This is a genomic window from Nostoc sp. DedQUE12b (genome assembly GCF_034530835.1).
GTDB lineage: Bacteria > Cyanobacteriota > Cyanobacteriia > Cyanobacteriales > Nostocaceae > Nostoc.
This window is the reverse complement of sequence record NZ_JAVRCI010000043.1, coordinates 1-57,671: the sequence shown is the minus strand read 5'-3', so window position 1 is coordinate 57,671 and position 57,671 is coordinate 1. Positions and strand designations below refer to the sequence as shown.

Genomic DNA, 57,671 nt, shown 5'->3' with positions numbered 1-57,671 from the left:
CCTGCTACACCACAGGAGCCAGCGGAAGATTTGCTGCGCCTGCTAAGTATTGAAGGTATATCTTTAGAAGGCAGTTTTACTGTTGTAGAGCGTACACAGTTACGTCAGCGCCCACTGCCCTAATTTACCTGATTTCTCAAACAGTCTTTTCTTTTCTATCTCCGCATTTCCCCTTATCCCTCCACCTCAAATTGACTACGGTCAAACAACCACCCATCGCCGACAATCTCCTCTAGGCGTTGATTGAGTCGAGGGCGGAAATATTCTGGATCGTTTAACCGTTGCTGGACAACAGCGTAGTTCAAAAGTTTGCTGTTGACTGAGGGCGAAGGCAAAGTTTAGCGGCATGGTTTGCAAGGGTAGATTGCACAATAACCTTCACCGTATTATCAGTAAATTCAATCGTCAACAAAGCCAACGCCTTAATGGTTATCGCCGATACTCGTCGCCGCAATCGCCGATTAGCTGGTACAAATCGCGTGATTGGCGAGATACTGCATTGATGCGATCGCGATCGTCTTCATCTAAACTAAAACTAAATACTTTGGCGTTATCTTCTATATGTTCAGATACACCAAGTCTTGCACCAATTATCACACCGCCCACAGTTGGCTGATCTAAAATGTAACGCACTGCCACATTAGAAATACTTACCCGATGCTTATTAGCAATTTCCTTTAGGATAGCCAGGAACTCTTGAAATAATTGCCAACCACCCCAAGCATCGATCATATTTTTATATTTTTTCAAACTAGCAGTAGAGAGATCAAATCCTCTTGGTTCCGGTTTACCCAAATAGTTTTCTGATAACAAACCGCCGCACAATGTACCGTAAGTAAAAAGTTTTATGTCATGCTGCTGACAAAACTCCACCATATTAACTTCAGGACGGCGATCAATCAGGGAAAATTGCACTTGGTTAGAAACGATCTTGATGCCTGCTTCAGTAATAATCTTTAAGTTTTCCGTGTCAAAATTAGTTAAACCTAAATGCTTAATTTTACCCTCAGTCTGAAGTTCTGCCATATATTTGAGGGCATCCAGATAATTTTTATCCTGATATTCCCACCAATGAAATTGCATCAAATCTAACGATTGCACATTCATTCTTCTCAGGGAAATATCAATATTTTCCTCGACGAGTTTCTTCGTCATTTTACCAGGACGAGGTACCCACTTTGTAAAGGCTTGCACCTGAGATAAAGCATCTTTACCACGAGTATCAATTAGTTGACAGCGAAACTCACCAATAAAATCTTCCGCAGGGCCATAATGATCTGCTAAATCCCAAGTGGTAAAGCCAGCATCTACATATTTGAACATAGTCTCAATAGCGGCTTGAGGATTGATCTGTCCGTGTGCGCCGGAGACTTGCCACATCCCATTTAATATACGGCAGATGTTCAAATCAGGAGTAAATTGGAGACGACTAGCTGCGGGTAAGTTCATTTTCAATTTATGAGTGAAAAGTTAGGAATGGGAAGACTTAACAATTACTAATAGATAAATCATAACTGATAATTCCTAACTCCCAACTCCTAACTTTTTAATGCCAGCCTTTTTCAGCTTGTTCGAGAACGTAAGCAGCAACGTCTTGGATTTGCTGTTCGCTGAGGCGTTCTTTGTAGGCTGACATATTATTTTTACCATTGGTAACTATAGATGTAACTGCCTCTATTGAATCCATACCATACTTTTTCAGGGCTTGCTTTTTGAGATTTTTACCTCGCCTAATTATGTTGCTACCATTGATATGACAACCAGCACAATGAACACTAAATATTTGTTCACCATTAACTGTGTCTGCTGCACTAACGGGCAAAGTAAAAGCACTGATAAATAAGAAAAACGTTACTAATACTAATGTAAGTAGTTTCTTCAATGAACTTCTCCAAATTTAGACATATTAATTGTAGGCATAAGTATCAGAACCAATACTAGAGGGATTCAAAGTCAGTTGTAAATCCAGCAAAATTTGCACAATCTTCTTGAAAAGACTCTGCATCATTAACATCTTCAATTTTATAAGACATGATGCGCGTACCATCTGGCATTTTTTTGGAACCAATTAATTCACCTTGATATTTCTCTGCGATCGCTTTAAAATCAACACTATAGATTTTCCAGGCATCACCCGAACAAGTAATATTTACTCGCCACATATTTCACTCTCAATTACTACCACTAAATATTCATCATCCCACAAATGGGCAACATCTTACACATCACCTCTTTGAGACTGCAATTTTCTATCTTAAGGAAGTACCAAGCCCGATCGGGCTACGCCATAATGTGGATGTAGGAACATTTCTAGAAAATATTATCCCAATTAGTTAAATTCTACGAGTTGAAAATGCCTAACAATATCAAGCAACAAATTCAAGCAGACTTACAACAAGCAAAAGAAACTGGACAATTAAGAACTGAGCGGATTCGAGAAATAGTAAAATCCGCAGTTTCTCAAGTAGCTTCTGAGTTCAAACAAGGTTCTAGTGAAGTTCGTAGCCTTGTTAGAGATGCAGTTTCTGCTGTAATTGAAAACTTCCAAGAAAAAGGTAGCGAACTTAAAGAAAAGGGTACTGAACTCAAAGATGAAGTGACAGCTTCTATTGAAGGAGCGCTGGAAGGGATTAATAGCAAAAGACACGAAAGTATTGCTCAAACTCAAACAGATATAAAAAGGCTACAAGCTCAACTAGATGGTGAAGAAGAACAACTCCAACGAGAGGTTGATGTAATTTTGGCAGAAATTGAAGAGACGGGTAAGGAAAAACCTGCGAGTACCAAAACTGCAATTGATTCTGCTATCAATGCCCTTAAAGATAGTGAAGAGGCAGGATTGTTAAAGAAACGTTACGCGCAACTGCAAGCGCAGCTAGCCATTGTCCGAGCGAACTTAGCTGCACGCTATGGCGGACGTAATATGGAGGTTCAGGATTATCTAAACGAGGCTAAACACTGGTACGATAAGGCTCGTCCCCAAGCAGAATCTATGGCTGTGCAGGTAGAAGAGAAGCGATCGCAGCTTGAAGATAAACTGGGTGAAGCTGGTACATCTCTAGCCAGAAAAGAGCGCCAAATCAAACAAACATTGAGAGAGTTACTCTTAACGGCGGCTGACTTATTCAAAGATAAGGAACCTGCTAATAAAGAGCGGGAGACTATTCATAAATAAGCTAGACTGCTTCTCACAAAACCCTGATACATAATAGATTTTTAGTAGGGGTACGGCAATGCTGTGTCCCTACTAACGTATTTGTAGAATTATTAAATACTCACTTTTCGTAGGGTGCGTTGGCTAAAGGCTAAGGCATCGCTTGATAAGCTGAAAAATATCTAAATTATCATAATCGTAGGACTAGGACTATTGTTATAGCGCCTTAATCCCCCCGATGCATTGGGGGGAAACAAGAGAATCTAGTTCCCTCCCCAATACATACGGGGAGGGTTAGGGTGGGGTAATCTATCGCAAACATTTTTTGAATCGCTATAACTTCTAATTCTGATAGAAACTAAAATGGTGCGTTACAGCTAAAGCCGTAACGCACCATACTTAAGATTTCCTAAAATCCATCTTGCGTATTAGTAAATATTTCCTTCTCTATTCAGTTGTTCATTATGCTTGGCAATAACCCAAATTGCATGAATGCTACCGGGTAGCCAACCTAAAACTGTAAGCAAGATGTTAATAAACAAGGTTGGGCCAATTCCAACTGTCAGGAAAACGCCTAGAGGAGGCACTAACAAACCTAGAAGAAAACGAACTAATTTCATGTTTTTGCCGTATTTTTGTGAGTTTCTTTAATTACATTCTGGTGAATATACAGAATTAGTAAATCCACCTTCGGATACTTTATTTGGAGTAGAGACGTGAAAAAAATTGGTCTTTCTACTCCTTAATAATACTTATCTAGAAGGTAATTCACCTTGGGTTTTTACATCGCCACTGCCGGCTAACAGATTTTTTTCAACAAAGTAGTTGTTAATGAAGGTGTTTGCAAAAGTTAGAATCACCGGTCCAAGAAGGAAACCAATAATTCCGCGAACTGCGAACCCAGGAACTAGGGCTGCTGCTAACCAGAAACACAAACCGTTAACGACGAGCGAAAATGCTCCAAATGATAGAAAGTTAAGTGGTAGAGAAAGAGCAGACAAAACTGGTTTAACTGAACCGTTAATTAGACCAATTACTAAAGCAGCAATTATAGCTGCGGGAAAGTTAGCAATATTAACGCCTGGAACAACTAAATCAACAATCAACAGGCTCAAAGCTGTAGCTAGGGCGGTTAATAATGGTGTTAACATTTTTCTTACCTAATCACTAAAAGATTTTTTGTAACTTCTTATCTCATCTTCAACTATGTGCTAGGTGTTAACCTCTCTTGCAAGATAGAATTTGGTTCTACCGTTAGGCCGATCATTGAAAAAAATATAGCGGTTCCAATCCTGCGTAGGTTTTACTTAAAAAAGCACTCCGAGGTAAATTGGGTTGAGGAACTAAACCCAACATTTTCACGATTCTGTCGGGTTTCACTACCTACAACCCAACCTACAAATCTTCTTAACTGATTAGTGTTGCGATCGCTCAGATTTTCCAGACTCAGGCTGATAGTAAAGGGCTGATTTATACAAGATTTGTTCTTGATGGGTTTCTAAAGTGCAATCAGACAAAGGGTAAGTTACACAAGTAACAACATAACCAGCCTGTACTTCGTTTGGACGCAGAAATTTTTGCTCACTTTGGTCAACTTCACCACTAATAAGTTTAGCAATACACGCAGAACATTCGCCTTGTTTACACCCAGATGGTAGGCGGATACCAGCTTCTTCCGCCATATCCAGAATATATTGCTCGTCTGGTACTGAAATGGTGCGATCTAATCCAAGTGTAGGATTGATAAATCGAACTTGATAAACTGCCATCTGCTGTTTCTAATTATTGTTTAACTGCTTTCATCGATAAACTAATTCGCTTGAGTTTCTCGTTGATTTCTAGCACCTGCACTTTGACTACTTGTCCAACTTTGACAACTTTGTTGGGATCGTCTACAAATCTATCAGCAAGTTGGGATATATGCACCAAGCCATCTTGATGTACGCCGATATCAACAAAAGCACCGAAGTTAGCGACGTTCGTTACAATTCCCTCTAGTTCCATTCCCACATTTAAATCCCTAATTTCCTTAATTCCTTCTCTGAAGGTGGCATACTTAAACTCAGCACGAGGATCTCTACCTGGTTTTTCTAGTTCGCTGAGAATGTCGCGCAGTGTAGGTTCGCCAACGCTATCAGTAACATATTTCTTCAGGTTGGTCTTTTTAAGTTTTTCGGCAATTTGTGTCACCTGATTTAATGGCACATTTAGATCGGATGCGATCGCTTCTACTACAGAATAACTTTCTGGATGCACTGCTGTATTATCCAATGGGTTATCACCGCCGCGAATCCGCAGAAAACCCGCCGCTTGTTCAAAGGCTTTTGGCCCTAACTTCGGAACTTTCAAAAGTTGTCGGCGATTTTTAAAGGCTCCATTCTGGTTACGATAGGCGACAATGTTATTGGCAACTGTTGCTGTAATCCCAGAGACAGAAGTCAAAAGTTCTTTGGAGGCCATGTTCAAGTCTACGCCGACGTAGTTAACGCAGCTTTCTACAGTCTCATCCAATTTCTTTTTCAGCAACTTCTGATCGACATCGTGCTGATATTGTCCCACACCAATGGATTTGGGATCGATTTTCACAAGTTCCGCCAGAGGATCTTGCAAACGGCGGCCGATGCTAATGGCACCGCGCACGGTAATATCTAAATCGGGAAACTCTTCTAGCGCCACAATACTAGCAGAATATATAGATGCGCCAGATTCATTTACCATCACCTTAACTGGTTTGCGTTCTATGGTTTGCAATACTTGCGTGACAAATTCCTCTGTCTCACGGGACGCTGTACCGTTACCAATGGCGATTAACTCAATTTTGTACTTTTCAATCAGATTTTTGACAGTTTGTGCAGCTTTAGCGCGTTGTTCAGCCGCTTGGTGAGGAAAAACCGCTTGGTATTCCATAAATTTCCCTGTTTGGTCAAGGACAGCAACTTTACACCCAGTTCTAAATCCAGGGTCTATCGCCAAGGTTGGTTTCATTCCTGCTGGTGCAGACAGCAGCAACTCCCGCAGATTAGTTTCAAATGTCTTGATTGATTCTATGTCTGCATAAACTTTTTTCTCAGAAATTACCTCTCCCATTAGAGAGACTTTCATCAAACGATTGAATGCGTCCTTCAACATCGCCTGATAAAAGTCCCGAATTGTCCGAACTTTGGTTTTAATTTCTTTCGACTCCAGATAGTAAAGTACCGTATCCTCATCAAAAGCAATTTCAAAGCTTAATATTTTTTCAGTTTCACCCCGACACAACGCCAGCATATTGTGGGGTGCAATATTTTTTACCCTAATTTGATAGTTACGGTACATCTCAAATTTGGTTGTACCTTCAGGATAATCATCTTTGATACGGGAGACAAATACCCCTTCTTCTAAAAGATAGTCGCGGATATACGCACGTAACTCAGCTTTTTCAGCTACTTCTTCGGCTAAAATATCAGCAGCACCTTTGAGCGCTTCTTCTGCTGTTTTTACTCCCTGCGTTTCCGAAATATACTTAGCCGCTTCTTCTTCCAGAGAAGCCGTTGCAGCATTTTTGACATTTAGCGACTTGATAAATTTCGCTAATGGTTCGAGTCCTTTTTCTCTGGCGATAGTGGCGCGGGTGCGTCGTTTTGGGCGATAGGGTAGATATAAATCCTCAAGTTCGGTTTTTTGTAAGCAGGATGAGATTTTGGCTTTGAGTTCATCTGTGAGTTTACCAAGTTCTGCGATCGCACTTAAAATCACCGATTTTCGTTCTTCCAGTTCTGTTAAATAAGTATATCGATCGGCCAGTTCGCGTAGTTGCACTTCATTCATTTCATCAGTGCGCTCTTTGCGGTAACGTGCAATAAAGGGAATTGTTGCACCCTCAGCCAAAAGTTCCAGCGCGTTTTGCACCTGATGGGATTTGAGGTTTATTTCAGTTGCCAGTATTTGAGGAATGTTCAGCATTAGGTGTCTAAAATGAAAATGCTACTTCTAAAGGTAATATGCTAGATCCTTATCCTGGCGCAAGTCCAAAGTTTTAAGCTAATTTACCAGATGATTGTTCACAAGAGTGCAATTGGCGAAATAGACAAAACCCACCTACGCAACTTTTATAACCCTTTCAATCTGCGTAGATGAATGAGAATTTGTCTAGCACAGGGCAGTTTGACTGATTGGGGAGAACGGCAAAAGTAGTATCACCCGCAGGAATTGTCTGTTCCTAAACACTAGGCAATTATTTTGCGTAGCGTCTCGTACCCACTTTTAAAGCTTGCTATGCACTACAGAACAAAGAGTTGTCAAGCTTTTTAGCGCTTCATCTATTGCAATAATTATTCCAATTGGCGTAAAATACAACCTTGCGTAATCTTGATTTTCTATAATATTTATTTCGCTAGACTGTTGTAGCCAAAACCTTATTGGATGTAAGATTAACCACACTTCCAAAAAATTTGTTCTAAAAACACTACAACCTTTAGTTCAGAGGTTAGTAAAATGCTTTTGTTTTTCTTGATACCACTATGTACTGCTTTAGCTACAGGTTACTTGTTCAAAAAGAGTAGTGATGAAATTGCATATCTTGCAGGTGTATTTGCAGCGATTAGCTTTATCTTAAGTTTAGTATTAGCACCTTGGCAGATTCAGTTTGGATTATTAATCATCGTCTTCGTCATTACCAATAAACTTTTGCAGGATAATGAGTCCAAGCAATAGGAAAACAACCTAGAGAAACCTCTATCCAGCCAAGGAAACTCAGCGTTGTTTTTCTTTATACCACTAAGTACTGTTTTAGCTACTGCCTACTGGTTCAAAAAGAGTACTAATAAAATTGCATATTTTACAGCGATTAGCAGCGGTTAGCCTGATTTTAAGTCTAGTATTAGCACCTTGACAGATTCAGTTTGGATTGTTAATGATTATTTTCATCATTACTAACAGACTTTTGTGAGGAAAATGAGTCTAAACATAGAGAAGCTTTTACCCAGCCAGGGAAAATTTGCAGACGACCATCTGTATCTGACATATATGAATTTAGATAAAGATTTCTGTGGATAGATAGAAAACACAATTTAAGCTTGCGATCATCTAAAATTATGTCTGTAATTTAGTGTAGCCTTGTATTATATTCTTAGTATAAGTAGTGTTATTCAAGTTTTAATTTTCCTTTAATCAACTCTTAGCTTTGCATTTATCAAGTCTGATCCTAATTCTTTACTTCTACAAGTTTAACAGGGTAGTTTCATACAACCACAGAAAAACTAAAACTGGGTTTTAAAACCTCTCCCTGAAGCGGAGAGAGGTTTAGATAGTGGTAAATAATTCTGCCACAAAACGAGAAATCAAACTTATATATTTTTCTTTTTTCGTATGAAATTACTCTACTTACTTTTACAAGTTTAATACCCAGAAATTGCTTCATCAATGTACGTACAAATTTTTAAAACAAAAATTCATAATCGAAGAGGATTTTTGTTTTATGAAGTTTTTGTTTAAGTATATTTGTCAGTAGATAAATTTTTGATAAAGTACGACGATAAATTTGCAACATGTCTTTCTCATGGTATTCTAGTAAGTAATTACATGTAGCAATAAGTTCTGGAAAAAACAGCCTATTTAAAATTATGATGAAAAACCAAGCAAACTAATACTAAGCAGTGTAGTGTAGAAATATCTCAAATTCAATGCAAGCAATATCAACTTTAAGTTGGTTAGCCAACGATAGTTTGCATTACTTGTTTTGTACAATAGGCTCTATTTGGACATTCAGTAAAATTCCCCATAACCCTGTAAAGCGTATTCCTGTAGATTGATTTATCTCTCTATGATTTACGCAACCAGTCAGACTTGTATTACTTCTTGTGTTCCCATGCCCAAAAAGAGCACGTATACATACTCAATTTGAGTAAAAACCTTTACTTTTATAAATCGGCTTAATTGCCAGCCAAGATTGCAGACATGTCTGTGAGCCGGGAGAAATTTTATGATATGTCAGTACATTAATCAACTTTCCTGGAGCAAATAGAGAATATTTCTCAATGCAGCTAGGTTTTATATTAAGAAGATCAATAGTATCTTCAAAAGATTTCTACAGCAGTATACAACTGATGAAAGTTAATTAATGGGTTAATCAAAAATTCTAGCAATCCATTTTGATTTAGGTGCATCTGTTGAATATGTGAGTGTAATTAGGGTTCAGCATCAGCGATATCTACGACAGACTACACCTACACACACTGCAAACTTTGTATATGTAGAGAGAATTTGTGACAAAGTTCTCAAGTTTTCCTATGTCTGCATCCACTATTAGATTATCGCGATCGCGCTGAAAATAGCGTTAGAGCAAAGCTGGGTAGTACAGAAAATATCTGTAATTCACAGTTGGGCAAACTCTAAATTGATTGTGCGAATTGCCAAGCAATAAACTGGTTTGCTTAAGAGTATAACCCAGTAAAAAATTAACCGTGCTTTACTCCGAATCATATCGGATGCTGCCATGATAGAGCAGCGTGGAATATTACATAGTATTTAGTTTTAAACTCTAGGGTATGAGCTTCGAGAATCGTTTTGATATTCACTTACTTCAGCATAGCCTTCCTAATTGTGTTGTCTATTTACTGAACTGGAGTTGGAATTTTAGAGAAGGTGTTACCGAGATATGAAACGTTCAAAACAACTGATTTTTTGCTGCCCGATTCATACCTGCTATCTTGATTAAGGCAAAGTATTATGAAATCTATGTCACAAAGTCCAAACTTTAAAATAATCCCTTATATTATTTTGTTTGTAAGTATTTTACTTAGTATCTGTGGACAATTGCTCATGAAAAATGCCATGCTTTATACAGGTGAGGGAGTATTTACTTGGGATTTTATTCAAAAACTATCATTAGCTATTACTGTTTATTGTTTAGGAATAGTAAATTGGATATTGGCTCTGCGATCTGTAAAATTGAGTATCGCTTATCCACTGACAAGTTTAAATTATGTCGGGATACTTTTCGGTTCATACTACTTTTTTAATGAGGTGATTACACTAACTAGAGTAGTAGGAGTCGTCACTATCTTCTTGGGTGTTCTTTTAGTAGTTATCCCTATAAAAAATCTCAAATTTAGATAAATAATTACTATTACTTGAAAATTTCAAAATGAGCATTTTTACTTGGCTAAATTTAATACTTGTTGTTTTGTTTGGAACAACAGCTCAACTCTCACTCAAGTATGGAATTTACATCTCTAACTCTAATAAAGGAGAAAGCGGTTCTCTCAAAAATCTCTTATTATCTCGTTATTTTTTGATTTGGTTTATCTGCTATACATTTATGACTATATTGTGGCTTTATGTATTGCGGACAATTCCTTTAAGTCAAGCGTTTCCAGTTTTAGGATTAATGTATGCATTTGTACCAATTGCTTCTCACTATCTTTTAAAAGAAGAAGTTGTTTTTAGTCAGTGGTTAGGAATCTCCGTTATTATAACTGGTGTAATTCTAGTTGGACATTAACAGCTTAATAGGCAAATTATTAATTTATTAATATTAACAGTTTCTGAAATAATCCTCTAAAAAAAATTCACAAAATCTAAATCTAATTTATGAACATAGGCATTGTTGGCGGAGGTATAACTGGGCTAGTATTAGCTCAACGTCTTTCACATCAAGGACATGAAGTCACTGTCTTTGATAGTAATAAGCAGCTTGGTGGACTTACTACCTATCATGATTACGGACTATTTACCTGGGATCGCTTTTATCATGTTATCCTACCTTCTGATACTCACTTAATAAATTTTCTCAGAGATATTGGTCTTGGAGATAAATTGCGTTGGCATCGAAGTTTAACAGGCTTTTATGACAATAAAAAGTTTTATTCTATTAGTAACAGTATAGAATTTCTACGTTTTCCTCTATTTGGGCTTATAGGTAAAATCAGATTAGCTTTTACTCTTCTATATGGTTCACGCCTTAATAACTGGCGGCGCTTAGAGAAGATTTTAGTTGAAGATTGGCTATTGAAACTTGGTGGTAAAAACACATACGAAAAGCTGTGGAAACCTTTGCTTTTATCCAAATTAGGAGAAAACTATAAGCGAATATCAGCAGTTTTTATTTGGGCTTATATAAAACGACTATTTTCAGCGCGCGATTCTTCATTAAATAAAGAACAACTTGGTTATGTCTCAGGCGGTTACAAAACTGTTTTTGATCATATAGAAAAATTAGTTTACGCGGCTGGAGGTCATATCCACAAAGGTGTTGCAGTTGAATATATTGCACCTCATCCAGGTGGTGGAATGTGGGTAGAATCTCAGGGTAAAAAAGAGCATTTTGATAAAGTTATCTTTACTGGCCCAGTTAATATTTTGCAACAGGTTGCTGCAAAGGATCTGGTGAAAGTTTCAGACACTGGTAAAACAGTAGAATACCTGGGTGTAATCTGTATGGTACTGATTACTCGTAAGCCTCTAGTTCCTTATTACGTAGTAAATATTGCCGATAAGAACATTCCTTTTACCGGAGTTATCGGTATGAGTAACTTAGTTTCTTTACAAGAAACAGCAGGGTATCACATTACATTTCTACCAAAATATATACTTTCCACTGACCCGTTGTTAAAACAACCAGATGACGAATTACGCCCAATATTTTTTCAAGGTATACGTTTAATGTTTCCCGAACTTAAAGCAGATGACATTGTAGCAGCACATATTAATCGAGCGATTAAAGTGCAGCCACTACAAGTTTTAAATTATTCCAGCCTTGTTCCAAAAGTGAGTACTGAAAACGATGATTTTTTCGTCGTCAATACCTCACAGTTGGTCAACGATAGCGTCAACAACAACGCAGTAGTTCGACAAGTCGATGAATTTCTCAAAAAATCAGCATTACTGAATTCTTGAAATTTGAGTAATCCCACTTTATTTTAAAAAATCACACGAGGTCTTTATGAGTCTTTTTGTTCTTCTACCCGCATATAACGAGCAAGAATCAATTCGACCCTTGTTCAAAAAGTTTCAAACATTGCAGCAAATCTTTAACATAGAGATAGAATTGATTCTTGTTGATGATGGCAGTAGCGATAAAACTGCTCAGACTGCAATAGATGAATCTCAATCACTAGGTATATTACTGAAATTAGTCCAACATCCCAAAAATGCTGGTTTAGGTCAAGCAATTAAAACAGGTTTCACGACTTTCTTAGAAATTTCCAAAGAAGGTGATTTTTTAGCGGCGATGGATTGTGATAATACTCAACCACCAGAACTGCTAATAAAAATGTATGACACTATGATAGCTGGTAGCTATGATATTGCGATCGCATCTAGATATCGAAAAGGTTCTAAAGTCATAGGCTTATCAAAATTTAGAGAGCTGATGAGTTACGGAGCCAGCTGGCTTTTCAGAATTGCCGCCCGTGTACCAGGCGTAAAAGACTACACTTGTGGTTACAGACTGTATAACCGCACTTTCCTCAGTAAACTAGATATGTATTATGGAGACAATCTATTCACTGAAAGTGGATTTGCTTGCATGATAGATTTACTGCTGAAAGCCAAAGCCCTCAAACCAAAAATCGTAGAAATTCCAATGGTTTTGAGATACGATCAAAAGCCGAGTGCTAGCAAAATGAAAATTGTGAAAACTATTACTCGAACCCTAAAGCTCTTGTTTAAGAATCTACTATCAACAGAGCCAACTTCTAATTTAGGTCAGACTTTCAAACAGCAAGAAACAGTCAGAATTCCAATAAAAATGGCAAACCGTAAATAAACCTGAGAAGAAAAGTCTAGATTCTTTGGTTGAGAAGAGTGCCAGTAAATACATATAGACAGGTGTATTTTTCTACATTTATACAAAAGCGGAGCTTTCCTTGCTCCGCTTTTGTATTCTGACTTCTGAATTATTCGTCAAATAGCTCCAAATTTATAGTCTGTGAGCGGATTTGCCAAGGTGTTGTTAAAGGGGAGGGAAATCCACACGTTTTTCTAGCAACTGTGGCTTTTACTCATTTGTTAGACTGAACAAACCAGGATTTTTCAGTCAAATCTCTGAACTACGCCAGCAGACGAGGCTACCCCATGCTTACAAGTACGCTACTTCTCTCGAATCAACTTCCCACTCTCCAATATTCCTCCACACCAGAGCGTTTCGATGAAACCTGGGAAGCCCCACTGGCTACCCTTCTGGGACTAGGACGCGCCGCTGGTGCTGACTTCATCGAATTATTTTTAGAGCGTCGCAACTACATTAGTTCTCTTGCAGAAGATGACGCTATCACGAGTATTTCACCCAGTCTGTCTACAGGCGCGGGAGTCAGAGTATTTCGTGGTAAAGCTGACTGTTACGTTAGCACCAATGACCTTTCGTTTTCCGGTTTGAAAGCAGCCTTAGAAAAAGGTCTTTCTATCTTGGGATTGCAACTACCCACTGCTAAAGCTTTCATCCCAGAAATCAACCTAGAATTACTCAGAGATTACGCCAGCAAAAGAGGTAAAGATGCATGGTTACCAGTGTGTAGCTCCATCCGAGAAATGGGAGAAATCCTTCTTGATGGTACTGCCCACCTGAAGCAAAAAGCTAGCCACGTCCAATCGCGCCGTGCTACCTATTTTCGGGATTGGCAAGAAGTTTTAATCGCTGCCAGTGACGGGACTTTTGCCCGTGATATTCGCCTCACACAATCAGTCGGATTTAACTTGTTGTGTGCTGATGGTGCTAATCGTACCTCAATTGGCGATCGCGCGGGTAATACTAGCGATGCCAACTTTTTGCGAACTTGGGATTCTCAACAAGCCGCTGAAAAAATAGCAGAATCGGCTGGAAAAATGCTCTACGCAGATTATGTGGATTCAGGTACTTATCCCATCATTATGGCCAATCACTTTGGCGGCGTAATCTTCCACGAAGCTTGCGGACACCTATTAGAAACCACTCAAATAGAACGCAATACCTCTCCCTTTGCTGATAAAAAAGGCGAAAAAATTGCCCACGAAAGTTTGACAGCCTGGGATGAAGGGCGCTCTGAAAATGCCTTCGGGACAATTGACATGGATGACGAAGGTATGCCAGCTCAAAGAACCCTCTTAATTGAAAAAGGCGTTCTGAAAAACTTCTTAGCAGATAGAACAGGTTCCTCACGCACTGGACACCCCAGAACTGGAAGTGGACGCCGCCAAAATTATACCTATGCCGCTGCTAGCCGGATGCGTAATACTTATATTGATTCTGGCGAATATAGTATTGATGAATTATTTGCCTCTGTTGATAAAGGTATTTACTGTAAAAAGATGGGTGGTGGTAGCGTTGGTGCTACAGGTCAATTTAACTTTAGTGTTGATGAAGCTTATTTGATTGAAAATGGCAAAATCACCAAACCGCTAAAGGGAGCAATTCTCATCGGTGAAGCTAAGGAAATTATGAATAAAATTTCCATGTGTTCTCAAGATTTGGAAATTGCACCAGGTTTTTGTGGCTCCGTTAGTGGCAGTATTTACACCACTGTAGGACAACCCCATATCAAGGTTGATTCTATTACTGTAGGTGGAAGATAACTTTATCAACTTCCAGGTTCTACCTGGAAATGCTTTCTTCGTGGCTCTGCCACTTATTTTATCCAAAAAAAGGCAGAAGCCTTCTATTATTACACTCCCAGACTGAAGTAGGGAGCGAGAAAATCCCAAATCCAAAATTGACTATGCCGAATATCAATGAAATTGCAAATTCTGCCAAGGATAATGCTGATAAGCTTGGTATTAAGAAATTCGACATTTATGGCTCAACAGTAGATGATACTAGTGTGCAAGTAGACCAAGGTGAGCCAAAACAAGTTAAAGCTTCAAATCGCTCTGGTGTTACTGTTCGTGTCTGGAATGAAGATAATACAATGGGTGTCACCAGCACCACAGATGTAGACCCCAAGGGACTAGAATTAGCTTTGAAAACTGCCTACGAAGCCAGTTTCTTCGGTGTTAAAGAAAATGTTCCTGATTTTAGTCCAGAGGCTACTGTTCCTATTCCAAGTAAACCTCTGCATAAGGCACCTCAAGCACCTGTTGCTGAACTTATAGAAAAATTGTTGGTAGCTGAAAAAGAACTACTGGCAGCTCACCCAGCAATTAAAGGTGTACCTTATAATGGTTTGTCTCAAAGAGATATTGACAGATTTTATCTCAATAGCGACGGTGCAGTAAGAACAGAATCTCACTCTTTGGCATCAGTTTATCTTTATAGCAAAACTGAGGAAGATGGCAAAAAACCGCGTAGTGCAGGCGCTTTTAGAATCAACCAAAGTTTAGATAATCTAGATATTCATGGTTGCATCAAAGAGACTGCCGATAAAACTATCAGTCACTTGAATTATGAAAAAATCAAAACTGGTAAATATCGAGTTGTTTTCTCAGCAGAAGCTTTCTTAAGTCTGCTGGGTGCTTTTTCTAACTTATTCAATGCCCAAAGTATTTTAGACAATCAAAGTCTATCTACGCCTGATGATTTAGGTAAGGAAATTGCTTCTCCTTTGATTTCAGTTTATGATGATGCACTGCACCCAGCTAACGTTGGTGCAGAAACTTTTGATGGCGAAGGAACTCCCACTCGTCAAATTTCGCTGATTGAAAATGGCGTATTAACAGGATTTCTCCATAGTGCTGGCACTGCTAAAAGGTTAAATGCCCAGCCAACTGGTAATGCTAGTATTGGTGCAAAAGTCAGCGTCAGTCCCAATTTTTATCACGTATTTTCAACAGCAACTCCTGAGCAAGAATTGAGCTTAGAAACTGCTGAAAATGTGATTTTTATTGATGATTTACAGGCGCTCCATGCTGGAGTTAAATCTTTGCAAGGTTCGTTTTCTTTGCCGTTTGATGGTTGGCTAGTTAATAAGGGTGTCAGGACGAGTATTGAGTCAGCAACTGTTGCTGGCGATTTCTTGGAACTTTTAAAGTCGATTATTTATGTAGAAAAAGAGCCAGAGTTAACGCCAGGGGGAGTTTGCCCGAAAATCTGGGTTAATGAACTGTCGATTACTGGTGAGTAAAAGTTAAAAAGTAGAGAGTTAGGAGTTAAGTTAAACTCTTAACTCATTACTTTTGTATAATGAGCGATCATTAATATTCACCACCTACGCTAATGTCAGTATTAAAGACATCAGCACCAGTTAAATCAATATTAGCCAAAACTGCGCCATTTACGTCAGTATTATATAAATGAGCATTACTCAAATCAACGTTGGTAAGATTAGCATTATTTAAGCTAGTACCATTGACAAAGGCATCTGTAAGATTAGCAGACTTCAAATTGGCACCAGTTAAATCAGCACCTTCTAAGTTAGCACCTTCGAGGTTGGCTCCTTTTAAATTTGCATTTCTCAAGTCAACACCGATTAGATGAGCGCCTTTGAGGTTAGCTCCTACTAGATTGCATCCGGAACATTCTCTAGTTTCCAACAAGCGGCGGACAGGGGCGGAATTTTCTGCTTTGACGGGAATGGGAGCAGCTAAAGATAGCGTGCTGAGTAAGGCTGCTGCCGTCAAAAAAATTCGTTTCATATTTTACCTCCGACACTTCTAGAAGTCATGAAATTCTGAGCTTCTACGATACCAGTGTGCCAAGATTACAGGATTCTGTCCTCATGCGATCGGAGGAATATATATTTTCTATGAGACTAGGTATTCTTCCGTTAGATAGTCCGATGGGAGTAAATTTCAAACTGAGATTATATTAAGCCTTGCCGCTACCTAATAAATACAAAAGCGCCATCCGAACCGCGACACCGCTGGTAACTTGTGATTGAATGAGACTAAATTCTGGGTCATCCATCAATTCAGAACTAATTTCAACACCACGATTAACTGGGCCTGGATGCAAAACTTTGACGTTAGGTTTACAAAGTTGCAGTTTTGTGCGTGTAATACCAAATAGTTGATGATATTCTCGCAAACTTGGTAATAAATGAGCCGTCATCCGTTCCTTTTGCAGACGTAAAGTCATGACAAAATCTGCATTTTGCAAAGCTGGTTCTAGCTGCCAATGTAGAAAAAGTTGGGGATTGGGGGAATTACTTCTGACTTCTGACTCACTTCGACTCCTTTCGACTTCGCTCAAGGCAAGTCGCTCAGTGACTTCCTGACTCCTGCCTTCTACTTCCTCCGAGATAAACTCGGCAAATAATTTAGGTAAGAGGGTTGGTGGTGCTGCCAAATGTACTTCGGCACCACTGGCAATTAAACTCCAAATATTCGATCGCGCCACACGAGAATGGAGAATATCCCCGACAATGGCAATCTTTTTCCCCTTTAAAAGTTCTAGTCGCGGACTGGCTGGGTCAATTAGAGTAGTTATGGTGAATAAATCTAGCAGTGCTTGGGAAGGATGCTCATGTTGACCATCACCAGCATTGAGGACGCTAACTCGTACACCGAGGCGATCCATTTCAGATGCGATCGCATTTGGTACTCCAGCCTCTCGATGGCGGACTACCATAATATCAGTTCCCATCGCCAAATAGGTTTTCGCCGTGTCGAGAATTGTTTCTCCCTTGGTCATAGAAGATGTGGCGGCGGCGAAGTTCAGTGTATCTGCACTTAAGCGTTTGGCAGCAAGTTCAAAACTGCTGCGGGTGCGGGTAGACGATTCAAAGAATAAATTCGCCACCACCTGTCCCTGCAAGGTTGGTACTTTCTTTGTCCGCCGTGATAGCACCTCTTGAAAACTGGCAGCAGTTTGCAAAACTGTATCGTATTCAGTAGTAGTGAAGTCAGCTAGGGAAAGAATGTGATGACGATTCCAGGTAGTAGTAGGCATAGAATTTGGAAAGTTGGGACAAGGGGAGCAGGGGAGCAGGGGAGCAGGGGAGCAGGGGAGCAGGGGAGAAGTAGCAGTAAGTCTTTCGCCTCTGCCTTTTTGCCCCTCTGCCCCTCTGCCTCTTGTACTCAATTCCCAATACCCAATCCCTTCATGTTGGTAAATGAAAAACGTTTAAAGCTAGAGAAATTAAGCTGAGGAACGTTAAAAACCCGATTGTATCTAGCATTGTAGTCACTAACGGGCCACTAACCAAAGCAGGGTCAAGCTTGAGTCGTTTCAAAGCCATTGGTAGTAAAGTGCCGAGCGTAACAGCCACAATTGTATTAGTTGCCATGACCATTCCGGCAATTAAAGCCACCCATCGCTCTTGAGGTCGCGCCCAAATTAAGGAAAGCAGGATCATCGTTGTGGCTAAAGCCAGAGCTGTACCTAAACCAGCTAGAAGTTCCTTGCGAAGAATTTTTAAGGTATCTTTGGGTGTTACCTCTCCCACTCCCAAGCCGCGAATTGTTACCGTTAATGATTGAATACCGACAGTACCACCAGTGTTAGAAAAAATTGGCATGATTACTGCTAAAACTGGCACTGCGGCAATTACAGATTGAAAAGGCGCGATCGCACTGGCTGCACCAATATACATGGCCATGATGCCCAACAGCCAAGGTAAGCGATTGCGAATGGTGAGTAAGGGAGAGGATAAAGCTGCTTCATCACCACTGACACCCCCCAGTTTTTGGATATCTTCTGTGGCTTCCTCTTCCAAAATATCCATGACATCATCAATGGTGACAATGCCCACCAATCGGTCTTCTCGGTCAACTACAGGAATAGCGATTAAGTCGTAGCGCTGCATGATTCGCGCCACTTCTTCTTGGGGAGTTTCAGTTTTCACTTTGATGACACGATCGCTAGCAATATCCTTGATGAAAACATCGGGAAAGGTAAACAGCAATTGGCGTAGTGAAACTACTCTTACCAGCGTCCGATTATCATCTGTGACGTAAGCGTAGTAAATCGACTCCTTGTCTTCGTCCTGACGGCGGATTTTGCTCAAGGCTTCGCCTACGGTCAATCCCTGCCGTAATCGCACATATTCAGTTGTCATCACTCGCCCAGCAGTACCTTCTGGATAGCCGAGAATTGTTGCTGTTGCTTGTCTTTGTTCTGGACTCAGTTCTTGCAATAGCCGTTTGATTACCCCAGCAGGTAGTTCATCAAATAATTCTGCCCGTTCGTCGGGACTCATGGCTTCTACAAGTTGCACTACCTGGACATCATGCAGAGAATTAATTAGTTCTTCTTGCACTTCTGTCGGCAGATATTCAAATACATCAATTGCCTGAGCTTTATTGAGTAAACGAAATGCGATCGCCCGTTGTTGTTCGGGCAATTGTGTAATGTATTCTCCCACATCCACAGGTTGCAAACGATTTAAATCCCATTTCAGCTGGTTTAAATCGGTAGTATCAGCCAAAAAATCACGAATATCTTGTGTGAGCATCATATATATCTCCTAAGTCTCCCCCGCGCTGGGAGACTTCCTCACCACAGCTCAGAGGAGGTTGATACTGCCATCTTGTGGACTATTGCCCATAAAATTTCAACAATTCAATATCGATAGCTAAATCAAAGCATTGCTAGTCATCATCCTAACCTGGAACAGCGCTGTCCGGTAGATGCTGAGAAAATTTTATATCTTTAGTAGCTTTATATAAATTTTTAGCTTGCTACCTTGATTTTTTTTGGCGGAATTATTCTGCGATCGTAGTCAATAATAATCTGTGAGAACTAGCGATCGCGAATAAATAACTATATGGATGGCTAAAAAAAGGAGAGTGGTCTCCAAACAAGGGATTAGAAAACTTCTGTATATTTACAAATGCTTGAAGTTCAGTAATCTAAATTAAGATACTCTTACTTGAGTGTCGTTAACTGACTACTAAATCATAAATAGCTTCTAGCTTGGCAGTTTGCTTGTGAATATCAAAATTTTCGCAAATAAACTCTCGTCCTTTTTTACCCATACTTTTAGCTAAAGCCCGATCAGACAAAAGAATATCTAATTTTTCCGCGAGAGCTTGATCGTCTTTTTCATCAACTAAAAAGCCAGTTTCTCCATCTAAAATAGCATCAGGGATAGCGCTATGCCAGGTAGAAGCTATTGGTAAACCAGAAGCGGCGGCTTCCAATATTGAAAGCGGTAAACCTTCACTATCACCGTTTTTTGCTGTTTGACTTGGTAGAGAAAATATTTCTGCATTTCTCATAGTTTTTTGAATCACTTCATAAGGTTTTGCCCCCATAAAATTGACTCTATTACTAATACCAAGCTCATCTGCTAGAGTTTTGAATTTTTCAGTCATTGTGCCATTTCCAATTTGGATAATTGACACATCTGGATGCTTACTGGCAATCCGGGCAAAGGCTTTTAATAGGGTATCAATTCCTTTTTTTTCAGTATGTCTGCCTACACATAAAATATATCTTTCACCTTTTGATTCACTGGCTGGGGCAAATTTTTTTAAATCTATACCACTATTTAGTTTAACAATTTTATCTTCAGGATAACCATATTCAATCATCTTTTTATACAAGAAACTAGAAAAAGCAATAAATTTAGACGCTTTTTGTTTTAATTCTTCTTCATGCAAAAGAAATTGATAGAATGCTGGATTACCTGACAGCCACATAGAGCGACGTGAAACTGTAATATCAAACCCGTAAAATGTAACGATGAAAGGAATATTTAGTTTTTCTGCCAATCGCATTGCGTAAATACCATCTGGCCCAAAATGCCCGTGAATTAATTTTAGATTTTTTAGTTCAGCCTCGTTGCCAAACATATTTGGTGAAGCAGAAATTATATGAAATAGTTGCTTAATTTTCCATTGATCATTATTACTAATAGCAATATTGTCAAAAGGAATTTCTTCTAATAGCTTACAAGTAAGAAATAACGGTTTGTATGTTTGTAAGTTATGGGCTTGTTCTCCGATAAAAGTTTCTGATACTCTCGGATAAGCTCGACGATACATCCCAACTGTTTTCATTGTGTTACTCCTATTTAAGATTAATATTTCTCTTTCCAGAAACTGAACAAGATATTGGGTAAAAAACTTTTAATTTCTTTATATATTCATGCCCTTGGTTCTATCTGCTGCCATTTTGGATAAAATCGTAATTACCTGATTCATTCAGAACAGCAACAACAATTTAGTTTTTTCAAGCTAATACTAGTCTAAATCAGTGCTGCAATTATTTATGTTAGTAAGTGAAATAACAATTTTTCCTGAAAATATTATTTAGTAAATACCTTGGGGTGTAATAAAGCAAACTAGGATATTTATTATGTAAACAAATCGATTAATTTTTTATGACTTAAGCATTGACAGATCAGCCAAAATAGCAACTATCCTTTTCAAGGCTTCTAGGTAGATTTTTGCGATGCCTGCGGTAAATGCTCACCTACGCAACTAACAAAATATGCTTTGTAAAAGGCTGAACCGAGGTTTTGATGTAAATGCACAAGATGATTTATTTGTAAAGTGCATAAACCCTAGTTTTTAGCAAACTTGATTGGGTTGAGGATAGCCTCCCTTTCTTAAGTGCAATTAGCTGCTGAATGAATCTTTAACACAAACACATCAATTTTAAAACATATCTACATTAAAATTATATTTATTAAATAAATATTTTTCTAAAAAAATGATTTAGTTTATACCAGCATAAGCATAACCTCGGAGTAGTGATTTAGTTTAGACTAGCATAAGCTCATCCTTCGGAGTTAGACACTCTTGATTTTTTGACATCATCCCACCACTGAGATTATGTCCGGCTAATTAGTTATAATTCCCGAATCTATGCACAAAGCCCAAAAAGCCCTCACCTCTGCGGTCTTAATTATAAGTCTTTAACCGGACACGATATTATTCCACTCACGCAGAGATCGTATTTATAGAGAAGATTAACGTTTCCGTATGCCCTACGGTACGGAATCCCATCTCCATGTCCCATTCTCCAAGTGCAAGAAACCTACTCCTTTAAGGGGTGAAATTCTGCAAGTAGTTCTAAACCAAACCATGAAAACATCTACCAAATTGCTAACTCGCCTGGACTATTACTACCAGCAAATCAAAACAATCATCCTGACTCGTCAAAATCCAATTACTGGTTTACTACCTGCAAGCACGGCGATTACAGCCCACGGCGATTATACTGATGCCTGGGTGCGAGACAACGTTTATAGCATTTTGGCAGTTTGGGGTTTAGGACTTGCATACCGCAAGATTGACGACAACAAAGGACGTACCTATGAACTAGAACACAGTGTGATCAAACTGATGCGCGGGTTGCTCTTTGCAATGATGCGACAGGCTCATAAAGTAGAGACATTTAAACATACTCAGTCGCTACTGGATGGACTACACGCCAAATATAATACCGCAACCGGTGACATTGTTGTTGGTGATGATGAATGGGGACATTTGCAACTTGATGCCACATCTATATTTTTGCTAATGTTGGCGCAAATGACGGCAGCCGGATTGCCAATAATTTATAGCATTGATGAAGTGAACTTCGTCCAAAATTTAGTTTACTACATTGGACGAGCTTACCGCACACCAGATTACGGCATTTGGGAACGTGGGAATAAAATTAACCGTGGTAGTGCTGAATTAAATGCCAGTTCTGTAGGCATGGCAAAAGCTGCTTTAGAAGCTATCAATGGACTGGATTTGTTTGGTGTGCATGGTAGTCAAGCATCGGTGATTCACGTGCTACCAGATGAAATCGCCCGTGCCCGGATTACTTTAGAATCGCTATTACCGAGGGAATCTGGTTCCAAAGAAATTGATGCGGCACTGTTAAGTATTATTAGTTATCCTGCCTTTGCAGTAGAAGATTTGGAGTTACGCGATCGCACTTTAAACGATATTATCAATAAACTTGCAGGTAAATACGGTTGCAAACGTTTTCTGCGTGATGGACACCAAACCGTTTTAGAAGATAATCAGCGCTTGCACTACGAACCGTGGGAACTCAAACAATTTGAGCATATTGAATGCGAATGGCCGCTATTTTTCACTTATTTAGTTCTAGATGGATTATTTCGCGGTGAACAAGAACAAGTTATAAAATACCAAAAACTTTTAGAATCATTACTCATAGAACAAGATGGTTTGCGTTTATTGCCAGAACTTTATTATGTTCCCGCAGAAAATATAGAAGCAGAAAAGTTAGCACCTCAAACGCAAGCACGTTTGCCCAATGAAAATATTCCCTTAGTGTGGGCGCAGAGTTTATATTTTCTCGGTGAAATGTTGAGTGAAGGTTTACTGGCGGTTGGTGATATCGACCCTTTGGGAAGACATTTGTGTGTAGGAAAACAGCGCGAAGCATTGGTACAAATTGCCTTGTTAGCAGAAGATGAAGATTTACAAACAAAACTAGAAGTTCACGGAATTGAAGCACAAACGCCTACTCAAGTAGAACCGATTCAAGTGAGAAAAGCTGGAGAATTTTCAGCTATTTATACTCAAATCGGACGTAACGATAAACTTGGTTTAACTGGACGGCCAGTGCGGCGGCTGCGAAGTTTAACAACGTCTAGAATCTTCCGGATTAGCGGTGAAACAATTGTATTTTTGCCTTCATTCTCAGACTCTCAACAGTTTTACTTAACCCTTGATTACCATTTTCTGCTGGATCAAATTAGAAGCGAACTAGCTTACATTCAAAAATATTGGAGCGATTTAGGGCGTCCTACTCTGACTTTAATGTTGACGCACACCATGTTAGAAAGTGGTTCTGAGGCATTACTAGAACTGATGCAAGAACTCAAAGATGGTGTTTGTAACGGCGTGCGGATAAAATTAGGGCGGCTAAATCAGCTAATGTTGACAGCTGGAATTCAAAGAATTGATTTTCTTCCCAATGCAGAATTCTCGCGATCGCCAGTGAAAAATGCTAGCCCACGTTGCTATTATTTAGCTTATCATCCTGAGAAAAACTGGCGCTTAGGGCATACCCAAGAATTTCAAATGGAGTGTGAAACCAACTTTGGGCTATTACTTTCTCATTTGCGCTCATCTGAGAATATCTATGAGCAAATTGAGTTACTGCAAACTTTAACTCGCTTGCAGGGAATGAAATTTGATACAGGATATGGCGGCCCAGGATATCCTGTCACAGTAGGCGATTTGCTCGATGAAGTTTATACCAAAGCTGGAGATTTAGGCATTTGGGCAGTAGTGCGTCGGGCCGCGGGGTTACGCCAAATGGTTGATATCAGCCTATCAGATGCAGTAACGAGTATTTTGGTACGGGGCAAGCAAATTGCTGTGGGTAAAGCTTACAGCGAAGCGTCCTTAATTAGCGTACCCATGTCTCACGATGAAATTGCCGATAAAATTAACCATTTTTGTCGTGAAGATATCCGCGATCGCGTCCTTACCCAAGAGATTTTAATCTATGTTGGTATCTTAATTCGCTCAGAACCCGAACTATTTCAGGGACTTTTAACGCTGAGAGTCGGCTATATCATCCTGTTGATAACCAGCGAACTAGCGCAGGAATTACATGTCACTCAAGATGAAGCTTACGATCGCTTAATGCAACTTTCACCCTTTGAAGTGAAAATGCGTTTGCGTCAGGTATTAACTGGATACACTGGTATGAGTAACCTGTTACGCCAACAAGAATCACTGCACGTCAAACAAAAAGAAAGTGATATTGCTTGGGTAGTGCTACCAGGAATCGCCGAAGGGATAGAAGTTCCGCCGGGTGGTTGGCGGCGGTTTCGCCAAGCTGAAGGTGCGACGGGACGCGTACCAAAAGAATTTTTTAAGCAAGTTTGGCTATTAATGCAACATTGCAAGGGTCTAGTAATTGGTGATAAACTAGAACGCCGCAATCGTTTAGATAGCGAGATAATGCTGTCGGAAATGACAGCGGGGGAAAGAAATTTTGCGCTGTTAGTTGAGCATTTGCTGAATAAAATCGAAGCTACAGAATATCGCCAAGTTAATATTGAAGCACTAATCGAATTAGCTGCGATCGCTGCCAATAATCCCAAGTTGCAAATTGAAGAATATATCGTGTTGGATGTGTTAATTGGCCATGCAGTGCGATTGGCGTGGTTAGAGAATCATAGTCAACGCAGCGATCGCTATGATGAGGATAAAGCGAGTGCGTGGCGATCGTTTTACAATACTTCACCTAGAGATTGCGCTAGTTATATTTTGAAGGCATTCAGGTTCTTGACGGAATTTGTGAAGGATTTTTAAACGCAGAGGGGCGCAAAGGGAAGCGCAGAGGAGCGCAGAGGATGAGAGAGAATGAGTTGAGTGGGGTGATTATTGGTTGTGCGATGAGGGTGCATACTGCTTTGGGGCCTGGTTTGTTGGAGTCGGCTTATGAGGAGTGCTGGGATTATGAGTTGAAGAAGGCCGGGTTGAATGTTGGTAAACAAATTCCACTGCCCTTAGTTTATCAAGAAGTGAAATTAGAATGCGTCTATCGATTAGATTTGATTGTCGAAAACCAAGTAATTGTAGAGATTAAATCTGTAGAATCCTTCCACCCAATTCACTCCGTTCAACTCCTAACCTATCTCAAACTAGCAAACTGCAAACTAGGTCTTCTCCTCAACTTTAACGTCCTCCACCTCAGAGAAGGCATCAAACGCGTAGCCAACAACCTCTAACTCCTCCTCTCACTCTCTTTCATCCTCTGCGAACCTCTGCGCTTCCCTTTGCGCCCCTTTGCGTTGAAAAAAAATATCCCCCACCTCCGATTCCAAAAGCAGGGGTTTTATTAAAGCTACTTAACAGAAACAGCATCAACATCAATGGTGCTTCCACTAGAGGTAGAACCCTCAGTAGTATTAGGTGCTTCAGCACCCACCTCACCCTTACGAGCTTTCCAGCCTTCAATTACTAGCCCAGACACTTCACTAACTAGCAGAGTCAAAAGGAAAACATCATCAATCTGTCCCGCAACGGGTATAAAATCTGGGAGAATATCAAATGGGCTGACTAAATAAACCAACGTTCCTAAAATTACCCACCAACGGTATTTGGGGTTACGAAGCACACTGCGATACCAGGCGTAAAGTGATTGGATTGAAAATTTCATATTTTGAACCTCCAGTTATCTTTTATTTTGACAAATTATCCTAAAAACTCACGGTGCGAATAACCGTCCTAGTTAGTCTGGAAGACGCTACTAGTAATTTCTCAACAAAGATAAATCAGTAGGTAGCGGGTTCATCCCAAACAGGCGAAAGTTGTTTGTTTATAGGGCTGATTAATCACTTGGTGCTGATATCTCCTGCCCTAGCCATAAGAGATATGCCTCTGTACTGATTGTACTTTGCTAGAGATTTTATAAATTGCTCGGTATAGTCTTAAACTCCTGTGCAGATCCCAAAGAATAATCTTCTAATTTAAAATCAGCAAAAGGCTTCTTTTCTAACCTATTCCGTAATGCCTCGTCAAAAATGACACCTGATGATTCTCTTTTAACACCAATAATTATCACACTTGTCTGATATGTCGTTAAATCCTGATTTGCCTGACAATCACTGCGTTGAAATTGGCCCAAATTCAATAAGCGATAACTTTTGACACTTGGTGTATTAATAAATAATTTTTTAACCAAAAGTTGTATTTGTTTAGAACGTTCTAAAGCTACACGTTCTTGAACTGATCTATCGCCTTTACAAGAAGCTGTACCGACAGAGATAATCTCACTGGGAGATTCCATTATCTTCTCTATACCTTCTTGTTCTAAGTTCAACTTCAAAAGGTCAACACTAATAATTTCATCATTGTATTTAATTTGAAAATTGCTATCTAAAAGCCATTTATATTTTAGTGATAAAACTGCTATATTAAACTCAGCAATCCTTCCCTGACTATCCCTACCTTCTTGATAAGAAAAGTAATCAATATTACCTTTTCTCTCTGGATATTGTCTGTAATAGGATGTTTCAAAAAAATCTGATTTTCGCGTTGCTAAAGCCACTATACTAAGTAATGCTAATACTACTAGTAGAACTGCAAAAAATGCCAACAGTGGCACTTTTTCTGGCTGCTTATTTGGAGGCAATGAGTTATTATTAATATCTCCAGATAAATGTTCAAGGTTAGAAGCTTCTAAGATATTACTATTTATCGAAGTCGTATCTGTTAATTGAGTTTCGATTTCTTCTAGAGAATGCAAAATTTCTTGAGTATTGGCAGGACGTTTTTCTATATCTGACGCTGTTAGCCAATCAATTAAATTCAATAGTAAGGGTGAAATATGGGTAGCATGATTTTGCCAGTGCAATAAATTTTGCTGGACATCATACATCTCCAAAGGATGGTGTCCTGTCAGCAAAAATACAAAAGTGCGTCCCAAAGCAAAGAAATCTGACTGCGCTACTGCTTGACCATTCATTTGTTCTGGGGCGCTGTAGCCAGATGACATCAGTGCTGTCATCTTGTCGCCGTTGCTTAGTTGGTCTTGGTAGGTTTTATTAATTTCACTGGCGGTGCCAAAATCAATCAGTACTAGATTCCCCCAACCCTGCTCAAGGGGGGATCTAATCATGATGTTAGATGGCTTAATATCTCGATGTAGGTACTGTTTGCTATGTACTACATCTAAAATTTCTATCAACTGTCTTAACCAGTCTATGGCTTGTTCTTGGGATATGGGGCTATTTTGCTGCTGTAGCCACTGTTCTAAGTTGTAGCCATCGATTTTTTCCATTGCAATGCAATGCAACACTAAACCATTTCGGGTTTGATACTGGAAGTAACTATCTTCTTTGGGAATTCCGGGATGCTTGAATTGTCCCAACACTGTTACTTCTTGCTGAAATAGTTCTACTGCTTTGGCGTCGCCTGATAAATCCTCTTTGAGTATCTTGAGAATTTGGGGGGTATCTTGCTCGTATGCCTCATAAATTTTACTAAAACCTGTTTTGTCACTCAATAGGCACGTCACTCGATAACGCCCTAGCAATTCTAGATGAGAACCACAACTTTGACAAAAGCGGTTTTGATGATTATTCGGGTGATTTGGTTTAGGGCAAACAGGGTTGATACAAAGGCTCATGACAGGGGAGTGTGGAGTGGAGAAGCGGGGGAGCAGGGGAGCAGGGGAGCAGGGGGCAGGGGAGCAGCACTTCGGCTACGCTCAGTGACCGCGGAGCAGGGGAGAAATTGCAGTAAGTTTTCCCCTCTGCACCTCTGCCTCTTATGCCCAATCCCCACTTGCCCTGAGCGGAGCCGAAGGGATGCCCCATGCCCAATCCCCCTAGACATCGCTCCTATTAATTCTTCTGTTGCTATATGACTAATCCCGTCTAATAATCATGAGATTTTTGATCTGTGTTCTGCCAAGAAAGCTGCCACAGTTTGGTTAAATGCCTCTGGTTGTGTCAAAAATGGCCAATGATTACCGGGAACTTGGCAGATACGTAAGTTTTGAAGATAGGTTTTGTAGGGTTGAATTTGCCAATTTTGGCGGTTTAGTCCTTGTTTTGGCTGGATGAATAGGGCAGGAGTGTCAAGGGGAATTGTAAAACCGGGCACTTGCATCACTGCCTCAAAAATTCCGTCACGGGCGGTTATGGTAAATTTGCTGCCCCAACTCCCATCGGGTTTTTGTTCTATTCCTGCTTGAAAGACTTGCTCTTGTAAAGAAGTCCATCCTTGATATTGCTTTAATTGCCGTGCTTGTTGTTCAGCTTCTTCCTGATTGGCAAAGGGCCCCATGCTTTTAAGAAAAGGCAAGAAGCGATATAACATCGGGAAAGTTACCCTGAGAAGACTGGGCATTTTCCAGATAAAAATCGGATCGACGAGAATTATACTTCGTAAACGCTTTGGGTTTTGTCTTGCCCAGATGGCGGCTAATTTTCCTGTCCACGAGTGACTTACAATATGGACAAAAGTCCATCCAAGATTATCCATGAGTGCTTCAAGGTCTGCGATCGCACTCTCAAAGCTATAATCTATCTTTGGTTTACTACTTTGGCCATGTCCGCGCATATCTGGCGCAACTATGTGATAATCCGCCGCCAAGTAATCTCCTAAACTAGACCACACCAGAGCATGATCGCCTAAGCCATGTAACAGCAGTAAAGGTTCTTGACCTTGATTCCATTCTAAATAAGAAACTTGGATATCAGGCTTTGATAAAGTTTGACGTACAGGCATCATTGCACATCCAGGCTTAGATAGTTTTGCGTTTATATGGTACTGCGAAAGAAGATGGGGAGCAGCACTTCGGCTACGCTCAGTGACCGAGGAGCAGAGGAGCAGAAGAGGCAGGGGGGCAGGGGAGGATATTAATAACCAATGACAAATGACCAATGACTAATGACAAATTCAATTGTTACCGTTTACCACTTTATGACTCTGAGGATTGTACCAATTGACACGAAATAATGAGGCTAATGAATGCCAAGATCAAGAAAAGGATGCCCCAAGGATATTAAAAGTACTATGCCAGAATTACACCAATCAATTGCCCAGCATTATCACGAACGGACTAAATACAACCCTGAGACTCTCGCTTCCAAAAGTCAGCGCTTAGACTGGACTAAACAGCCAGTGCCTTTTAAAGAGTACAAAATTGGCTCTACTTTTGATCTCAAACCCTATATCCAAGAAAAAGCAGAGGCTTATGCTAATAATCCAGATGCTCAATGGTGGCAAAGACTTTCACGGCTATTGTTTCGCAGTTATGGATTGACGGCGAAAATGCCTTCTATGGGTAGTGCAGTGTATTTACGCGCTGCTCCCAGTGCAGGCGGACTATACCCTGCCGAGGTGTATGTGGTTTCCCGTGGTACGTTGTTATTGCCGCCTGGTCTATATAACTACCAGTGTCGAACTCATTCTCTCATGCATTATTGGGAAAGTGATGTTTGGCAAACTCTTCAAGAGTCTTGTTTCTGGCATCCTTCTTTAGAAAATACCCAATTGGCAATTATTATCACTGCGGTATTCTATCGTTCTGCATGGCGCTATGAAGATCGGGCTTATCGGCGGATTTTTCTGGATACGGGACATCTGTTGGGTAATATCGAGTTAGCTGGTGCGGTTACTGATTATCGCCCTCATTTAATCGGCGGTTTTGTGGATGAATCAGTTAACGATCTGCTTTATGTCGATCCGCAACAAGAAGGTGCGATCGCTGTCTTACCTCTAGCAGACTTGTTAGATGTTAATCAAAATTTACCATTGGGATGTACTGCTTTACCTTCCGCTACTGAAACCAGTTATCCTCAAATCCCTGATGGCGAATTATTAACATATTTCCATCGACACACCCAGATCCAACCAGGTGTAACTGGTAATCTTAATCTACCAACTATTAAACAAGAAAAATCTTTAGAGGATAAATACAATTTTCCTTTCTGTTTAAAAATTCCCACCACCACCGTACCTATAAACTGGGGACAAAAACTATCAGAGCTGGAAACCACTATGTATAAGCGACGCTCTACCCGCGCTTACAATGGTGATGATTTAAGCTTCGATGAATTGAAAAGTTTACTTGATTTTACTTACCAACCGCAAAATTACATTGACCAAAGCTTAGATATTTCTCCAGACTACTTCGATCTAAATTTAATCGAAACATTTATTGCTGTTTGCGGAGTCAAAGGACTGGAGGCGGGTTGTTACTATTACGCACCCAAAGCCCAAGAATTACGCCAAATCCGGTTTAAAAACTTTCGGCGAGAGTTACATTTTCTCTGTTTAGGACAAGAATTAGGGCGGGATGCGGCAGCAGTGTTATTTCATACAGCCGATTTGAAAGCTGCGATCGCACAATATGGCGATCGCGTTTACCGTTACTTGCATATGGATGCCGGTCATTTGGGACAACGCCTTAATTTAGCGGCAATGCACCTGAATGTAGGTGTCAGTGGTATCGGTGGATTCTTTGACGATCAAGTAAATGAAGTTTTGGGTATTCCTGCTGATGAAGCTGTTTTATATATCACTACATTGGGACGCCCAAGATAAAAATAATCCCAGAGACGCGGAGAATCCAGAGAGTTTCTTTCTCTGTCCTTTACGTCTCTGTACAAGCTTACGGGGCTACAAAAAGGACTAGGATGCAGATAAAATTAGCCTCATCGCCCTTTGTTCTTGTTGGTAGTACTGGTGCTTGTTAGGACTTAGTACCAATAATTCGGCAACTAACTCGTAGGAATCTTCCACATCCATCCATATAATCCAATATAAAAACTGCTATGACGGCAAATAGTCCGTCCAGATTCTTTAATTCTACTAATGTATTTTTGTATACACATATATTGATTTATGGTTGGGATCTAAATACCCATCCATGACGTAATTCAGAATTGCGTTAGCGCAGCGTTAGCGAGTCTGCGTACTCTTTCAGAGAAGCAAGCTACGCTTTTAGCGTCTCGTAGAGAGCGTCATTGCGAATTGCGAATGGGGATTTTGGTAAATCCGGGTAATTTACGTTTTAGTCAGTTTTTCCTGAATGAATGTCCTGTTTTGCCTCTCGACTAGCTGTAGATGTGATTAGAAACGGATTATTAGGGAGAATTCTTTGAGCATCGAAAACGACGGTCGCGGCAGTGGCAGGTAGTGTTATGGCTTTTGTATTAGTTATAGATAGCGTCGGCGCAGCCCAACTTAGTCATCGCTATAGACTGGTGAAGCTCCGATATTAAGCTGGTATTATGTTGAATGGGGCAAGAGTGATTTAAAAGGGTTAATGTCTCTTACCTGCTCCCAGATATAGCTCACCCACTTTCGGGTCATTCAACAATTCTTCACCAGGGCCGGAGATCGCATCACGTCCCGATTCTAATACATATCCACGATTAGCCATCTCTAAAGCTTTACGGGCATTTTGTTCTACTAATACGATCGCAGTACCTGTCTGATTAATTTGTTTAATCTGCTCGAACACTTGTGTCACCAAAATCGGCGACAAAGCAGCAGATGGCTCATCTAAAATCAGCAAACCAGGTTCCAACATCAAAGCTTTGCCCATCGCTAGCATCTGGCGTTCTCCTCCAGAGAGAGTACCAGCGCGTTGACGACGGCGATCGCTTAGTCTAGGAAACATAGTAAATATTTTATCTTTAATTGGTTTCAGGGGAACGTTAAGCACAAAAGCACCCATCTCCAAATTCTCTTCAACACTGAGAGAGGGGAAAACATTGGCGATTTGCGGTACATAGCACATTCCTCGTTGGACAATTTGATTGGACTTTAGCCCCACGATATTTTCACCTTTGAAGGTAATTGTGCCTGTGTGGGGGATCAAAAGCCCAAAAATTGCTTTTGCCAAAGTAGATTTACCTGCACCGTTGGGACCAATCACTGTCACCAATTCCCCTGGTGCAACCTGAAAGTTCACACCTTGCAGGATATCTACATCTTTGATGTATCCGGCGTGAACATTTTGAACATCTAGTAAATAGTCATTTGTCATTGGTCACTTGTACTGAGCGTTCGCGTAGCGTCTCGTAGAGAAGGCGTTGGCGCAGCCTCTCGTAGAGAAGTATTTGTCATTGGTCATTGGTCAACAGTCAAGTCAAGCATAACTATTGACTGTTGACTATGGACTATTGTGGGGTTTTTTGCAACTCTGGTCGTTCTTCTGGAAGAATTGCCCCTTCTACAGGGCAAACTTGGAGACAGATGCCACAGTCGATGCAAGTGGCAAAATCAATCCAGTACCAATCAGTTCCCTTGGTGTTTTTGCCTGGGCCATCATGAATACAAGCTACTGGACAGGCATCTACGCAATCTGCAACGCCTTCACAGACTTCTGTAACAATTGTATGCGGCATGTTCTCGATTCCCTCTTTTCTGTATCGGCTATTTCTAGCCTAGCAGGGGAGCAGAGGAGCAGGGGAGCAGGGGAAAGTTCTTCTATAAGTTCTTTCCCCTCTACCCCTCTGCCCCTCTGCCCCTTTTGCCCAATGCTCAACTTACTTAACGCAATCGTTCTATTTTTGGTGAACCATCAGCTTTGATCCAGGCAATTTGGGCAATGCCGCGATCGCTTCCATATTGGCGAATCGCCTCTGCATCTCTTCCTCCTAAGTCAATTTCTACTCGTACCAAATCAGTAGAATCTCTGAGTTTTTGCGCATAGACAAAGGCGGCGGCGTTAGCACTAGCTGTCTCTGGTGCTACCAACCAGTCACTCGCTGGAGTTTCTTGTGGTAATTGCTGAGTAGACAAAAGAACTTGGTATAAATCTTCGATACTTAGTCCAAAACCAATTCCGGGAATGTTTTCTCCTTGAGGATGATATAGCCCCAAAAGCTGGTCATAGCGACCACCGCGCCCTAAAACTCTGGCTTGGGATTCGGTATCATTGACAACTTCAAAGACGATACCAGTGTAGTAGTCTATAGTTTGGATCAGGCTGAGGTCGAGGATTAACGGAAATTTTTTCTCTGATTCTAGTAATTCTACTAGGGATTTGAGGTTATTCACTGCCTCTCGCTGTTCTTCATCTAAATCCAGACTACTAACTTTTTGCAACACGTCTGCACTTGATCCACGCAAATCCATGATGATTTGGGCGCGATCGCGCAGTTTGTCACTTAGGGGTAAATTATCTATGGTAATGCGGTCAAGATGAGCGATCGCACTGCGAACTCGATCCTGTAAATTAGCAGGAAAGGCACTCAGGAGCGATCGGGTAATTCCCGCTTCACCCAAAATTAAATGCCATCCCTGCAAACCCAGTGCTGCTAAACAATCTGCTACTAACAGTAGTACTTCCGCATTCGCTAGCAATCCACCAGCACCTAACAACTCCACCCCAGCTTGATAAAACTCTTGCTGGCGATTATGCCTACTTTCCCAAGTGCGACGAAACACATTGGCGTTGTAATACAACCGTTGTGGATAAGTGACACCAGCCATCCGAGTGACAACAGTACGAGCAATAGATGCTGTTAATTCTGGGCGTAGCCCCAATTCATCATCTTCGCCATTTTGTTGTAGTTGAATCACCATCTGACGCTGGATTGCTTCCCCCGCCATCAGGGTATCCATCCGCTCTAAAGTCGAGGTGATAATCCTGTGATATCCCCAACGATGAAACACCTGCTGTAACCGATCTTCAATCCAGCGTTTTTTCTCCACATCCAAGGGCAATAAATCCCTGGCTCCCGCTGCTGGTTGATACACCATTATTTTTTCTTCCCACCAAACAAACCACCGAACAAACCACTACCAGATTTATCTGGTTGCTTATCTCCATTATTGGGGGATGAAGTCACCTTCTGATCGCTAGGTTGTTGTCCTAAAGCCTTATCTATTTTAGGTTTCCATTGCAGAGCCGTTTCGTCACTGGGATCTAATTTGAGAGCGTTGTCAAAGTGGATTTTGGCCATTTTTAGCTGATTTTGCTTCAAATACACCATTGCAATTAAGCTATGACAGCGGCTATTTTTTGGTTCTAGCTTCAGGGCCTCTTGCAACTCTACTTTGGCTGGGGCAAATTGGTTTTTGTCAATCAAAGATTGAGCGCGACGAATATACTGTTCTACAATCAAGTCTTCTTTTGGTGGCGCTGGTGCTGGTGCTGGTGGTGTATTTTTTGGTGTGTTTGGCTGAGGTGTACTTGATTGGACTTTGGGTTGAGCAGGTAGCGGCGCGGCGGATGCTTTACCCGCACTCCGCATTAAATACACTAAATTCAACTCACTAGCTTGGGCAATGACTTGCAGTGCTTGTTCTAAAGAATCATATTGAGTTTGGGCTAGTTTTGCGATCGCAGTTTTATAAAAATGATCGATATTAGCTGCCTCAACTAACTGTTTAGCCAAGTCGGTATTTAGAGTTACCGAAGTCGACTCTTGTACCAGACGCTTGCCAATTTGCGACAAAATTAGAATATATTCAGTGCGAGTGCGCTCGCTAGCAAGTTTTTCGTAAGCTGGGTTAACTAGCTTTGATAACAATTCGTTACCGAGATGTTTTTGAGCAGCAGTTTCAGTAAGACTACTGTCTGGGTGCAAACGGCGGGCGACTTGGAGATAGCGTTTGCGAATCTCTTTGACATCGGCATCAACTGGAACGCACAGCACTGCGTGATGATCTATGAAATCATATTTAAATAGTCCACGATCTATTTTGAAAGACATATAGAGTTTTTGCACCAAAGGAGCAGTTAGATTGCTTTTAGTGTACCCAAAGTCGTAGAGAAAGCCCCCATCTGTTACACCCAAGCTGACAGCGGCGGAAGCCGTAAAAGTTCGCTACTGAGGGAGTCGTGAATATAACTATTTGTAGCAAGAATTCTACCAGACTCAATTTTGACAGTAGTGCCATCGTAGGCGGTGATTTTGCCTCCGGCTTCTTGTACCAAAATTATCCCAGCGGCAATATCCCAAGGAGAGAGTCCCCGTTCCCAGTAACCATCGACACGTCCACAGGCAACATAAGCCAAATCTAGCGATGCCGAACCGCTACGTCTAACTCCTTGGGTAAGATGGGTAAGATGAGTAAATTCAGCATAGTTATTATCAGAGGTTTCGCGGCGATCGTAGGCAAATCCTGTTACTAGTAGGCTTTTATTCAGTTCAGATGTTACTGAAACCTTGATCGGCTGACGGTTACGCGTTGCCCCTAAGCCAGCAGCAGCCCGGAATAGCTCATTATGAAATGGGTCATAAATGACACCAACTTGGGGAACGCCATTAATTAACAGCCCGATGGAAACGGCGAAAAAAGGGTATTGATGAGCGTAATTGGTTGTGCCATCGAGAGGATCTATTGCCCAGAGATATTCATTCTGTTGATTACCTAATTTCCCTGACTCTTCAGCGAGGATCGAGTGCTGGGGAAAGTGGCAACGCAAAATTTCTAAAATCAACTCCTCTGAGGCTTTATCAGCAGCAGTAACTAAATCACCAGGGCGTCCTTTTTCAATAATTGCGTCTTCTAACTTACCCAAGTAACCTTGCAAAATAGCACCAGCAGCTAAGGCCGCTTCTGTAGCAATATCTAGAAAAATTTGTAGATTTGTCATTTGTCATTTGTCATTGGGCATTGGTTATTAATTCTTCTACTTCACTTCCTCACTCAGCACTCAGCACTCAGCACTAATTAAAGATTTTGGCGGCGAAACTCGGCGGGAGTGAGGCGCATGGGTTTTTCTGGGTTCCAGATTCCTTGCCCCATGAGTCTAGCCCATTGTTGGGCACGTTCTAAACGCAGGTCATACTTATGGTTAGGCGATCGCCCTACAAACATTGCATTCCCTTGTTTAACTAACTCTTCATTCAATAACACCTTATTTTTCCACACATAAGCTAGAGTTCGCCCAATTTTGTCTTTCGCTTCTAAATCAAACTCCAGCGTTACCGATTGTTCTACACCACCAATTAGATTCTCTAACTGTTCTTTTGCTGCTTCCCCCCAAGGGCGCTGTCGCAAATCTGGTGCATCAATACCCACTAACCGCACTTGGGAAATCAAATTTGGTTGTTCAGCCATGCCCAAAACTTCCAAACTTTGCCCACTAACTACCCGCGCTACTTTCACCTGGGCTTCATTGTTTGGCAGCTGGTTTTTACCTTGGCAACTCACCAACAGCAATAAAAAAGCCAAAATTGCTATTTTTCGCACCCACTCACCAAGGCGCACAGGCATTAGAAATTGGGTGATTTTGAATTGTTTATTCTTCATCTAGGGGTAAACCTGCTTTAACTCTCCCCTTAGCAAAATAGCGTCCAAACTGGAGTTCGTAGACTTCATCTTCGTCTTGCGTCTCCACTTCCAAGTCAGAACGGGGGTAACTCACACACAACAAGGCATAACCTTGCCGACGTAAATCTGGCGACAAGCCGATCGCCTCTGGTTGGTAAATTTCTCCTGATAACACTCTCACAGCACAAGCGGTGCAAGCCCCGTTGCGGCAGGAAAACGGTAGTTCCACCCCTTGTTTTTCGCCAGTGTGTAGGATGTAGCGGTCTTCTGGCACTTGTAGGGTGTATGTTTTGCCAGTGGCGCGATCGCGAACTTTAATTGTGTATGTACGGGACATCTGGATTTGCTTTATGGGATTAGGACTATCAGATTCAATCTAGAATATCTTTCTTTATCTTTGCATTTTCTGGGATTCTATAGTATGATCGTAACTTGTGACACCTGGAGAGGTGGCCGAGTGGTTTAAGGCGCAGACCTGGAAAGTCTGTTTAGGGAAACTTAACGGGGGTTCGAATCCCCCCCTCTCCGTTCTTAAACCTAAGTCTAAATATATAGTTTGAATATAGCCAAATATATTTAAGACTAAAAAAATTAAATATGATTTTCAAAAATCTTTGCAACATCAATGAATTATCTGTAGAGGCATACAGATGTACGCCCCTAATAGGTATTTCGTGAAATGGTATAACACCAAAAATATTAAATGTTAAGGCACCTCAATGGGAATCAAAGCATTTTCTGGCAAATAGTTGGAAAAACGCCCTTCATCTGCAAGCACCAAAATCAGACGCAGAGGATAATCTGGCGGAACTTGCAAGTCTGCCCACGGTACTGCCAACTCTAAACAAGTATTTAAAGCTACTTGAGCGCGACTGAAACGGGGATACCATTGATGATTGTCTCCCGCTTCCCGAAACTGAATCGATTGCGTCAGCAAGTTAACTTCTAAAAGATGGTGGAAATGGTAATTAAGTGGGGCTGCATCTGGTACATCTGCCAAGGGAATTGGGCTGTTAACCATTGTTTTTTCTGGATAGAACCACAGCAAATTCAATTCTGTTGGCAAATCCCGTCCCGGTGCAGCGCCACCTTTAAAGTCTAGCCGCAAATAGAAATTTAAGTGATCTACCCCATACCAAAGTCGCTGGATAACACTGCTGTTATGCATCGTCCCCCGCGCCCCACCGATTTCTATGCGTCCAGCTTTGTCCCAATCTTGTTCGTCACCCTTACCATCGATGACGGGATGAATAAACCCTTGTGGGGTATGGTTTGCCTGGGCTTCGTGGATTTCCACTGGTTGCTTGAGATAGGGCGGTACAGGTTCATTTAATGCCTTGTAAATGCCAAACAGATGTTCTCGAAATAACCGATCAAAGATGGCATCTTGATTTGAGGAGTGTCCTGCACCAAACCACCAAAACCAGTCGGAACCCTCTGCGGCATACAATGCTTCCCAGGCTTCGGGGTTATTTTCTTCCGTCGCTTCGGGATGACTTGCAAGCATTTTCCTTGCTTCTGTCAAGTAATCCCAAGCACGATTTTTGGCGGGATCGCCGATCCAAGTGGTGAAGCTGCCATCTACCCAAGAACCACTATGTAATTGCCCTCCGGGGATGGTGGCTGTGGCTGGAAATTCTTCTAGAAATTCGGAGACAGTGACGAGTTTGAGGTGGGGTTCGTCGCTTAAGCTTTGATATAAAGCTTCTAAGAAAGGTTTGCCATCTTGGGGATAAAATTCCCAGCAATTTTCTCCATCTAAGGCGATGGTAACTAGCCAAGGTTGTTCGCTATGACTATCTCTTTGCTTTTTAGCGATCGCTTGCAAATGTCCCACTAAATCTGCTGCTGCCTTTTTTGCAGGCATTGCACCATAAGTAAAACCAATCAAGTCTGATAATCTGTGGTCGCGAAACACAATTGACAAGTCACCCTCGGCGGTTTGCAGGCGATAGGGTCGATACAACAATTCTGGTTGCTCCACATTCCCCGCCCCATCCCGATGAAAAAGGTGTTTCAGCGTCCACCCTAAGACGGCTTCATCTGAGCATATCCACTTATATCCTTGGTTAATAATATCTGGAAGTATTGCTGGACTTACTGATTGTTCTGAAGGCCATAAACCACGAGGTATCTGCCCAAAGCGGTCTTTATATAAGTCCCAAGCTTTCCGCAAGTGGCGGGGGATATCTTCTGCCCATTGAAAGCGTTGCTTCGGTAGTGTCATATTGGGCACAGCTACCCGACCGGAGTTAGTATCAGCTAGCAACGGTAAAATCGGGTGAGTATAAGGCGTGGTGGTAACTTCTAGCTGCCCCGCTTCCTGCATTTTCCGATGTTGGGGGATAATCCGGCTCAAGATTTCTCGCTGTTTGGAATAAATGCGCTGGCGATCGCTTAAAGTAAAATTCCGTCCCTGTTTTAACCAAGCAGCAATTTCCGGGTCATCCCAAAACAGCGGATCGATCCAAGCCAAATTGTGCCAAGCTAGCAAATCGCCATAATCTGGCAATTCCCAATTTGCTAAACACCAAGCTTGCCCCTTATCCTGTCTTTGCTGGTACAACTCGGCATAGCGGGGATGCGGATCGATCAGGGTATGGTGATTAGCATCAAAAAAGTGTTGGATAATAAATTCGCGCTGTTGCTGGGTAAGTTGCTCATCCGGTGTCAAACTGGCTGTGAGATAAGGGTCAAAAGCAGTACCAGCAATATAATCTTCGAGTTGCAATATCAGCGATGGAACTAAATTTACCGTTTGGTGTAACTTAGGATACCGCTCTAAAAGCAATACTAAATCCAGATAATCTTTAGTTCCATGCAAACGTACCCAGGGAAGACGGTACTGCTGACTCGGAGATAGCGAAACGCCGCTGCCAGGGGACTTGTACAGCGGCTGATGTTGATGCCAGATAAAAGCGATGTAGAGAGGATGGGACATAGAAATAGTTAGGAGTTAAGAATAAGGAGTTAGGAGTTGATTCAAACTCATAACTCCTAACTTCTAACTCCTAACTTTTACACCACTTGCTCAATTTCTGCAATTTCGGGAATCATTTCCTTGAGGCGGCGCTCAATACCCATTCTCAGGGTCATTGCAGAACTGGGGCAAGAACCACACGCACCTTGCAGGCGGAGTTTTACAACAGGCCCATCGAGTTCTACTAGTTCCACATTGCCGCCATCAGACATGAGATAAGGGCGCATTTCATCTAAGACTGTTTCAACGTTGTCAATTGTGAGTTCCATAGTTTAGACCTGCTAAGTTAATGATGGACATTGGGGATGGGGGATTGGGCATGGGGCATGGGGCATTAATGATCTCTGTGCCAAATGCGCGGTTACTCATTAACCATTATCCAAAATTTTATTTTTCAGCTTTGTTAAATCGATCCTAAATCTAATTGCCGCTAGATTGTCAGGTGTCAGTTTTTAATAACTTTTGACTAAACCACTGCTGATTTTAGCAACTTGATATTAGATTAGCTGAACAATTTATCGTGCAAGCCCTCCTACTCTACTTTAGCGGTTAAAGTCCTGAAGAGAACGCCAGGAGGTGACGGATAAGGAAGGTTTTTTCCCAATCCCCATGCCCAATATGGTTATTAAATAATAATTACTAAAAAACTTTCAAGTTTAAAACTCAAAACCCAGTACTGGTAATCTTCCAAATGACCAATGACTAATGACTACTGACTAACATTCAGCACTACTTGTTGAGTCGCTATCATTAGACGAAACCATGACTGGTTGTTGATATAGTGGCACGGTGAATGTGACTGTTGAACCAAGTCCTTCGCCCAAACTATAAAAATGTACTTCACCGCCCATAGCCTCCACTAGCTTTTGGGATATTGCCAGTCCCAAACCTGTGCCGCCGTACTGGCGAGTCCGGGAGCCATCCACCTGAGAGAATAATTGAAACAATTTATCTTGTTTATCTAAGGAAACACCAATACCAGTGTCTGCCACACGTACTCTCACCATGCCAGGAAATTGCTGCTCTTGAAAGTTCACCTGAAAATTCGCCTTTTTGAGTACTAAATCAGCGCTGACAGTGACGCCACCCTCATGAGTAAATTTAATGGCATTACCTACCAAATTGAGCATCACTTGTAGTAAGCGTTGGTAGTTGCTTTGGACAATGATTTCATCGGAGGTAGCAGGCATTTGCATCTGAAAGCTGAGGTTTCTCATTTCTGCTTGGGGACGCATGAAACCTTCTACATGACTGAATAGCTCATCTAGCTTGACTGGAGCGTAAGCTAGCTCCATTTTACCAGCTTCGATTTTGGCAATGTCCAAAATATCGTTGATGATATTCAGCAGATGTATCGATAAGTGGTGAGCTTCTGCTAAAAACTGATTTTGTTCTTCTGGATCGTCTGCCATCCCTTCCAAAATCAGCTTCAAAAAGCCAATCATACCGTTAAGGGGGGTACGAATTTCATGGGATACATTAGCTAGAAACTCACTTTTGAGGCGGGAAGCTTCTTCGGCTTTTTGACGCGCTATTTCTAATTCTTCATATAAAGTAGCATGAGCGATCGCAGTTCCCAATTGATCTGCTGCTTCTTTTGCCAGTTCTAATTCCGATTCTGTTAATGTATAGCATTCATCCTGCCAATTCAAGGCAACCAATCCATTAGCTTGATCTTGATAGCAAGTCGCAACTACTAAAGTTTTCTGCCGCCCAGACTCTTTGTATCCAGGCACTTCCATCGTAACTGGTTCTAGGGTTGCCAAGGCTTGAGCAAAGGCAGGCTCAGAAGCTATATCTATATCCAAGCCAAGCATTGATTTGAGTTCTGGCTGGCGATACTCAGCCTTCACCTGCACTTTTGAGCTTGAGGGCTGATAAGGACAAATAATGCAGCGTTCTAGCCGCAGTGCTTTCCCCAAACTGTCAACTGTTTGCTGCCAAATAATATCTAAATCTAATGTCCGGCGAATATTTCTGGTAATGCGATTTACCAATTTTTGGTGTTGCTGCGATCGCAAAGCCAACTCTATTTGTGTGGGCGTTTTTGATGCCACGCGCGCTTGTTTTTTGTTGAGTGTCGCTTGTATTAAGCGTCCCATCACTAAAACGGTAGTGGCAGTGGTTCCCAAACTCGGCATAATCGGACTGATCGCTAAGTCCAACTCAAATAATTCTTTCTGATAGCTAAACCAACATTGAAACCTTTCTGGCACCAAACTTGTCAAAATTCGGTGCAATCGTTCCAAATAACTAACCTTATCCACTGGGGCAAAGGTTTGAGTCTGGTTCAGCTCGTCAACTATTTTTTCAGTATTTAACCCCAGGAGTTCGCTGTACTGCCAACAAAAGGTCAGATAGCGCCCTGCCCCATCTTGTGTATAAACTAACTCGGCTCCTAGAGTTGGTAATGAGCCATCAGTCTTACTGGTAATAGATTCCAGATTTTGGGAAAATACATTTGACAATTGGGAATTGGCAGTAATAGTCATTAATTGAGTTGGATAGACAAAGGGTATCCGACCGTAATTTTACTAAAGCCGCTGAAATTTATACATAAATTTTTACAGCTTTTTTGCGTTTGATGGGGTATTTTTTGGTGTTCTGAAAACCAGATTGGCAAACTTTACTTTTTTTAACTTGCATTGACAGTTAAATAATGGCAATGGCGTTAATCGTTCCATTCACCGCGAGGAGGAACAGGAGTACGCACAGGTGTACGCGTTAGTTCGTCATCTCTAAGGAGTTCACCCCGTAACCACTGGCGAATCGCCACCTCAATTACTTTACTTGGGTCATTGGTGAGATGCTGAATTTGCTCTAGTAACTCGGAGTCTAGGCGGACAGCAATTTCTACCTTATCGGCTGGTGTATTTTCCGCTTTGGTAGTTTTCTCTCTCATATTCATAGGTTTATATACTCTGAATGCTTTGAATTGGTTTTGTCTAAAGCTTTGTAAAGTAGTTATATTCATTATTTGGGCTAATTCGCTGAAAAATTTTCAAGGGCACAGTTAAATACTTCCCTGAAATAGCACCAAAGTAACAGCTTTAAGTTTTAAATCGCATTTTTCATATAACTGACTAGACAATGGCTCTAGAAGTTTTGCCGATGAACCAGCGATTATGAGCAATTACTAGTTGCAATTGCCCACGATCCCCACACGATCCCTACATGTACTTATTTACATTTATTGTACGCTCCTAGCTGTTGAATACTAGCAGCGACAAATAGACTTTCATAATATTCTTAAATGTCCACCTATTTAGATCGAAAGTTGAAGATGTAGTGAAGATGGGCAGGAGGCAGGGGAATAATAACTCTTAACTCCTCACTCCTCACTCCTAACTCAGCACTCAGCACTCAGCACTCAGCACTCAGCACTAAAAGCAGAGCGTCTTGGCAAAGAAAGCATTAAAATACATTAAGTAAATTGCCCTTTTAACTTTGGTTGCTGCTAAGGCAAAGATAGTATATGACTGACGTTCCCGCAGTTCGCATTCGCAATTTTTGTATTATTGCTCACATCGACCACGGGAAATCAACCCTTGCCGATCGCTTGCTACAAGCTACTGGCACTGTTGAAGACCGACAGATGAAAGAACAGTTTCTCGACAATATGGATTTGGAACGGGAGCGCGGCATTACAATTAAGCTGCAAGCTGCCCGAATGAACTACACAGCTAAAGATGGTCAGCAATATGTACTGAACTTAATTGACACTCCGGGGCATGTGGATTTCTCTTATGAAGTCTCCCGCTCTCTTGTTGCTTGCGAAGGAGCGCTATTGGTAGTAGATGCGTCCCAAGGTGTGGAGGCGCAAACTTTGGCTAATGTATATTTAGCGTTAGAGAATAACCTGGAAATTATCCCGGTTTTGAATAAAATTGATTTGCCGGGGGCTGAACCAGAACGGGTAATTGGCGAAATTGAAGAAATTATCGGTCTAGATTGCAGTGGGGCAATTCTAGCTTCTGCTAAAGAAGGAATTGGGATTGATGAGATTTTAGAAGCAGTTGTCGAGCGGATACCGCCACCGCCAAATACGATAAATGAACGCTTACGAGCGTTAATATTTGATAGCTATTATGACAGTTACCGGGGAGTAATTGTGTATTTCCGGGTGATGGATGGCACCGTGAAAAAAGGCGATCGCATCCATTTAATGGCATCGGGTAAAGAATTTGAAATTGATGAATTAGGCGTTCTTTCTCCGACTCAAAAGCAAGTTGATGAACTGCACGCTGGGGAAGTAGGCTATTTGGGAGCGGCAATTAAAGCTGTAGCTGATGCACGGGTAGGAGACACAATTACCCTCAGTAAGGCGAAAGCAGAGTCACCCTTACCAGGTTACGCAGAAGCGAACCCAATGGTTTTTTGTGGGATGTTCCCCATTGATGCCGATCAATTTGAAGATTTGCGGGAAGCCTTGGAAAAGCTGGAACTCAACGATGCAGCCCTACACTACGAACCCGAAACTTCCAGCGCGATGGGGTTTGGCTTCCGTTGCGGATTCTTGGGTTTGCTGCACATGGAAATTGTTCAGGAACGTCTAGAGCGAGAATATAACCTGGATTTAATCATTACAGCCCCCTCGGTGGTTTATAAGGTGATTACTGTCAAAGGTGAGGAACTGTACATCGATAATCCTAGCCGTTTACCTTCTCCCAACGATCGCGAAAGAATTGAAGAACCCTACGTCCAAGTAGAGATGATTACCCCGGAAACTTATGTTGGCACCTTGATGGAGTTGTCACAAAATCGTCGGGGCATCTTCAAAGATATGAAATATCTCGCCCAAGGACGAACCACCCTTACTTATGAGCTACCTTTGGCGGAAGTTGTAACTGACTTTTTTGACCAGATGAAATCGCGATCGCGCGGTTACGCCAGTATGGAATATCACATCATTGGCTACCGTGAAAATCCTTTGGTGAAGTTGGATATCATGATTAACGGCGATCCCGTCGATTCCTTGGCGATGATTGTGCATCGGGATAAAGCTTACAACGTCGGGCGGGCGATGGCAGAAAAACTCAAGGAACTAATTCCCCGCCATCAATTCAAAGTGCCAATTCAGGCATCTATTGGTAGTAAAGTTATTGCCAGCGAACACATCCCCGCTTTGCGGAAAGATGTGCTAGCCAAATGCTACGGTGGTGACATCAGTCGGAAGAAAAAACTTTTGCAGAAGCAAGCAAAAGGTAAAAAGCGGATGAAATCTGTAGGTACTGTAGATGTACCCCAGGAAGCCTTTATGGCAGTACTGCGCTTGGATCAAAGCTAATTTAAGAGTGTTTATTCAAAAACAAACGGTTCGGTTAAAGGGGAAAGGGTAAAGGGGAAAGGGGAAAGGTTTTGAATGCATCCTTTACCCGCAAACCCATTTCCCAGACCACAAGGAAAGTGAAAAATTCCAGCATCTTTTCAGAAATAGTGGTAACTTGCTGTTGGTATATTTTCTAAGGTAGTGGTAAATATATAGTGATAGCAGAAACTGAAACCCTTGCTAGATAAGGACTGACAAGAGAAAAATCACTACTTTTATACCACTACCCAAAATATCATGAGTCGCAAGCAGGCCCAAGAAAAACTCTCTGAGGCAGAGCGAAAATATCGCACTCTAGTAGAACAAATTCCGGGCGTTGTATATATCTCACCGATTAATACCACTGCAAATGAAGCCTATATTAGTCCGCAACTGCAACAATTATTGGGCATTGCTCCCGAAGATTGGAATTCTGGTTTATTCAATAGTTGGTTAGATTACACTCATCCAAACGATCGCGATCGCCTTTGGCAAGCTGTAAATACTACAATCGCTACCGGAGAGCCTTTGAGGATTGAGTATCGGATGATTAGGCGCGATGGCAAAACAATTTGGGTACGAAACCAAGCCAATCTCGTTTTTTGTGCCGATGGACAAACTCAGCTACTTCAGGGTTTAGTATTGGATATTAGCGATGTCTATGACGAGCTTTGTTTACGCAAACAAGCACAAGAGAGCGAAGAACTTTATCGTACCATCCTAGAAGATCAAACAGAATTGATTGCTAGAGGCTTACCAGATGGCACTTTTACCTTTATCAATGAAGCTTACCGTCGATTTTTTGGACTGGAGCGAGACAAAATTATCGGTCAGCACTACAAACCTGTTGTGTTTGAGGAAGACCAAGAACGTGTTTTTAGTCTGGTAAATTCCATTAGCTTAGAAAATCCCGTTATCACAATTGAAAATCGCGTTGTAGCTTGCCAAGGAGTACGGTGGACGCAGTGGATTGTTCGAGGGATATTTGATGACCAAGGTGCGATTGTAGAACTTCAATCTGTTGGACGAGATATTACCGATCGCAAACTGGTAGAACAAGCTTTAAGTGAAAATGAGCAAAAATTTCGGGCGATCTTCAATCAAACTATTCAGTTTATCGGATTGCTTCAGCCAAATGGAATTGTATTAGAAATCAACCAAACAACACTGGACTTTGCTGGGATTAATCGAGAAGAAGTAGTTGGCAAGCCTTTTTGGGAAGCAAAGTGGTGGAGAATTTCTCTAAATACTCAAGAGCAATTAAAAACTGCGATCGCATCTGCTGCTAATGGTGAATCGATTCGCTATGAAGTTGACATTGTAGGTAGAGATGGTCAAGCGATCGCGATTGATTTCTCACTGCGTCCTATACTCGATCAAACTGGGTATATTACCCTACTGATCTCAGAGGGACGAGATATTACTGCATATAAAGTAGCGCTTCAGGAACGCCACAAAGCTGAAGAGGCATTGCGCTCGAGTCAAAACTTTTTACAAAAGGTTGCTAATACCGTACCGCATATTTTATATCTATTTGACCTCTTAAAAGGAACAAGCATTTATCTTAACGAGAAAAGTGTGAATATTTTAGGCTACTCTCCAGAGGAATTTTGTAACGCAGATCCGCAGTGGTTCATGAATTGCTTTCATCCAGACGACCGATACCTCTGCAATGACATAGCGAATCGCTTCGTCAACCTGAACGACAATGAAGTACTTTCCACTGAATACCGATTCCGACACAAAAATGGAGAGTGGCGTTGGCTAAATACACGAGAAGTCGTATTTACCAGAGATGCTAACGGCACTCCAACGCAGATTCTTGGTTCGGTAGAAGACATTAGTACTCGTAAAGAAGCTGAAGTGATGTTGCGACAGCAAGCAGAGGGAGAACGGTTAATTACTGAAGTCACTCAACAGATTCGGCAATCACTGAATTTGGAGGAGGTTCTGAATACAACAGTAAATAGTATTCGCCAGTGTTTAGGTTCAGATTCCGTAGCTATCTATCAGTTACAATCTGACGGAAGTGGGAATTTTGCGGCAAAATCAGTGGGTGATGACTATCCTCAGAGATTAGAACTGACAATGCATCCATTTTCGCTCAAACAAGATTTTAGCGACTATTACCAAGGATTACCTAAAGTCTTTCATAATATTCAGAAATCTGATTTTTCAGCCGAGGTTTTTGAGTTATTACAACTCTATCAAGTTAAGGCGGCTATAATAGTGCCGATTTTGAATGAAGAGCATCTGTGGGGTTTACTTATTGCTCACCAGTGTACTGCACCTCGTTATTGGCAAGCATTTGAAGTGAATTTGTTGCAGCAATTGGCTAGTCAAGTAGCGATCGCTATTCATCAATCAGTACTCTACCAGCAAGTGCAAACTGCCAATGAAGAATTACAAAGATTAGCTACTCTAGATGGTTTGACTCAAATAGCCAATCGCCGCCGATTTGATGAGTATCTTGAAACTGAGTGGCAGCGACTCAAACGCGAGCAATTGTCACTGTCTTTAATTTTGTTCGATGTCGATTTTTTTAAACTCTACAATGATACTTATGGTCATTTAGGAGGGGATGATTGTTTGCGGCAATTAGCAAGTGCCCTCAAAAATATTGTTAAGCGTCCAGCCGATTTAGTCGCTCGTTACGGTGGAGAAGAATTTGCTATCATTCTGCCTAATACAGAGATTCAAGGAGCAATCTATGTAGCGCAAACTATTCGACAAGCAGTGCGCGACTTAGCCATTCCCCATGCTCAGTCTCGCGTGTGCGATCGTGTTACGGTTAGTCTAGGCGTTGTTAGCATTGTGCCAAATTGCGAAATTTCGCCGCCAGACTTGATTAATGCAGCAGACAAAGCACTTTATGTAGCCAAACAGCAAGGACGCGATCGAGTTCATGCCGTTTCCGTCGTTGTCCCTTCTTGACACCTGAGTTGCGAAGGGGAGGCTCAATTGTTCTGATTACGAATTATTACTATACCTTGCTTTTTATCATTAGCCTACAGTTGATAACCTTTAACAAAATCACTGTTAAAAAATCTAAAAATTTTAGTAAAAGTACTCACTACATTGGCCAGACTTGTATTTTTAGGTAAATGTAGTTTGTTAGATATTTATAAAGTGTTGGGGAGTCTAGTAGATGAAGATATTGGTACTGAGTTGGGAGTTTCCACCAAGGATTATTGGAGGAATTGCGCGACATGTGGCGGAGTTGTACCCGGAACTGGTAAAGCTAGGACATGAAATTCACCTGATTACAGCTGAGTTTGGTCACGCATCGATGTATGAGGTTGTTGAAGGAGTAAAGATACATCGAGTGCCAGTGGCATATAGTAACGACTTTTTCCACTGGGTAGTGAATCTCAACTTGAGTATGGGAGATCACGGTGGTAAATTGATTTTAGAAGAAGGGCCCTTTGATTTAATTCATGCCCATGATTGGTTAGTCGCAGATGCTGCGATCGCTCTCAAGCATAATTTTAAAATACCACTAATTGCCACAATTCATGCTACTGAATACGGACGCTACAACGGTATTCACACAGATATCCAAGGTTATATAAATGGCAAAGAAATCTTGCTAGCTTACAATGCGTGGCGGATTATTGTTTGTAGCGACTATATGCGCCAAGAAGTAGAACGAGCGCTCTACAGTCCTTGGGACAAAATCGATGTCATTTATAACGGTATCCGAGCCGAAAAGAAACAGCATCATACAGATTTTCATGCTCTGGATTTTCGCCGCCAATTTGCCGCAGACGAAGAGAAAATAGTTTATTACCTCGGTCGTATGACCTACGAGAAAGGTGTACCTATATTACTTAATGCCGCACCCAAAATCCTTTCAGAAATGGGAGGTAACGTGAAATTTGTAATCGTTGGTGGTGGCAATACTGACCATCTCAAGCGCCAAGCCTGGGATTTAGGCATTTGGCATCATTGCTATTTTACCGGTTTTCTCTCCGATGAATACTTAGATAAATTTCAAACTGTCGCTGACTGTGCGGTTTTTCCGAGTCTTTACGAACCCTTTGGAATTGTGGCTTTAGAAAGCTTTGCTTCTCGCGTACCTGTAGTAGTTTCTGATACTGGTGGTTTTCCAGAAGTAGTGCAACATACCAAAACAGGCATTGTCACTTGGGTGAACAATCCCGATTCTTTAGCTTGGGGAATTTTGGAAGTGCTGAAAAATCCAGGTTATCGTCAATGGCTGGTGGATAACGCTTATGAGGATTTAGAGCGCCGCTTTAGCTGGCCGAAACTCGCCAAGCAAACAGAGCAAGTATATCAGCAAGTTGTGCAAGAGCGATCGCAAATACCCTGGTAATATAGCTCCCCGATTTCTTCAAGAAGTTGGGGAGCTAAAATTTTATTTGAACTTGCATAAATCCTTAATCAACCTTTGATAAGTTTACAACTGGTACTGCTGCAACTAAATGGTGAAAACAATTTAATCGGCGTTGCCAGTTGTTCAGAATATTGGGTAACTATTCCCAGCAACTACGGAAGCATCTGGACAGTGACAACCAATACCTAATCTATTTTAAATTTCATCTGGCCAGAATTAAACGCTACAAGCAATGTAGAGATTTTTGCACAGTAACGCAGAGAATTAATGATTACTCTGCGTTATTTTGCGTTAACAAACAGTACAAGGTCTGTACGCTGGAAATTCCACCCGATCTAGTGCCACAGTTAAGCTAGTGCGCATCTAAATTGCACATTTTTCGTTAAAACTGTCCTAAGTCAATTGGTTATTCACAACAACTGATAAATGACTAATGACAAAGGACAAATTTCACGAATAAATAAGCAATTAAAATGCGTCACAGCCTAGCAATAATTGCAGTTTGCTCTAGAAGTTTAGTATGACAAAGGCATTCCCAAGCATAGCAAGGCGCTTGAAAAGTACAGGAATCAAGTTGTTGAAGATGGGAACCTTCCTAATAACCCGTTTTATTGCAAGCTGGAAACGCTTCTTCCTGGGTGATACTGTTGATGTTCGCCCCTCCACCTCTGGCTCCTTTGATGTCCGTCCCTCTTTAGCGGGTCCAGTCTTGAGTTTGGGTGGAGGAGGCCCCGATGTCGATGATGCTATTCAGTGGATGATTAACCAAGTTAGGGGAGGTAGTAACTCCAGCACTAAAGTTAATGTTGTAGTTCTCCGCACTAATGGTAATCACGATTACAATCGGCTAATTTATGCCATGAAGGGCGTAAATTTTGTGGAAACTCTTCTGGTTAGGGATAGACAAGAGGCAAACAAAGCTGAGATTTATGAAAAAATCCGAAATGCTGATGTAGTTTTCTTTGCTGGCGGGGATCAATGTCAATACATCCGCAACTGGAAAGATACCAAACTTGAGGCTGCCGTGAAGTCAGTTTACCTGAAGGGAGGTGGTATTGGTGGCACTAGTGCAGGTGCAATGATCCAAAGTGATTGTGTCTATGATGCTTGCGCTTCTTCCGAAAAAGGCATTGAAACTAGAGACGCACTCGAAGATCCCTACCGAGACATTACTTTTACTTACAATTTTTTCAATTGGAGTAATTTGAAGGGAACTATCGTAGATACACACTTTGACAGACGGGAAAGAATGGGTCGAATTATGACTTTCATTGCCCGTCAAATTAAGGATGGTGTATCTAGCAGTGTTTTAGGTATAGCGGTTAGTGAAAGTACGTCGGTTCTTGTGGATAAAAATGGTTTAGTGAAAGTTATGGGTAGAGGTGCAGCATACTTTGTACTTGGCAATCATCTGCCAGAAGTATGCGAACCTCGAAAGCCTTTGACCTTTTCCAATTACAAAATTTGGAAAGTTCGCAGTGGCGACACCTTCAACTTAAGAAACAGACCAACTTCTGGGTACTATCTCAGGAGTGTCAAAAGGGGACGGATTGATTCAAATCCCTATTGAGTGAGAGGGGTGATTCATCCTATTTCAAACAGGATTTGTCAAGATCGTTAGCGAGGAAATTGTAAGTCAGAGTAACGATGAGATGAACATTTAAGCACTTAAATATCAGTAAAATAGTTCATTTTATCGGCACCCTGATAACAAAACAATCAATAAGACCTGCCTTGAAAATAGAGGCTGAAACAACGCAAAATCGTTCCCAGATCATTTTCATTGTTCCTTGTGAGCGCAGCTCATGGAGTCTCTTGCAAAAGTCCCTAATACCCCACCTCCAACCTCTCCCCGATGCTTTGGCTACGGTGTACACACAAGTCCTAAAAACCTAGCTTGATAAGACTTTCCTGTTTTTCCTCGTTCCCAGTCGGAGACTGGGAATGCATTCATTGAGTCAGAGACTCAATATCTGACTGGAGGCAGAGCCTCTAAATCAGGCATTCCCATGCTCTTCATGGGAACGAGATCAACGAGAAAACAATGGAAAATCAAGCTTTTTTCGACTTGTGTGTACACCGTAGCGATGCTTTGGGGAGGGAAGCGTTGGCGTTAGCAAATGCGGGGTGAAGGTCTTTATTTTTGATTTATGCAAGAGGTCTAATTTTTAATTGCTAGAACCCTTGATTTTTAAAGCTCTTTGGGACAATGAAACAGCCCTGCTATTGAGTCGGGAACGTAAAACTCTAACGGAAATCGCGAAAATTGTAGGGCTAGATAATCATCAACCATTACACTATTTTTTACCAGAATCACCCTGGATGTAAAAGAATTAAGGAGGCAAAGATTAGGTTTAATATTATATATACTTCAATGTCGTCCAATAATACTAATTATTGATGAGACAAGGGATAAGAAAAAAGCAAATACGTTTGAACTAACACACTCGACACATCTACCATCTTCTAATTTTAAAAATAGCTTTCAGGAGCTTTTAGCTCACTTTGATAAGAGAGGGTTAAATAAAAGTAATTTTAGAAAAGAATGTCACAGAACCTGAGCTTCGGTTTTGCTCGGCTCAACCTAGCATATATAAGATTTTGAAAGTAATTTCGGGCAATATTAAGCGCTGATGGGTTGTTGTTCAGATTCAATTAACTGATTATTAGGTACATCAAATCTAATAGTACTAGCTGCCCAGTCTTTGAAATCGGGTGCTAGCCAAACTAACTTACGCAGAATTTCATCATTGACCCACAAGACTAAAGGAAAGTGAAACTGTTTCCGAAACTCATCTCGCATGATATTGGTACTAATAATAAGTTGGTTAATTGCCACTACAGATTCTAAGCCTCGTATCATCAGAGCTTCTGGTTGAGTAGTACCAATTTTACTTCTAATAGCTGTGTATAATTTATCATCAGTAGGTGAGAGCAAAATTTCGTGGATATCTGCTGATGAAAATTCTGTTAGCAAATTCAACACTTGCTCCTGCTTTTGAACACTGTTACAACAAGCCAATAAGAGTGAAAACTGTCCACCAGAAACCATCATCGCCCTTGCCAGCCTCTTAGTAGCTGCTGTGCTGCTAACTATGCCGTTTTCTGAATTGGTTAAGCCGATCATTAAAAACACCCTTCTTTTTATTTTCAAGCATATTCAGTGATTCTACCCTATTAATTTTTATTCAAAAGTGTTAATTGGGTAACTTTGATGACTTGTCTCTGTAATATTAAGCATTATATAACGAACAAGCAGATGGTGCATTATCTGATATTCACAATTGAGAGATAATGTAAAGATAATATTAACACAATGCCAGTAATAGGGGACAAGCGAAGAATTAACAATTGAATTATCACCGGATTTTTATAGATTTTTGCATCTGCTAGGAGGTAAGTAATTTTTTCTGAGTTTCCAGTAAAAAAAATACTCAGCAAAAGTCTAACAGTAAATGTTAGCAAGTGGCAAAACTTATAGCAGTTTTCAAATGCGCCCCTACTTAAACATTAGGTTTTCCATGTCACTTTTCTCCTGTGGTCGCACTATAACTTTGCTTCACGCTAACACCAGTTACCTACAGCGGTAAACCCCCTACAGTGAGAGTTAACTGTATCACCGTCTCTTCTCAACAAGCCATCTGGGGAGGGATATTGAGTGTGGAGTAGTAAAATAGTCTCAACACAAGATGCAGAAATCTTGTTGGATTAAAGCTAACTCACCCGTTTGATAGAACTGTGGATTGAAGATGTCGCTCCCTTAGTGGAGGACAGGGAATATTTAGCTTTCTAAGATCAGTTCAGAACATCTGAACTATAACAACAAGTTTGGAATTTGCTCCATTGCTCCATTGTTCGGGGTTGATAGCCAATAACAAATGTATGTAAATATTTATTTATTTTTTTGAAAACTAATTAGGAATATTACACCATGCTATTTAAAGATCGCAGGTTTGCGGGTCAAGTTTTGGCTAAGGAGTTAATCGCTTATGCTAACGACCCAGATGTTCTGGTGTTAGGGCTACCAAGGGGTGGTGTACCCGTCGCCTTTGAAGTTGCCAAAACGTTAAATGCCCCCTTAGATGTTTTAGTGGTACGTAAATTGGGTGTACCCGATCAAGAAGAACTAGCGATGGGAGCGATCGCTTCTGGTGGTGTGCGGATAGTCAATAAATATATTATCAGCCTGGTGAAGATATCCGATGAAGTAATTGCCAGAGTGGCGCTACAAGAAGAACGGGAGTTAGAGCGGCGGGAACGGCTTTATCGCCAAAATCGCCCCTTAAGAGATTTACAAGGACGTACAGTCATCTTAGTAGATGATGGTTTAGCCACTGGTGCAACGATGTGGGCTGCTGTTGTAACTGTGCGAAAACAGCAACCTGCTCAGATTGTGATTGCTGTGCCTGTGGCTGCACCTGAAACTTGCCAAGAGCTAGAAACTGAGGTAGACGAAATCGTTTGCATCTCCAAACCCAGCCCTTTTCAGAGCGTTGGTCTTTGGTACGAAAGCTTTCCTCAAACTACCGATGAAGAAGTCCGTGACTTACTCGCAAAAGCGGCAAAGAACGGTGAAGCAATACCTCTTGGTATGTAGATAAAATTTCAGTTTATGAGATGGTTTCAACTCACCAACTGAAGTTTTAATGGGACAGAACTCAAATGGCGTGATGATAGCGGTTCGGATTAGTTATGTTGCCGATACAAAAACGTCGATCGCGTATACAAACTAATTGATATGGTTAAATAATGCTGAGTTCATCTGAAACAGCACCCATGTTTCACGAGTCATACTCAATAATCCCCAGCAATAAATATGTCTGAGATTCAAAACAAAGTGGTAATCATCACCGGAGCCAGCAGTGGGTTAGGTGAGGCAACTGCGAAGCGACTTGCTGCTAGTGGAGCTAAACTGATGCTGGCTGCCAGACGCGAAGATCGGCTCAAAGATTTGGTTGCAGCGATCGCTAAATCAGGAGGGACTGCAACCTATCAAGTCACAGATGTAGCAGACCGCGCACAGGTGGAAGCCTTAGCCAAGGAAACTTTGAGTACATACAGCCGGATCGACGTGCTAATCAATAATGCCGGGTTAATGCCGCTTTCTCCCCTCGACCAAGTAAAGGTGGAGGAATGGGATCGGATGATCGATGTGAACATCAAGGGCGTCCTTTATGGGATTGCTGCCGTGTTACCAATTATGCGTCAGCAAAAGTCTGGTCACGTCATTAACCTATCGTCAGTCGCCGGACATAAGGTGTTTGCGGGATCAGCAGTCTACTGTGCCACTAAGTACGCAGTGCGGGCGATTTCTGAAGGGCTGCGGTTAGAGTCAAATGGTGAAATCCGTTCGACTAATATCTCACCAGGAGCTGTTGCCACCGAGCTGGCTAACACGATTACCGATACAGACACAGCAGCGGGAATTAATCAACTTTATGAGATCGCCATTGATGCAGATGCCATTGCCCGTGCGATCGCATACGCCATTGAGCAACCCAGTGATGTTGATGTGAATGAAATCATCATCCGTCCGACACGTCAAGAACTTTAAATTTCGGCTTACAGAGCAAGCATTCGGCTCAGATAGCCAGACAATATCTTGAACACGCGAGTAGAGAATTTCGCTTAAAAAAAACTCTGTGTCCCTCTGCGTTTAAAACGTAACGATTTGTCAGCAAAACTCTACTAAATTGTCAGTGTTAGATTAATAAGTCCAGTTTTGCTTAGTCTGTAAGCTATAGGTTCCATCTTTCACATTTACCCGCTCAGGAATCAGATTTAAATCTCTAAATATATTTGCCTGATGCTGTAGAGCAGTGAGCGATTGGTCGTCAATCGGGATGATGGCGCGTTCGGCGCTACGTTGCTGTAAAGTTCCGACAATAGATGGATCGATTTCATGGTGTTCTGCCATTCGTTGAACCGCTTCTAATTCCTGTCTCTTAGCCCAAGCTCCAGCTTCGTTTACCTCTTCTAAAATCACCTTGAGTAGGTCGGGATAGTCGCGTACTAGCTCTGGAATCGCGTAGTAATAAGTCGGAACTTCCACAGAGGCTTTGTCACCAAATATGCTCTCTAAATCTGCAATCGATCGCCCTGGGTAAGCGCTTCGGGCAAGAGTAGCTGTATAGGGAACCCAAATCACCCAAGCATCGATTTCACCTCGGCGGAATCGGGGCAGCGCCTCCGGTTGTGTCAAATAAACTGGTTCAATGTCACTAAAATCGAGGCCGACTTTTGCCAGCGATCGCACAAGCACATAATGGGCGCTTGAGCCTTTGTCAAAAGCGATCTTTTTACCCTTGAGGTCAGCCAACGTCTGAATCGGCGAATCTTCTGGTACTAGAATCGCTTGACCTTTGGGAGCGGTATATTTTTCCTTAGCCACCCGCACAAATACGTGATCCGCCGCTTGAGAAAAGATGCTGGCCGTACCACCGCCACCACAGAAGTCAATCGTCCCGTTGCTGAGTGCTTCTATCAGAGAAGAGGCTGATAAAAAACTTGTCCAGGTGACACTCAGCCCATAAGGTTGCAAACGCGTTTCGAGCAAGCCTTGAGCGCGGAGAACTTCCAGATTTGTCATTCCCTCTGGATATCCTATTTTGAGTTGCTTGAGTCGCCGTGCTTGCTCTGCTAAGGGCGTATTGCTAGAGCGATCGGGACGGTTAGAAAACCAGCGATCCAAAACTACACAGAAAATTATCCCCCCCATAAACAGTCCCACAGCTTCCAGTAACTGAATTATGGAGCTTTTGGGTAGTTTAAACTGATTCACGAGAGTGGAAAGCTGATTGCCAGATTCAGAAGCGGCAACAGCATAACTGTCAAAAATTAGAGTCAAAACCAAAATCGAGACAAGTCCCAGGCAAAATCGAACTGCAAACCTGTAGGTAGCCGATCTCCGAGTGGCTGATCTGAGCGACCGTAAGATATTTTGACCTGTGCATCTACGCACAAAATCAATCAAACGGCTAATCATAATGACTCCTTTGTTGATGCTTGCAATGAATGGCGGCTTATATACGAGAATACAGCCAGAATGTTAGACTTTTTGGGGCTATTTATATATTATTAGGACTTATGCAAATCTTTTATTTGTAGGGCGTGTATGGCCTAAAGCATTTAAGAAAAGTGCAGCGTAACGCATTATTCCCACTACGGGTAGTTTTACTGTGTAATTTTGTACGATAAATAACTAAGTTGAAGAAATAAGAAGTCGAGTCATACCCGATTCGCGAAACTCGCGTCAATATTTCTCGATATTGTAGGGCTGATTACAAAGGTTGAGCGATCGCTAGTGTCGTTCATGAGATAGGTGTTGAGTGAGGAATGGTGATGGATTGGTTAATTGCAACAATTAAGATCGGGCTAGCTACTGCTGTGGCGACAACGTTTGACGACAATATTTATCTGACTGCTTTCTTCAGTGAGGTTAATCGGACTTTTCGTCCTCAGCACGTTGTGGTTGGTGAAATTATAGGATTCACGGCATTAGTAATTGTAAGTTTACTTGGTTTCTTACTCGGTCTAGCAATTCCGTCAACTTGGACAGGTTTACTGGGAATTCTGCCGATACTCATTGGCTTGAACAATTTGTTCAACTTGAATAAGGATGATTCAGACGAAGATAAGTCAGCTAATCTAAAAAGAAACTCTAAATTTAAAGGATTTGATTCCAGAAAGCGATCGCTTTGGGACTTAATCCGCGATCCCCAAACCTATCGCGTCTCCTCAGTAACAATTTCTAACGGTGGCAACAATCTTGGGATCTATATCCCCCTGTTTGCCACTAGCTCAATCCAAAATCTCACTGTAATCGTACCAGTTTGCTATTTCATTGTTTGCTGCTGGCTGTTTACGTCCTATAATTTAACTCGTCTACCTGGTATTGCTTTGGTACTCAGCCGTTATGCTCGCAAGATTTTCCCCTTCGTGCTGATGTGGCTGGGTTTCAGAATTCTGTTAGACAGCGAATCCTACCGTCTTTTTTTACCAAAAACTTGACAAAGAAAATTTAACGGTTTTTATCTTTAAATTATTAAATATTGAAGGTGTTCTGGTGATTAACCTTTGAAAAGTAGCTATGAATCACTTCAGATCCCTGCGGATGATAGCCGCCAGAGAACTTTTATAGGACATTTTAATATTTACTATGATGCGGTCATTGCGAATCTTCGTGATGCAAATTATATTCTAATATTTGAGCCAAATGACGCAAAGGATGAACTGAAATGAGCGGACATTTACGCAACTACAAACCTCAACACCAGGGCTATTAAATTCTTCACTATATATTTTGGTATTAGTATAGCCGTAGTCACACAGATTAGGACAGTGTTGATTGCTCAAAGTCTTGAAA

Annotated in this window: 48 protein-coding genes, 1 tRNA gene and 2 pseudogenes (1 of these 51 running past the window's edge); 22 read left to right on the top strand and 29 right to left on the bottom strand. The window is 41.4% G+C overall.

What is annotated here, in order from left to right; genetic code table 11:
• A protein-coding gene (locus tag RMY16_RS20425; RefSeq protein ID WP_322737936.1) for a DUF5615 family PIN-like protein crosses the window boundary here: on the top strand, nucleotides 1-123 show its end. It extends 237 nt beyond the left edge of the window; 123 of the gene's 360 nt are visible here — the last part of the coding sequence; its start codon lies beyond the left edge, outside the window; the stop codon is at nucleotides 121-123.
• Between the two features lie 50 nt (nucleotides 124-173).
• Here RMY16_RS20425 and RMY16_RS20420 read toward each other — a convergent pair whose 3' ends face one another.
• The 4 genes from RMY16_RS20420 to RMY16_RS20405 all read right to left on the bottom strand — a co-directional run bounded on the left by RMY16_RS20420 (nucleotide 174) and on the right by RMY16_RS20405 (nucleotide 2,162).
• On the bottom strand, nucleotides 174-305 hold the full coding sequence (locus RMY16_RS20420; RefSeq protein WP_322737935.1) for a hypothetical protein: 132 nt from the start codon (nucleotides 303-305) through the stop codon (nucleotides 174-176).
• A 124-nt stretch (nucleotides 306-429) separates the two neighbouring features.
• The gene (locus tag RMY16_RS20415; protein WP_322737933.1) at nucleotides 430-1,449 is read right to left on the bottom strand and encodes an aldo/keto reductase; all 1,020 of its coding nucleotides are present in this window, start codon (nucleotides 1,447-1,449) and stop codon (nucleotides 430-432) included.
• 97 nt (nucleotides 1,450-1,546) lie between these two features.
• Complete coding sequence (gene petJ, locus RMY16_RS20410; protein WP_322737932.1) at nucleotides 1,547-1,882, bottom strand: cytochrome c6 PetJ; 336 nt, start codon at nucleotides 1,880-1,882, stop codon at nucleotides 1,547-1,549.
• 55 nt (nucleotides 1,883-1,937) lie between these two features.
• Nucleotides 1,938-2,162 carry a hypothetical protein gene (locus tag RMY16_RS20405; protein ID WP_322737931.1) on the bottom strand — a complete coding sequence of 75 codons (225 nt, stop codon included), beginning with the start codon at nucleotides 2,160-2,162 and terminating at the stop codon, nucleotides 1,938-1,940.
• A gap of 191 nt (nucleotides 2,163-2,353) precedes the next feature.
• On the opposite strand from RMY16_RS20405, the gene RMY16_RS20400 reads away from it, so the two are divergent.
• Nucleotides 2,354-3,175: a histidine kinase gene (locus RMY16_RS20400; protein WP_322737930.1), complete on the top strand. Its 822-nt coding sequence runs from the start codon at nucleotides 2,354-2,356 to the stop codon at nucleotides 3,173-3,175.
• Between the two features lie 407 nt (nucleotides 3,176-3,582).
• Here the strand turns inward: RMY16_RS20400 and RMY16_RS20395 are convergent, their stop codons facing one another.
• The 4 genes from RMY16_RS20395 to RMY16_RS20380 form a co-directional block, all read right to left on the bottom strand.
• Entirely contained in the window at nucleotides 3,583-3,774 is a 192-nt protein-coding gene (locus tag RMY16_RS20395; protein ID WP_322737929.1) for a YqaE/Pmp3 family membrane protein, read from the bottom strand.
• A gap of 132 nt (nucleotides 3,775-3,906) precedes the next feature.
• Nucleotides 3,907-4,305 (bottom strand): phage holin family protein, encoded by a 399-nt coding sequence (locus RMY16_RS20390; protein WP_322660350.1) that lies wholly within the window; start codon nucleotides 4,303-4,305, stop codon nucleotides 3,907-3,909.
• A gap of 264 nt (nucleotides 4,306-4,569) precedes the next feature.
• On the bottom strand, nucleotides 4,570-4,923 hold the full coding sequence (locus RMY16_RS20385; RefSeq protein ID WP_322660352.1) for a 2Fe-2S iron-sulfur cluster-binding protein: 354 nt from the start codon (nucleotides 4,921-4,923) through the stop codon (nucleotides 4,570-4,572).
• Nucleotides 4,924-4,936: 13 nt separating this feature from the next.
• Nucleotides 4,937-7,096 (bottom strand): Tex family protein, encoded by a 2,160-nt coding sequence (locus RMY16_RS20380; RefSeq protein ID WP_322737928.1) that lies wholly within the window; start codon nucleotides 7,094-7,096, stop codon nucleotides 4,937-4,939.
• Nucleotides 7,097-7,627: 531 nt separating this feature from the next.
• On the opposite strand from RMY16_RS20380, the gene RMY16_RS20375 reads away from it, so the two are divergent.
• The 7 genes from RMY16_RS20375 to RMY16_RS20345 all read left to right on the top strand — a co-directional run bounded on the left by RMY16_RS20375 (nucleotide 7,628) and on the right by RMY16_RS20345 (nucleotide 16,164).
• A complete protein-coding gene (locus tag RMY16_RS20375; protein WP_322660356.1) occupies nucleotides 7,628-7,846 on the top strand; it encodes a hypothetical protein in 219 nt (72 codons plus the stop codon).
• A 2,022-nt stretch (nucleotides 7,847-9,868) separates the two neighbouring features.
• Nucleotides 9,869-10,249, top strand: a complete 381-nt coding sequence (locus RMY16_RS20370) for an EamA family transporter (protein ID WP_322737927.1) — start codon at nucleotides 9,869-9,871, stop codon at nucleotides 10,247-10,249.
• 28 nt (nucleotides 10,250-10,277) lie between these two features.
• On the top strand, nucleotides 10,278-10,634 hold the full coding sequence (locus RMY16_RS20365) for an EamA family transporter (RefSeq protein WP_322737926.1): 357 nt from the start codon (nucleotides 10,278-10,280) through the stop codon (nucleotides 10,632-10,634).
• Between the two features lie 89 nt (nucleotides 10,635-10,723).
• Complete coding sequence (locus RMY16_RS20360; RefSeq protein WP_322737925.1) at nucleotides 10,724-12,028, top strand: NAD(P)/FAD-dependent oxidoreductase; 1,305 nt, start codon at nucleotides 10,724-10,726, stop codon at nucleotides 12,026-12,028.
• Between the two features lie 46 nt (nucleotides 12,029-12,074).
• Nucleotides 12,075-12,899 (top strand): glycosyltransferase family 2 protein, encoded by an 825-nt coding sequence (locus RMY16_RS20355; RefSeq protein ID WP_322660364.1) that lies wholly within the window; start codon nucleotides 12,075-12,077, stop codon nucleotides 12,897-12,899.
• 308 nt (nucleotides 12,900-13,207) lie between these two features.
• On the top strand, nucleotides 13,208-14,680 hold the full coding sequence (locus RMY16_RS20350; protein ID WP_322737924.1) for a TldD/PmbA family protein: 1,473 nt from the start codon (nucleotides 13,208-13,210) through the stop codon (nucleotides 14,678-14,680).
• A gap of 143 nt (nucleotides 14,681-14,823) precedes the next feature.
• Complete coding sequence (locus RMY16_RS20345) at nucleotides 14,824-16,164, top strand: TldD/PmbA family protein (protein ID WP_322737923.1); 1,341 nt, start codon at nucleotides 14,824-14,826, stop codon at nucleotides 16,162-16,164.
• 70 nt (nucleotides 16,165-16,234) lie between these two features.
• On the opposite strand, the gene RMY16_RS20340 is transcribed toward RMY16_RS20345, so the two are convergent.
• The 4 genes from RMY16_RS20340 to RMY16_RS20325 all read right to left on the bottom strand — a co-directional run bounded on the left by RMY16_RS20340 (nucleotide 16,235) and on the right by RMY16_RS20325 (nucleotide 20,983).
• Nucleotides 16,235-16,675 carry a pentapeptide repeat-containing protein gene (locus RMY16_RS20340; protein WP_322660370.1) on the bottom strand — a complete coding sequence of 147 codons (441 nt, stop codon included), beginning with the start codon at nucleotides 16,673-16,675 and terminating at the stop codon, nucleotides 16,235-16,237.
• A gap of 172 nt (nucleotides 16,676-16,847) precedes the next feature.
• Nucleotides 16,848-17,930 (bottom strand): aspartate carbamoyltransferase catalytic subunit, encoded by a 1,083-nt coding sequence (locus RMY16_RS20335; RefSeq protein ID WP_322737922.1) that lies wholly within the window; start codon nucleotides 17,928-17,930, stop codon nucleotides 16,848-16,850.
• Between the two features lie 151 nt (nucleotides 17,931-18,081).
• On the bottom strand, nucleotides 18,082-19,434 hold the full coding sequence (mgtE, locus tag RMY16_RS20330; protein WP_322660451.1) for a magnesium transporter: 1,353 nt from the start codon (nucleotides 19,432-19,434) through the stop codon (nucleotides 18,082-18,084).
• A 427-nt stretch (nucleotides 19,435-19,861) separates the two neighbouring features.
• Entirely contained in the window at nucleotides 19,862-20,983 is a 1,122-nt protein-coding gene (locus RMY16_RS20325; protein WP_322660374.1) for a glycosyltransferase, read from the bottom strand.
• A gap of 1,029 nt (nucleotides 20,984-22,012) precedes the next feature.
• On the opposite strand from RMY16_RS20325, the gene RMY16_RS20320 reads away from it, so the two are divergent.
• On the top strand, nucleotides 22,013-25,219 hold the full coding sequence (locus RMY16_RS20320) for a glycoside hydrolase family 15 protein (protein ID WP_322737921.1): 3,207 nt from the start codon (nucleotides 22,013-22,015) through the stop codon (nucleotides 25,217-25,219).
• A 41-nt stretch (nucleotides 25,220-25,260) separates the two neighbouring features.
• A complete protein-coding gene (locus tag RMY16_RS20315) occupies nucleotides 25,261-25,638 on the top strand; it encodes a GxxExxY protein (RefSeq protein ID WP_322737920.1) in 378 nt (125 codons plus the stop codon).
• A 116-nt stretch (nucleotides 25,639-25,754) separates the two neighbouring features.
• Here RMY16_RS20315 and RMY16_RS20310 read toward each other — a convergent pair whose 3' ends face one another.
• The 3 genes from RMY16_RS20310 to RMY16_RS20300 all read right to left on the bottom strand — a co-directional run bounded on the left by RMY16_RS20310 (nucleotide 25,755) and on the right by RMY16_RS20300 (nucleotide 29,146).
• Nucleotides 25,755-26,069: a YkvA family protein gene (locus RMY16_RS20310; protein ID WP_322660380.1), complete on the bottom strand. Its 315-nt coding sequence runs from the start codon at nucleotides 26,067-26,069 to the stop codon at nucleotides 25,755-25,757.
• Between the two features lie 249 nt (nucleotides 26,070-26,318).
• Complete coding sequence (locus RMY16_RS20305; protein ID WP_322737919.1) at nucleotides 26,319-28,040, bottom strand: serine/threonine-protein kinase; 1,722 nt, start codon at nucleotides 28,038-28,040, stop codon at nucleotides 26,319-26,321.
• 257 nt (nucleotides 28,041-28,297) lie between these two features.
• On the bottom strand, nucleotides 28,298-29,146 hold the full coding sequence (locus tag RMY16_RS20300; protein ID WP_322737942.1) for an alpha/beta hydrolase: 849 nt from the start codon (nucleotides 29,144-29,146) through the stop codon (nucleotides 28,298-28,300).
• Between the two features lie 288 nt (nucleotides 29,147-29,434).
• On the opposite strand from RMY16_RS20300, the gene RMY16_RS20295 reads away from it, so the two are divergent.
• Complete coding sequence (locus RMY16_RS20295; RefSeq protein ID WP_322737941.1) at nucleotides 29,435-30,967, top strand: SagB/ThcOx family dehydrogenase; 1,533 nt, start codon at nucleotides 29,435-29,437, stop codon at nucleotides 30,965-30,967.
• A gap of 87 nt (nucleotides 30,968-31,054) precedes the next feature.
• On the opposite strand, the pseudogene RMY16_RS20290 reads toward RMY16_RS20295, so the two are convergent.
• From RMY16_RS20290 to RMY16_RS20255, 8 genes and pseudogenes are all read right to left on the bottom strand, one after another.
• Nucleotides 31,055-31,251: pseudogene (locus RMY16_RS20290) on the bottom strand (IS4 family transposase); the annotation flags it as partial.
• A 437-nt stretch (nucleotides 31,252-31,688) separates the two neighbouring features.
• Nucleotides 31,689-32,417 carry an ABC transporter ATP-binding protein gene (locus RMY16_RS20285; protein ID WP_322660384.1) on the bottom strand — a complete coding sequence of 243 codons (729 nt, stop codon included), beginning with the start codon at nucleotides 32,415-32,417 and terminating at the stop codon, nucleotides 31,689-31,691.
• A gap of 133 nt (nucleotides 32,418-32,550) precedes the next feature.
• Nucleotides 32,551-32,778 carry a ferredoxin family protein gene (locus tag RMY16_RS20280; RefSeq protein WP_322660386.1) on the bottom strand — a complete coding sequence of 76 codons (228 nt, stop codon included), beginning with the start codon at nucleotides 32,776-32,778 and terminating at the stop codon, nucleotides 32,551-32,553.
• A 145-nt stretch (nucleotides 32,779-32,923) separates the two neighbouring features.
• Nucleotides 32,924-34,138, bottom strand: coding sequence for an ATP phosphoribosyltransferase regulatory subunit (locus tag RMY16_RS20275; RefSeq protein ID WP_322737918.1), 1,215 nt, complete (start codon nucleotides 34,136-34,138; stop codon nucleotides 32,924-32,926).
• Entirely contained in the window at nucleotides 34,138-35,094 is a 957-nt protein-coding gene (locus RMY16_RS20270) for a J domain-containing protein (RefSeq protein ID WP_322737917.1), read from the bottom strand. Before RMY16_RS20270 ends, RMY16_RS20275 begins: the two co-directional genes overlap by 1 nt.
• 74 nt (nucleotides 35,095-35,168) lie before the next feature.
• The gene (locus tag RMY16_RS20265) at nucleotides 35,169-35,981 is read right to left on the bottom strand and encodes an inositol monophosphatase family protein (protein WP_322737916.1); all 813 of its coding nucleotides are present in this window, start codon (nucleotides 35,979-35,981) and stop codon (nucleotides 35,169-35,171) included.
• Nucleotides 35,982-36,058: 77 nt separating this feature from the next.
• Nucleotides 36,059-36,640: a thermonuclease family protein gene (locus tag RMY16_RS20260; protein WP_322737915.1), complete on the bottom strand. Its 582-nt coding sequence runs from the start codon at nucleotides 36,638-36,640 to the stop codon at nucleotides 36,059-36,061.
• Nucleotides 36,630-36,998, bottom strand: a complete 369-nt coding sequence (locus RMY16_RS20255) for a 2Fe-2S iron-sulfur cluster-binding protein (RefSeq protein WP_322660395.1) — start codon at nucleotides 36,996-36,998, stop codon at nucleotides 36,630-36,632. The genes RMY16_RS20260 and RMY16_RS20255 overlap by 11 nt, the downstream gene beginning before the upstream one ends.
• Before the next feature lie 106 nt (nucleotides 36,999-37,104).
• On the opposite strand from RMY16_RS20255, the gene RMY16_RS20250 reads away from it, so the two are divergent.
• A tRNA-Ser gene (locus tag RMY16_RS20250) sits at nucleotides 37,105-37,189 on the top strand.
• A 178-nt stretch (nucleotides 37,190-37,367) separates the two neighbouring features.
• Here RMY16_RS20250 and RMY16_RS20245 read toward each other — a convergent pair.
• The 4 genes from RMY16_RS20245 to RMY16_RS20230 all read right to left on the bottom strand — a co-directional run bounded on the left by RMY16_RS20245 (nucleotide 37,368) and on the right by RMY16_RS20230 (nucleotide 42,549).
• Nucleotides 37,368-39,602 (bottom strand): glycoside hydrolase, encoded by a 2,235-nt coding sequence (locus RMY16_RS20245; protein ID WP_322737914.1) that lies wholly within the window; start codon nucleotides 39,600-39,602, stop codon nucleotides 37,368-37,370.
• A gap of 77 nt (nucleotides 39,603-39,679) precedes the next feature.
• Complete coding sequence (locus tag RMY16_RS20240; RefSeq protein WP_012408256.1) at nucleotides 39,680-39,910, bottom strand: NifU family protein; 231 nt, start codon at nucleotides 39,908-39,910, stop codon at nucleotides 39,680-39,682.
• Nucleotides 39,911-40,357: 447 nt separating this feature from the next.
• Nucleotides 40,358-42,133 carry a sensor histidine kinase gene (locus tag RMY16_RS20235; RefSeq protein ID WP_322682542.1) on the bottom strand — a complete coding sequence of 592 codons (1,776 nt, stop codon included), beginning with the start codon at nucleotides 42,131-42,133 and terminating at the stop codon, nucleotides 40,358-40,360.
• Nucleotides 42,134-42,312: 179 nt separating this feature from the next.
• The gene (locus RMY16_RS20230; RefSeq protein ID WP_094353260.1) at nucleotides 42,313-42,549 is read right to left on the bottom strand and encodes a hypothetical protein; all 237 of its coding nucleotides are present in this window, start codon (nucleotides 42,547-42,549) and stop codon (nucleotides 42,313-42,315) included.
• Nucleotides 42,550-43,116: 567 nt separating this feature from the next.
• Between RMY16_RS20230 and lepA the strand changes: the two genes are divergently transcribed.
• The 6 genes and pseudogenes from lepA to RMY16_RS20200 all read left to right on the top strand — a co-directional run.
• Nucleotides 43,117-44,928: a translation elongation factor 4 gene (lepA, locus tag RMY16_RS20225; RefSeq protein WP_322737913.1), complete on the top strand. Its 1,812-nt coding sequence runs from the start codon at nucleotides 43,117-43,119 to the stop codon at nucleotides 44,926-44,928.
• Nucleotides 44,929-45,207: 279 nt separating this feature from the next.
• Nucleotides 45,208-47,883 carry a PAS domain S-box protein gene (locus RMY16_RS20220; protein ID WP_322737912.1) on the top strand — a complete coding sequence of 892 codons (2,676 nt, stop codon included), beginning with the start codon at nucleotides 45,208-45,210 and terminating at the stop codon, nucleotides 47,881-47,883.
• Nucleotides 47,884-48,097: 214 nt separating this feature from the next.
• Nucleotides 48,098-49,285, top strand: a complete 1,188-nt coding sequence (locus tag RMY16_RS20215; protein WP_322737911.1) for a glycosyltransferase family 4 protein — start codon at nucleotides 48,098-48,100, stop codon at nucleotides 49,283-49,285.
• A 75-nt stretch (nucleotides 49,286-49,360) separates the two neighbouring features.
• The gene (locus tag RMY16_RS20210) at nucleotides 49,361-49,495 is read left to right on the top strand and encodes a hypothetical protein (RefSeq protein ID WP_322737910.1); all 135 of its coding nucleotides are present in this window, start codon (nucleotides 49,361-49,363) and stop codon (nucleotides 49,493-49,495) included.
• Between the two features lie 331 nt (nucleotides 49,496-49,826).
• Nucleotides 49,827-50,876, top strand: coding sequence for a cyanophycinase (locus tag RMY16_RS20205; RefSeq protein ID WP_322737909.1), 1,050 nt, complete (start codon nucleotides 49,827-49,829; stop codon nucleotides 50,874-50,876).
• A 665-nt stretch (nucleotides 50,877-51,541) separates the two neighbouring features.
• A pseudogene (locus tag RMY16_RS20200) lies at nucleotides 51,542-51,738 on the top strand (transposase); the annotation flags it as partial.
• 191 nt (nucleotides 51,739-51,929) lie between these two features.
• Here the strand turns inward: RMY16_RS20200 and RMY16_RS20195 are convergent.
• Nucleotides 51,930-52,433, bottom strand: coding sequence for a hypothetical protein (locus tag RMY16_RS20195; RefSeq protein ID WP_322737908.1), 504 nt, complete (start codon nucleotides 52,431-52,433; stop codon nucleotides 51,930-51,932).
• 804 nt (nucleotides 52,434-53,237) lie between these two features.
• Here RMY16_RS20195 and RMY16_RS20190 point away from each other — a divergent pair.
• Nucleotides 53,238-53,903, top strand: coding sequence for a phosphoribosyltransferase (locus RMY16_RS20190; RefSeq protein WP_322737907.1), 666 nt, complete (start codon nucleotides 53,238-53,240; stop codon nucleotides 53,901-53,903).
• A gap of 219 nt (nucleotides 53,904-54,122) precedes the next feature.
• Nucleotides 54,123-54,860 (top strand): SDR family oxidoreductase, encoded by a 738-nt coding sequence (locus RMY16_RS20185; RefSeq protein WP_322737906.1) that lies wholly within the window; start codon nucleotides 54,123-54,125, stop codon nucleotides 54,858-54,860.
• A gap of 153 nt (nucleotides 54,861-55,013) precedes the next feature.
• Here the strand turns inward: RMY16_RS20185 and RMY16_RS20180 are convergent, their stop codons facing one another.
• A complete protein-coding gene (locus tag RMY16_RS20180) occupies nucleotides 55,014-56,291 on the bottom strand; it encodes a sulfonate ABC transporter substrate-binding protein (RefSeq protein WP_322737905.1) in 1,278 nt (425 codons plus the stop codon).
• Nucleotides 56,292-56,647: 356 nt separating this feature from the next.
• On the opposite strand from RMY16_RS20180, the gene RMY16_RS20175 reads away from it, so the two are divergent.
• On the top strand, nucleotides 56,648-57,316 hold the full coding sequence (locus RMY16_RS20175) for a cadmium resistance transporter (RefSeq protein ID WP_322737904.1): 669 nt from the start codon (nucleotides 56,648-56,650) through the stop codon (nucleotides 57,314-57,316).
• Nucleotides 57,317-57,671 lie beyond the last annotated feature (355 nt).

What these genes read in the sequence shown, in the direction of transcription:
- RMY16_RS20415 (WP_322737933.1), bottom strand. Translation starts at nt 1,449, where the DNA reads ATGAACTTACCCGCAGCTAGTCGTCTCCAATTTACTCCTGATTTGAAC.
- RMY16_RS20405 (WP_322737931.1), bottom strand. Translation starts at nt 2,162, where the DNA reads ATGTGGCGAGTAAATATTACTTGTTCGGGTGATGCCTGGAAAATCTAT.
- RMY16_RS20400 (WP_322737930.1), top strand. Translation starts at nt 2,354, where the DNA reads ATGCCTAACAATATCAAGCAACAAATTCAAGCAGACTTACAACAAGCA.
- RMY16_RS20395 (WP_322737929.1), bottom strand. Translation starts at nt 3,774, where the DNA reads ATGAAATTAGTTCGTTTTCTTCTAGGTTTGTTAGTGCCTCCTCTAGGC.
- RMY16_RS20390 (WP_322660350.1), bottom strand. Translation starts at nt 4,305, where the DNA reads ATGTTAACACCATTATTAACCGCCCTAGCTACAGCTTTGAGCCTGTTG.
- RMY16_RS20385 (WP_322660352.1), bottom strand. Translation starts at nt 4,923, where the DNA reads ATGGCAGTTTATCAAGTTCGATTTATCAATCCTACACTTGGATTAGAT.
- RMY16_RS20380 (WP_322737928.1), bottom strand. Translation starts at nt 7,096, where the DNA reads ATGCTGAACATTCCTCAAATACTGGCAACTGAAATAAACCTCAAATCC.
- RMY16_RS20375 (WP_322660356.1), top strand. Translation starts at nt 7,628, where the DNA reads ATGCTTTTGTTTTTCTTGATACCACTATGTACTGCTTTAGCTACAGGT.
- RMY16_RS20370 (WP_322737927.1), top strand. Translation starts at nt 9,869, where the DNA reads ATGTCACAAAGTCCAAACTTTAAAATAATCCCTTATATTATTTTGTTT.
- RMY16_RS20365 (WP_322737926.1), top strand. Translation starts at nt 10,278, where the DNA reads ATGAGCATTTTTACTTGGCTAAATTTAATACTTGTTGTTTTGTTTGGA.
- RMY16_RS20360 (WP_322737925.1), top strand. Translation starts at nt 10,724, where the DNA reads ATGAACATAGGCATTGTTGGCGGAGGTATAACTGGGCTAGTATTAGCT.
- RMY16_RS20355 (WP_322660364.1), top strand. Translation starts at nt 12,075, where the DNA reads ATGAGTCTTTTTGTTCTTCTACCCGCATATAACGAGCAAGAATCAATT.
- RMY16_RS20350 (WP_322737924.1), top strand. Translation starts at nt 13,208, where the DNA reads ATGCTTACAAGTACGCTACTTCTCTCGAATCAACTTCCCACTCTCCAA.
- RMY16_RS20345 (WP_322737923.1), top strand. Translation starts at nt 14,824, where the DNA reads ATGCCGAATATCAATGAAATTGCAAATTCTGCCAAGGATAATGCTGAT.
- RMY16_RS20340 (WP_322660370.1), bottom strand. Translation starts at nt 16,675, where the DNA reads ATGAAACGAATTTTTTTGACGGCAGCAGCCTTACTCAGCACGCTATCT.
- RMY16_RS20335 (WP_322737922.1), bottom strand. Translation starts at nt 17,930, where the DNA reads ATGCCTACTACTACCTGGAATCGTCATCACATTCTTTCCCTAGCTGAC.
- mgtE (WP_322660451.1), bottom strand. Translation starts at nt 19,434, where the DNA reads ATGCTCACACAAGATATTCGTGATTTTTTGGCTGATACTACCGATTTA.
- RMY16_RS20325 (WP_322660374.1), bottom strand. Translation starts at nt 20,983, where the DNA reads ATGAAAACAGTTGGGATGTATCGTCGAGCTTATCCGAGAGTATCAGAA.
- RMY16_RS20320 (WP_322737921.1), top strand. Translation starts at nt 22,013, where the DNA reads ATGAAAACATCTACCAAATTGCTAACTCGCCTGGACTATTACTACCAG.
- RMY16_RS20315 (WP_322737920.1), top strand. Translation starts at nt 25,261, where the DNA reads ATGAGAGAGAATGAGTTGAGTGGGGTGATTATTGGTTGTGCGATGAGG.
- RMY16_RS20310 (WP_322660380.1), bottom strand. Translation starts at nt 26,069, where the DNA reads ATGAAATTTTCAATCCAATCACTTTACGCCTGGTATCGCAGTGTGCTT.
- RMY16_RS20305 (WP_322737919.1), bottom strand. Translation starts at nt 28,040, where the DNA reads ATGAGCCTTTGTATCAACCCTGTTTGCCCTAAACCAAATCACCCGAAT.
- RMY16_RS20300 (WP_322737942.1), bottom strand. Translation starts at nt 29,146, where the DNA reads ATGCCTGTACGTCAAACTTTATCAAAGCCTGATATCCAAGTTTCTTAT.
- RMY16_RS20295 (WP_322737941.1), top strand. Translation starts at nt 29,435, where the DNA reads ATGCCAGAATTACACCAATCAATTGCCCAGCATTATCACGAACGGACT.
- RMY16_RS20285 (WP_322660384.1), bottom strand. Translation starts at nt 32,417, where the DNA reads ATGACAAATGACTATTTACTAGATGTTCAAAATGTTCACGCCGGATAC.
- RMY16_RS20280 (WP_322660386.1), bottom strand. Translation starts at nt 32,778, where the DNA reads ATGCCGCATACAATTGTTACAGAAGTCTGTGAAGGCGTTGCAGATTGC.
- RMY16_RS20275 (WP_322737918.1), bottom strand. Translation starts at nt 34,138, where the DNA reads ATGGTGTATCAACCAGCAGCGGGAGCCAGGGATTTATTGCCCTTGGAT.
- RMY16_RS20270 (WP_322737917.1), bottom strand. Translation starts at nt 35,094, where the DNA reads ATGTCTTTCAAAATAGATCGTGGACTATTTAAATATGATTTCATAGAT.
- RMY16_RS20265 (WP_322737916.1), bottom strand. Translation starts at nt 35,981, where the DNA reads ATGACAAATCTACAAATTTTTCTAGATATTGCTACAGAAGCGGCCTTA.
- RMY16_RS20260 (WP_322737915.1), bottom strand. Translation starts at nt 36,640, where the DNA reads ATGAAGAATAAACAATTCAAAATCACCCAATTTCTAATGCCTGTGCGC.
- RMY16_RS20255 (WP_322660395.1), bottom strand. Translation starts at nt 36,998, where the DNA reads ATGTCCCGTACATACACAATTAAAGTTCGCGATCGCGCCACTGGCAAA.
- RMY16_RS20245 (WP_322737914.1), bottom strand. Translation starts at nt 39,602, where the DNA reads ATGTCCCATCCTCTCTACATCGCTTTTATCTGGCATCAACATCAGCCG.
- RMY16_RS20240 (WP_012408256.1), bottom strand. Translation starts at nt 39,910, where the DNA reads ATGGAACTCACAATTGACAACGTTGAAACAGTCTTAGATGAAATGCGC.
- RMY16_RS20235 (WP_322682542.1), bottom strand. Translation starts at nt 42,133, where the DNA reads ATGACTATTACTGCCAATTCCCAATTGTCAAATGTATTTTCCCAAAAT.
- RMY16_RS20230 (WP_094353260.1), bottom strand. Translation starts at nt 42,549, where the DNA reads ATGAATATGAGAGAGAAAACTACCAAAGCGGAAAATACACCAGCCGAT.
- lepA (WP_322737913.1), top strand. Translation starts at nt 43,117, where the DNA reads ATGACTGACGTTCCCGCAGTTCGCATTCGCAATTTTTGTATTATTGCT.
- RMY16_RS20220 (WP_322737912.1), top strand. Translation starts at nt 45,208, where the DNA reads ATGAGTCGCAAGCAGGCCCAAGAAAAACTCTCTGAGGCAGAGCGAAAA.
- RMY16_RS20215 (WP_322737911.1), top strand. Translation starts at nt 48,098, where the DNA reads ATGAAGATATTGGTACTGAGTTGGGAGTTTCCACCAAGGATTATTGGA.
- RMY16_RS20205 (WP_322737909.1), top strand. Translation starts at nt 49,827, where the DNA reads ATGACAAAGGCATTCCCAAGCATAGCAAGGCGCTTGAAAAGTACAGGA.
- RMY16_RS20195 (WP_322737908.1), bottom strand. Translation starts at nt 52,433, where the DNA reads ATGATCGGCTTAACCAATTCAGAAAACGGCATAGTTAGCAGCACAGCA.
- RMY16_RS20190 (WP_322737907.1), top strand. Translation starts at nt 53,238, where the DNA reads ATGCTATTTAAAGATCGCAGGTTTGCGGGTCAAGTTTTGGCTAAGGAG.
- RMY16_RS20185 (WP_322737906.1), top strand. Translation starts at nt 54,123, where the DNA reads ATGTCTGAGATTCAAAACAAAGTGGTAATCATCACCGGAGCCAGCAGT.
- RMY16_RS20180 (WP_322737905.1), bottom strand. Translation starts at nt 56,291, where the DNA reads ATGATTAGCCGTTTGATTGATTTTGTGCGTAGATGCACAGGTCAAAAT.
- RMY16_RS20175 (WP_322737904.1), top strand. Translation starts at nt 56,648, where the DNA reads ATGGATTGGTTAATTGCAACAATTAAGATCGGGCTAGCTACTGCTGTG.